Source organism: Sphingobacterium allocomposti, assembly GCF_008124885.1.
In the GTDB taxonomy this organism is placed as follows: domain Bacteria; phylum Bacteroidota; class Bacteroidia; order Sphingobacteriales; family Sphingobacteriaceae; genus Sphingobacterium; species Sphingobacterium allocomposti.
Genome location: NZ_VNHX01000016.1, coordinates 1 through 57,671, shown reverse-complemented (window position 1 = coordinate 57,671; position 57,671 = coordinate 1). Strand labels below are relative to the sequence as shown.

The following is a 57,671-nucleotide window of genomic DNA, read 5'->3' as shown; positions in this document are numbered from 1 at the left end:
GTCGTCAAATTGCGATTACATTATTTACGACATCCCCGCCGCCAGTAAAAGTAAAAACCAGATCATTCAATATGTCGACCAGACCCAATCCTTAGAAGACTATCCGCTACCGTCGGCCATCGATATACTCGAACGGTACGATCAATTGATCGAAAACGAAAAAGTGCAGACGCTATAATGCGAGCAATCGGTCCAGATCTTCGCAAAGGTCGGGCAACGCCAACGGAGAAGTGGCATCAAAGGTGTGGTGTATCCGCTGATTTTGAGGGCCCCATCGTTCTGGCTCACCATCCAGACTAAGGATCAGGCTCTTCGTCTCCAGCGCAGCTGCTATGTGCGAGATACCGGTGCAGTTGCTTACCAGCAGCTCCGCCTGTTGTACAACACAGCCCAACAGGCCCAAGCTCGTCCTTCCCGCCAGGTTGATCACGCTGCCTATCGGCAGCAGCTGTTGCATCTCCAGTGCGAGCGGTGCTTCCCCCGCCGTACCCGTCAACACAATCTGCAGGCCCCGTCGCAGAAGATGTTCTGCTAGGACCGCAAAATTGCGGAGCGGCCACTGCCGGTCGGTGCTACGGCTACCCACATGTACTATTGCGTACCGGTTAAGGCGGAACGTTCCCTTCAACGCCGAAAAATTGTCCCAGTCTGCGGGGAACAGCGGAAAGGCCATGCGGTGATCTTCCGGAGTCAGGGCGACGCCAAGATGCTTCACCAACTGCAGATGACGATCTACCTCGTGGAGCGTGTCAGGATACAGCAACCAGTCTTCGTCCACCTGATCGCTCTCCGGACAGAAGCCCACCAGCCGTTTCGAGCCCCACTGTGCCAAAAAGCTGTTGACGATCGTCCCATTGCCCTGCATCTGAACCAGCAGGTCGAACTCCATACTCCGAATGTGTTTGACGAACGCTTCTGTCTTCGCCTCATCATAAGGCTGCTCCGGCAAACCGCGATATCCGGGAAAGTCAATGTATACATCTATAAAAGCATAACGTTGTAACAAAGGACGCATCGTCGGTAGCCCCACATAAAACAAGGTCGCTCCCGGTAGTGCTCTTTTCAACGTACGGATGGCGGGTATGGCACACAGTATGTCCCCCAACTGCAGCGCACGAAAGACGGCTATTTTCATTTCTAGTTTTATATCTTTTAACGGCGGCTTATTTACTTCTGCTCAAGACGCTTACGGAGGGAGTGCAGCTCTGACCGCTGATTATACAGGTCCGGCAAAGCCACGAACGAGAAGTAACAGATATCCTCCCACTCCTGAGCTTCTAAAATCTCTTCGTATAGCGCTATGGATGTGTCGATGTTTTCCTCGCATAGTTTCAGGCTCGTCATACCAAAAGACGTGCCGTCGGTCCGTAAGCGGTTTTCTAGGCGCGACCACAGCTCATCAAAATCCCGTTCGGTCAGACCCATCGGGCGCCCCGCACAAACGTGCAGAAAGTCCGGATGCGTCTGAATGTAATAGTCCTTAATGCGTTGGCACATCAACAGAATCGCCGAATCCTTAGCGTTGGAAGCGATAAACTCCGCCAACGCCAGTCCCTCCGTGCGAAGCATGACAAGCTGTTCTACCACAGCTTGCTCCTTCTCTCTTTTTCCCACACCACAAGAAGAGAAAAACAACAAACAGATCCATACTAACGCTCTAAAAACCATACTTCCGTTTTGTATAATGAACAGCCATTCCTTTATTTCGTTTTCAGAATCCCTACACTCCAACGCCACGAACATGGCCGTAGGGTGCCTACGCGTAGGCTTTTACGGCAAACACCTACCGCGGCACGCCGTTCCGAATATTTTACACCGGATCCCCGTTATTTTTACGCTAAAAAGAAAAAACACCCTTTTTTGATTTCTAAGGATCGTGACTGTGAATATCCCCCGTTAAAAATCGTCGATTATACGCGTTCCATCCACATCTTTCCGAAATAAAAAAAACACGCTCACCCGTACTTTTAACATGTTTAAACACACACCCAGCAGCAGCGTCGAATTGCCGGCCACTTTGCATCGTTTTTGTTACCATAAGAGAACATCGACTACATAAAACATCAAAAAACTATGGAAAGCAAAGAATTAAACATCGAACTACTAAAAAATCAAAGCATTCTAAAGAATATAGCTTTCAAATTCACAAAAGACCCCGAAGAAATAGAAGAGTTGGTACAGGAGACGCTGGTCAGATCCATCAAATATCTCGACAAGTTCTTCAACAACCCTAAACTTGTGGCATGGTTGTACGTCATCATGAAAAATGTATACATCAACCACTATCGCCGCAACCAGAAACAAACGATCTATGAAAATTTTCAGAGCGCAGGATACCGGGAACTAGGCTGTTCTGAGCCATCTACACCGAATATGGTGGAGGGCAAGTTCGTCATGAACGACATCCAGGCCGCCCTGAAAAAGCTGCCGGCCGACTACTACGAACTTTTTGTCCGCTACATGGACGGTTACAAATACCGCGAATTGTCTGAACACTTCGGGATGCCCGAAGGTACCATCAAAACACGCATTCACTATACCCGTAAATTTTTACAGAAGCAGTTATCCGTTTACAAGAAATCTAATTGATCAGGATACTATATGGATCACTTACAAGTCTCCGACGTACGTAAGATCGCTGTTTTACGTACCAACCAAGGGGTAGGCGATCTGCTGGTATGCCTTCCTGCAATACGGTCGCTTAAGGCCGCTTATCCACACGCTGAAATTGTATGGCTGGGCCTGTCATGGCACGAACGGTTTCTCTGCGATAGGCCAACGGGAATAGACCGCCTTATTGAGGTTCCCCCATCGCTCCAGTTACGGAATCTCAATCAGAAAATGGACCGCGACGAGACAGCATTCTTCGAGGACCTGCGGCGGGAAGCGTTTGATATAGCAATCAATTTTCAAGCTGAGGAAGATCTCTCCTACTACATTCTGCAGCAGTTAAACGCACGCTGCATCATTGGACAGTCCATGAGCCTACGGCAATTATACGACCGGAGCATACCCTACACCTACTATCAGCACGAGATCATCCGCCACATCCACCTGGTGCGGCTCCTTGGGGCCAACGACATTACCCTCAGTCCGACGATCGAGCTACATAACTGGGAAAAAGAAGAAGCGGAGCGTCTGATCCTCGAACTAGCCATGGAAAAACCGTTTGTTCTCCTGCATCCGGGAGCCACCGATATGCGCCGTAGATGGCCCACTTCGAAATTTGCAACCGTAGCCGATGAGCTCATTGAAAAGGGCTTCGATATTCTTTTGGCAGGTGACGAACGCGACGCCCCGATTATCCAGGACGTTATACAGCAGATGAATGGAAAAGCATACGTGTTATACGATGGAATAGCGCTCGGTGTGCTCGCCGCGCTTCACACCCTGAGCCAGCTGGTCATTTCGAACGATACCGGTCCACTCCACCTGGCACGATCCGTAAGCTGCCCCACAATCGGCCTTTACTGGGCGCCTAACGTCATCAACTGGGGGCCGCTGAACCAAGACAGACACATTCAGCTTATATCCTGGGATCTCCCCTGCCCGTCCTGTGGTATAATACCCAACCGTCCGTATCCCTTCGAGCCGAAATCAGCACAATGCCAGCATCTTCACTCGTTCATCAGAACAATAGCCGTGGCCGACGTGCTGGATGCGGCCCACCGGCTCTTGTTTACAGCACGGCCCTATGTCAACCAGATCGGGTGTTAGCTAGGCGTACACCCGATATTCTAATGCCTTTTTTACGCGGTCAATATACCGTTCGACGCTACGCTGTACCACCGCATGAAAAGGCCGGACAAGCGCCACACCAAGCTTCCCCCCGGGTGGCGTGTAGCTGAATACAAAATCCAGCACCGTATGCTCCGGCAGCTCGCCCGGCGTCAGCTCCACCTTACCCGTGTTATAAAAGAGCGTGTCGTCCGCGGTACTCCATCCTAAAAACTCGCCGGCACGCTCTTTTACGATGAAAAGATCCCACGTGCATTCCACACCAAAGAACGAAACATATATGCGGCACCCGTCACTGCTTCCTCGCAGCGCTTCCACCTTTCTCACAAACGGTAGATGCTCTTTAATATGTTCGAAGTTCCGGAAAAAAGCGAAGACGGTCGCCGGAGGCTGCTGGATCAACGTTTCCACTTTACAGTTTAGCTGGCCGTGGTTCTCGTTCATACGCTTGAGCAGGTGTGCAAACGGAACCCTCCCCGTTGCCCCCACGAACAATAAAGCCGCCCCCGAAACAATGCGCAACGGTCCTACCGTACGGTTTTTTCTTGACGTCAGAAGCCACTGACCAGCGTATAGGGCCAGCATGCGGCCAAGTTCACGCTTCATGCTATCGTTTCTCTGTTCGATGATATTTTTTACTTTCATATATAATTAGTTGTCGTTGATATCTTCCGTTTGCCCGACGCGTTATTATCATGCACCTATCAAAATGAATATGCCGTATACGTCATTGCCGATGTCTATTAAGATAACATGACGTCCGTGTTTTGGATTGCTTTAACACCACATTTTACGTAAATACCGCATAAAAAGCGTGTTTTACCCCGCAGACACGACCACGCCGCAAAAAGCATCGACCGAAATACGGTAATTCCGGCTTCGTTGAACTTAGTCTGAAACCAGCTTGTTCATTAAGAAAAAAAAGGAGCGATTATGAAAAGACGAGCAAGTTTAATTCAAGGATATTACTATTTGTTGACAGGTATATGGCCGCTTCTACACATGCCTAGCTTTATGCAGGTTACGGGCGGCAAGCACGATATATGGCTGGTAAAGATGGTCGGACTGCTTTCGATAAGTATCGGGCTGGCCCTGATTATCAAACGCTACTCTTTCTTAGGATTCTGCGCGGCGCTCAGCTTTATCGGAATCGACCTGCATTACACGGCTAATGGAACCATTTCCAATGCCTACCTCGTCGATGCCGTCTTGCAACTGGCATTTGTCGGCGCGTTGATATGGGAAGCGTATCGCCGTTTCACATTTCTCGTTAACCGAAGGGCTAACAAACGCAGGCGGCCCGTCACAGACAACATCATCCCCGGTATAAGTAAGCCAATGGAACATGCCAACTGCTAAGGGGAAAGGTATAAAAGGTGGAGGTAAAGCCAACACTATTCTTGGTGCGAAGCAGATCGCACTAAGGACAGTGTGCCTTCTTGGACATCTTCTTTATAATCCAACGTAGGTTTCCAACCAGCCACGGCTTCGACGTCAGCTGGACGACACCTTCACCTGTCTTCCATCGAGCTCGCTCTTCAATGCTTCCAGGAACTGACTGCGGAAGCGCTCAATAAAGCGGACGTTCGTAATTCCCACCTGTATGGCGAGCACGTAGCCGTCGGCTGTAACATCCCGCGTGAATACTTTGATCGGAATAGAGCGGTCGACCTCGGAGAAACTCGTCAGCTTCCCCAAAACCAGCTGCTTCACCTCTTCGATAGGCATGCCCGAATCTACCGTAAGCTGCATATTCACGCGTATGTCAGCGTCAGAGAAAGTCCAGTTTACCAAACGCCCCGACAGCAGGTCTCCATTCGGAATGATGACCCGCGCGCCTTGGTCGGTCAACAGGGTGCTCGACCGTATACCGATCTGCATGACCTGCCCTTTTTTATCGGCGAGTTCAATATAGTCGCCCAATTTAAAGGGCTTCTCAAAAACCAGTATAATTCCCGAAACAAAGTTATTGATGATATTTTGCAGGCCAAGCCCTATCCCAACACTAAGTGCGCCGATGATCACCGTGAGCTTGTCGACGCCGAGTCCAAGGATACTTACGCCGATCAAAAAGCCCACAACGACAATAAGCAGCCGAAGTAACGGAAACAACGTCAGCCGCCGCCCTTGCTGTCCCTCGGCTGTGGGCCCGTCGACCAAGCGTTTTAAGTTCTGCTGCAGCCAATTTGCAGCCCAGACAACCAAGATCGCCAGCAGCAGGTTACCATACGTAAAGACAACTCCTCCAATCTTATGTTCCGACATCAACAATCTTTCCACCAGCCCCCCTGCCTCTCGCGTTAGATGTAGGTTGTTAAGAAAGACAATAACCACCAGCGACGCACAGACCAACCGGATCAGCCGGTCGAAGCTATCCAGCATGCGCGCCAGATCGAACCGTCTGATGGTGGCGTCAGTCGCCGATCTCCTATACTGGTGTTGCAGATCGTGCAACAACATGTCGCGAAAAGCGGCGAATGAAAGCGCCTGTAGCAAACCGATGCCCGCGGCCAGGCTCCACATCCGCGCAATATGGACATACCCCATCGCGCAGGTCGCTACGGCCAACAAATAACCGAAGAAAATGGCCCATCGCGCATAGCGATGTATGCGCCCTACAGGACCATCATGCAGCGTGTCCCGTCTCAGGTACCAAAGGAGCGCCGCACCCGAAGCATTAACCAACATAGCAAAACCGCGGCTCCACCACGTATCGGACAGCACCAAGTTTGCGGCAATCAGCACCAGATAAAAGAACAGTACCACAACCAGCTGCCGCCGCTTAACGACGGCCAGCTCCCGGTAGAGGATAATTAAAAAGAACACAAAAATCAGCAAATAACTTCCCTCTAGCACCAGCACGGGGACAGAAAAGGACGTCAGTGGCAATAAGACTAAAAACAACAGGAGACCTTTCAGGATAGGAATCCACAACGGCTCGTTCTCATGCATGCGAAGATCGCTGTCGCCGCCCTCCCGCTTACGCCCCAGCCGGTAAATCCAGTAGGTATACAAAAGGCTCAGCAGAATTAAGAACAGACGGTTGCTCCACGCCGGCAGGTCAAAGAAAGCTACCGACGACCCGTCCCTTCCCAGATTGGTCCGCACGGTCTTAACAACCCGCCGCGGTACCGGAATGCTGCCCGCCGCGACCGAATCTACACGTGCCGCTATCCGCTCTTCCCGTTGCCGCCTCGCTGTCTGCTCCAGATACACCAGCTCTCCCATCAGCCGCTGAAAGCCCCCCTCCAGCCGCGACAGGGTGTCGACGGCTCCGTTCACGAGCTGCCGTAGCGAATCGACAGCCAAAAAACCTGCAATGGTATCCGGAGGTGGAGATGTAGCCCGCCACATCGTCCTCGTAGCCTTAATCTCCTCTATATGCTGCGTAATCTGCTTCTTCGCGACGGCAAGCTGAGACAGCATACTGTCGAGCGCCGTCGTATCAGGAGTGCTCCGCTCCAGCACGCGTCTCCGCTTCGTGCTATCCAACACCGACGTAATATGGTTTAGAGACTGCTTCCATTCGGCCACTTTCGCCTCGCGCGTAGCCAACGACGCCATCAGTTCTGCCTGCAGGACCGAATCTCCCTCCTGCGCGGCCGCACACAACGGCCCAGATATAAGAAGACAGCTAAAGACTGATAGTATGGAAAACGTAACGAGGTATTTCATATTCACAAACATGGGTTGCTGTATTACAACGACATCATTGATCATTATTCGGTATCATATCATGGTCCCTCACATATGACGATGCAGATACCATAACTACAGAACGGCGCAGCACGCTGATGGTTTGCGCTGCCACAGCCCCAAGAGCGACATCCGGAAATACGACCTAAAAATGACAGACATCCAGAACAATTTGAGCCGATATGTGTCTTTTCAGAAGAAACAGTAAGCGTAACAAAAAATAAGATATGTTTCAGATAGCGATTTTATTATCCGATGGATTCGACGAATGGGCCGTGAAATACTCGAAACCTCTCTTCAAGAAAAAAGGATACACTTATCAGCTTATTTCCCCAAAAGAGGGGGAGTTCGTCCGGTCGTGGAACTACAAAGACTGGGGGCCGTCTTACGCCATCGACCAACACATTAACGAGACCGAGGTCGCCACATACGACGCCCTGATAATGCCCGGCGGCGCCCTCAGCGTGGATAACATACGCACAGACCGTTCCGTTCTTTCTTTTGTACAGAAGTTCATTGATCAGGACAGAGTTATCGGAACGCTGTGTCACGGCGTATGGCCCCTGCTGGAGCTTGGCTTCGTCAGGAGCAAACGCTTAACCACCGTTCCAACCATCCGTACAGATATCGTGAACGCAGGGGGCATCTGGGAAGATAAGCCCGCCGTCGTCGACGGTAACCTCGTCAGCAGCCGCACAAGCGAAGACCTTCCCGCGTTCCACGATGCATTGCAGCGCGTGCTCGAAAGCCGTCTTCAGGATGCAACCTAGGCTGCCGGCGACAGGCTATACCAGTACTTTTTCGTAGGCGCTCCGCGGCGCTCCGCGCATCATCACATCCCCGCAGTAGTGGTAACCTAATGCCTCGAAAACGTGCATCATCGCAGGATTGTCAAAATTCGTATCCGCCTTTATACTATTGATATTCCTGTCCCGCGCCAGGCCCTCGACTGCGCTAAGCATCTTTTTTGCGAGGCCTTGCCCGATATAACTATCCGAGATGGCGACACGGTGGACAACCAGAAAATCGCCTTCTGTGAGCCACGCACCTTCGATACGCGCATACGCGGGCTCGTCGTTCTGCAGCACGGCACAATAGCCGGCCACGTCCGTTCCAACGGCCAGCACATATCCTACTCCCTTCTTGATATCGTCGCAGACGACGTCCCGATTGGGATATCCATCCTGCCACTGCCTGCTGCCATCGGCCCTCCGCCTACGGATTGCCTGCTCCAGAATCTGCCAGATTGCATCTACCTCGCCCAGCGAAGCTTCTCTAAATGTATAATGCATGGCGTAAAAATAAGCATATTTTAACCGTCTTCGAAGGGGATCCGAAGACATTTTCGGCTGTCTTATGCGTAACATGCATTTTTTGTGCTGACGCTAGCATTTTTACTCAACGCGCTCGAAATCCGCAAGCTGAGTTCCGTCTACCCAGACGAAAGCCCTGTTTAACACCTGTTCAGGGAATACATGGTTTTCAATCTTCTCCGTATCCATACCCTCCGTCAGCAGTACGATATCGTCTTCAGCCACCTGCAACGCCGTGAATATAGCGTCCTCACCCTGATACCAGATATCCGAACGCAGGAGGTTCACCCCCTTCATGCGGAAGAAACGTTCTGCCTCATAGTTATTCAGCCGTAAAAGGTTTGCTAGCACAAGGTCGAACTGCTCCAGTTCCAACGGTGCTTCAACAGGAAACTTTTCCCGTAAGTAGGCTTCGTATAGGTCGCGGTCCGCCTGACGTAGCGCCTCATTGCGTATCAGCAACCGCTCCGGATTGAAGTCAAACCCGTACCGCTTCGCGTCGCTTTCGAAACCATACTTTTCATTGTACGTCTTTAGTCGTTCGGTCCATTCCATATACAAACAACAACGATACGAGGAAAACGTTTGCGAAGTTCTGCCGTCGGCGATCCGTATTCCTGCCGGCTCATCCGTATTGATACCTGTTAAACCGCGGATACCTTCAATTGAAAAACTTTCAACAGACAGGCCCGTTCTTCTTTCACACCGCATGCAACCACACGCTGGGTTCATGTACACAACGCTGTCGGCTTTGCGTGCCCCTTCGGTGGGATCAGCAAAGCAAGGCAGCACGGAAGAGTAACTATAAAATGCTTATAACGATGAATGAAATGACGAACAAAAAGGTACTCCTCACAGGAGGAACAGCAGGCATCGGCCGTGCTATTGCACTGCAACTGGTAAAAGAAGGATATGACGTGGTCATTATTGGCCGCAGCGCCGATAAAATGGAAGACGTATTGTCCGACAATCGACATGACAACCCCCGCGGGACGCTGGAAGGCATCCTCCTCGATCTTACCGACGAGGCGGCCGTCGAAGAAACGCTTAAAGCCTACTTCGAGAGCCATGGCTGTCCCGACGTATTGATCAACAACGCCGCCCTGGCCTACAACAGCGTTCTCGAAGAAAAAGAAGTAACCCTCGACTATCTCCTTAAGACCAACCTATGGGCATACATGTATCTGGCCGGCAAGGTCGGCGAGCGCATGATCGAAGAGGGAATCGAAGGTGACATCATCGACATAGGCTCTCTGAGCGCCGACACCCGCGAAAAGGACAGTTCGGCATACGTAGCTACCAAAGCCGGCATACAGGGTTTCACCGAGTCCTTCCGGAAAGAAGTCAATCCGCACAACATCCGCGTGTCGCTCATCGAGCCCGGTGCCGTAGGGAGCGACATGCAGCCCACATCTCCTGAAGAGGAAAGGGAGCTGCAAGCCAAACACGAAATGCTCAAAGCCGAGGACATCGCCGACGCCGTATTGTTTGTACTGCAGCAGCCACGGCGTAGCAACATTGTTGAGCTCCGTATAAAGCCCCTGCGTCAGTTTATCTAGCCGAGCGGTCTGGAGGTTAGCCCCTTAAAATAGAGCAGTCCCCGCCATCAGACAGGGCCCCGCTCCTTTTGGTAATCAATTCTCTTATCCATAGCACGCCGTGACATGCCTTTCGTTTTCAGAATTTTCACATTTCGGAAAACCAGATTCCGCGGCTGGCGTTACTCTGATGACAAACGGAGCATTCCGCAACTGTACTAGCAGTATAACAACGCAACATAAAACGAAAACTCATTATAACATACCATGATAGAAAAGCAAATATTGGAGAAACTAAAAGAAAACGGAGAAGTCATACACAACGACTACTTCGGAACGGTGCAGCTAAGCGAAGACCGCTACTTTGTCTACTGGGTACCCCAGGGATATATCGATGAGTTTAACGTCCAGGCCGACGACGATACCGTGAAGGTCGTAGTGAACGTTGCGACACGCCAGGATGGCGAAGTCAAGATACCCGAAAGCGTCTTAGACTATGTACCTACAGCGTATAAAAACGTTAAGGACAGAAAGCGGCTTCCCGAATTCGACGATCTAATTGCCAACCTAAAGGAAGAAAAGCAAGGATAAATCCCCGCCGCTACGGGTTATTTCCTAACCGGAGAGGATAATACCCGATCAGCTTCCGTAAACACCTGTTTTTGCCTACCTATACAACGGGACAGCCAAAAAATGCGTTCTTTTACCAAACAATGTAAATCGAACAGCTTGACTGGATTTATATGACGGATTTCTTAAAGTCTTTCAGCGCTGGGGCACATTGTTCCAGCATGGCGGGCAGTTTTGGGACAAACTACAGTAGCCCCCGCCGTAAAGACAACAGAAACGACAGCTAAATTCAAACAGGTGCTAAAATAAATTGTACAATGAAGATCAAAGAACGTATTCAAAAACTAGTGGACGTAAACAGTTATAGGATGGCTGTTTATCAGTGGGCGGTGGAAGCGTTGAACGAATACCAGGAAGTGCATTTGCGATATACTTTCCAGCAGTACGTCGCAGAGAGCCAGATGTTCATCAATCAGTTGCTGGCCCATGCGGCAGAAGACAACATGCGTCTAGAGCAGGGGCAACAGGCCAAGGTCGTTGCGATCAAGGCACCCGCGGGCCCCGCATATGTGAAAGGCGATACCTGCGCGATTCTCGAACGATGTATGGCGGGTGAGTCGACTTGCAAAGAAAAGTATCAGGAAGCGATTGATACGATCGAAGACGACCGGACGGCTGTGGCCCATGTTATCCGCCAGCAGGCGGAACTGCAATACATGGCTTACAATCACATGAAGACGCTCGTCGAATGCAACTCCTACCATACACAGGCGGGCTAACTCCACACAGAGGGGCGCAGAACGCACGGGCAAGGCATTAGCCATAATCAACTTACATAATACAGAATTACAACGCGACTCCCAAGGTGAATGCAACGCCTTGGGATTGTAGTTTTGTCTGTCCATACGGCCTTCCAGACGCCAAGCCCGGTGCGTTTGGTACCCTATGCGTCACGTTCTACGCGATTGAGAGCAAGCAGGTATTGATATAAAACACAGCAACTAACTGTCCGGCATAACCTTATAGGTAGGATCCTCAACAATATCAACCTGCACGACGCCCTCCGCATTTTTCAGCAGCAGCCGGCAATCCTCGCTCAGGTGCCGCAGCTGCATCTTCTTCCCGACGCTGGCGTATTTCTCCGTGATCTTGTTCAGCGCATCGATCGCCGACATATCCGCAACGCGGCTCTCCTTAAAGTCCACAATCACATGCGGCGGGTCGCCCGACACGTCAAACTTCTCCAAAAAAGCAGCTGTCGAACCGAAAAATAACGGTCCATAAATCTCGTAATACTTAGTTCCGTGCCCATCCACATACTTACGCGCACGTATGCGCTTAGCATTGTCCCACGCAAAGACCAAGGCCGCCACAATCACACCCACCAGTACTGCAAGGGCAAGGTTGTGTAATATAACCGTGATCGCTGCTACAAGGACCCCAACAAATATATCAGACTTCGGGAATTTATTAATGATCCGCAGGCTCACCCATTGGAAAGTCCCGATGGCCACCATCATCATCACGCCTACCAGTGCAGCCATGGGTATCTGTTCAATGAATGGCGCGCCCACCAGAATTACCGCCATAATGGCCACAGCTCCGATAAACGCCGACAGGCGCGTCCGCGCTCCTGCATTGAGGTTGACGAGCGTCTGCGCTACCATGGCGCAGCCTCCCATTCCCCCGAAAAAGCCGTTCACAACATTGGCCACCCCCTGCGCCATGGCCTCGCGGTTTGAGCGGCCCTTACTGTTCGTTATCTCATCCACCATATTCAGTGTCAGCAAAGACTCAATAAGTCCCACGCCTGCCATAACCAACGCATAAGGAAAGATAATCTCCAGCGTCTCCAGCGTCAGCGGCACCTGCGGTATATGAAAACGCGGCAGCGAACCGCTGACCGACGCAATGTCCAGCACCTTCTTCGTATCGATACCGAACGCCGTAACAACGCCGAAAACAACCAAGATAGCAACCAACGAGGCCGGAACCGCTTTGGTCAGCTTCGGGAAGCCGATAACAACGGCAACAGTGAGTAACGTGAGTGCAACCATGGTCAGCAAGGCGGTTCCCTCCATCCAGCCGCCTCCCGGCACTTTGAACTGTGCCACCTGCGCCATAAAGATGATAATAGCCAATCCATTCAAAAACCCATACATGACGGGCTGGGGAATAAGCCGCACAAACTTGCCGAGCTTGAAGATACCGACAAGCAGCTGCAACAGACCTGCCATCGCCACAGCGGCAAACAGGTACTCCACCCCATGAGCCGCGGCGAGTGCAATAAGCACCACCACCGTAGCACCCGCGCCCCCTGACACCATTCCCGGACGTCCCCCCAGCACCGCCGTCACGAGGCCCATCAAAAAAGCCGCATACAGACCGGTCAACGGCGACAGACCCGCCAGGATAGCGAAGGACAACGACTCGGGAATCATCGTCATGGCGACCGTTAAGCCCGCGAGGATCTCGTTTTTAAAATTTACTTTCGACGATCGTAGCACGTTTGCTGCTTTTTCCATACAAGAATAATTTATATACTGCTTTAATAAGACGTAAATGGACCATAAACGGCGGAGAACCCGAGGCAAGTGCAGGGCATCCCTCCGACACAGACGGAGCCGCCCGCTACGTAAACTGCCGTATGCTAGTGTGGTGCAGCCATGGAGATTATTTTTGCCAAAGGTAGACATTCAGCAAAAAAATACCAAACACCCTCAAAAAAAACCAGCCGCCTCCCTGTACACTCCGGCAGTACCATGCTTCTACCCCCGCGGCGCCCGCAGGAAGCGACCTACCCCGCGCAAAAACAGCGCGGTTCCCCCGAAACCGGGCCCATTCTGCCTATTCCGTTTTGCAGACAAACTTATTTTGCTATTTTTAGTTATTGAATGTAAATAATTGTCCATGCATGTATGCCGCAGTCATAACAGGCGCGGGCCCCATGAGCTGCCGGCACATGTCTTACGTTATAAATACGCTATCCGGAATGAAAAGAATCTTTTACCTCTTCTTGTGCCTTTCGCTATCTTCTACCCTGTCCTTTGGTCAGGAAACCGATCTGACGCCCGACGACCTTTTTCTACGGGCACGGCAGCAGGCTTTCGACGAAAAAGACTACCCACAAGCCATAAGACTCGCCAAACAGGCCCTGCAACAGGCGCCCGACTATATCGATGTCCGCATCTTCCTCGGACGGGTATATACATGGTCCGGACATATCGATTCCGCGCGGACCGTGTTCAAAGAACTCTCGCAGGCGAATGTAAAGGACGAGGATTTTTTCCTCGCCTATGCGTCCACGGAATATTGGAACAAGCAGCCCGACACGGCAGCAACGATCGTCGACAAAGGGCTTGCTCTCCTCCCTGCCTCCCAGGACCTCCTCTTGCTGAAAGCAAATATCAGCTATAGCAATAGTCAATATGAAGCAACTGAACAAGCTGTAAACAAGATCTTACAGATCAATCCAAAACATACCGAAGCCAGGGCACTATCCAAAAACATACAGGAATATCTAACCAGGAACGCTGTCGGACTAACCTACAACTTTGTGTACTTTGATAAGCAATTTGACGACAACTGGCACATTGTGGGGCTAAGCTACCGGCGGACCACACCGGTCGGGCCTGTTATCTTCCGCGCCAACTACGGCAATAAATTTGCGCAGAACGGCATGCAATTCGAGCTTGAAGCTTACCCGCGCCTCTCCAGGATGTTTTACCTCTATGTAGGCGGCAGCTACGCAGACAACCGGACCATCTTTCCAAAATACAGAACAGGCGTATCCCTATACGCGAACCTCCCCCAAAGCTTTGAGGCCGAGGTTGGCTACAGGCAGCTGCACTTCACCAACAGCATCTGGATGTACACCGCGTCGGTCGGCAAATACTACCAAAACTTTTGGTTTAATTTCAGAACGTATATTGCACCAAACCAAGAGGATATAGCACACTCTTATACCGCAACAGCCCGGTATTACACCAAAGGAATAAATGACTATGTCGGATTTGTCATCGGTACCGGACTAACGCCTGAAGAAAACAGAAACAACCTCCTGGACATCACGCCGTATAAACTCAAAACCTTCCGCGTGGGCGGCGAATACAATTTTTCCGTCAGGCGCACAAACATCATCTCCATCGCTACGACATACTATAATCAGGAATTCAGGCCCGGCGAAAAGGGAAACCAGCTCGACATTATACTGGGGTATGTCAAAGCATTTTAAGCCATTTCGGAGCCAACCGGCAAACCGCGCTATACAAAGCCGTGCAATTTGGAAAACCCTATCTCAACAAGATTGTTCCTTTATTGAACGATTAACAGACAAGTGTTATGGAAAACAAGGAGCAAAACAAAAATACTGAGCAGCCACCTATCCTCTCGAGCGAAGAGCTGGAACGGGAAGACATGCAAGGGGTAGACGATACCACAGCAGGCGATCTGCGGTATAACGAGGAAGAAGACAGTTTTGAGCTGGATCCCGTAACCGAAGCCGACGAATACGACCACCCGCTGCCATACGATACCGCTGCACCTCAGGGCGAAGACGACAACTCCACATACGACGAGGAGAACCCTTACACGCAAAATGAATACCAGGACACGCGTGCCGAAGTAGAAGCCGACCTCGACCTGCTGGGAACCGAGGCCGCAGACGAATCCGTACAGCTCGATGAGCTCGATGAACAGTTTGCCGAAGGAGCAGATGAGGATACCGAAGAGGGCGTAGACGAAGAAGGATATCCCTTGCGGGATGATGCCGATGGAGAGGACAACCCGATCACAGACGACCCTACACAGAGAACGTAAAGGATCAGCGACCTCACGACGGATTGCGCAAATCGGTCCCGACCCCGAAAAAAGTTAAGTTCCTCGCCCTTCAGCACGGCCTCGCCGCGCCGAAGGGCGAATGACTGCGTAATTTTCCAGTTCCCCGGGGCCTACCGAGCGGAGCAAGCAGGCCCGTACCCTCCGATTAAGCGCCCCCCGGCGTCGCAGCACAGTATAACCCTGCGCCTTAAAGTTGCCGGAAAATACCTATTTTTACAGTCAGTAGACAGACCTTTTTTTAGAACAAACCACGACATCATGAAAATTGCAACATATAATGTCAATGGCGTGAACGGCAGGCTGCCCGTCCTTCTGCGCTGGCTCAAAGAGGAACAGCCCGATGTCGTCTGCCTTCAGGAACTTAAAGCTCCGCAGGAGAAATTTCCAGAAGAGGCTATACGCGATGCCGGGTATTACGCTTTGTGGCACGGACAGAAAAGCTGGAATGGCGTCGCTATCTTAAGCCGCAAACAGGAAATAACCGAGGTGTCCCGCATACTGGCCGGCGACCAGGGTGATGTACAGAGCCGCTACCTGGAAGCCATCATCGACGGTATATCCGTCTGCTGCATTTATCTGCCGAACGGAAACCCTTACCCCGGACCTAAGTTTGATTACAAAATGGGCTGGATAGAGCGCTTCAAAAAACATACAGCGCAGCTGTTTAAGCAAGGCACACCCGCCATCGTTCTCGGCGATTTTAACATCATCCCCACCGAACGTGATGCCTATAAACCCGAAAAATGGGTCAACGACGCCCTGTTCCGCGTGGAAGTCCGGGCGGCTTTTGAAGAGATCATGGCCCAGGGGTGGACCGACGCACTGCGCACCTTATACCCTGACGAGACTATTTATACCTTTTGGGACTACTTCCGCAATGCCTATGGACGCGACGCAGGCCTACGTATAGACCACATCCTGCTAAGCCCCGAGCTGGCAGCGCGCCTGGCCGACGGCGGCGTACACCGACACGTACGGGGCTGGGAAAAGACCAGCGACCATGCGCCCGTCTGGATTACGCTGAAAGACGCCTGATACAAAAAAGCAGCAATCTGTACCGCTTGGAGTCAGATTGCTGCATCAACCGTTTTGAACGTACTAAAACGCAAACGCCTCGACCGTCTGTAAGGCTTTTGGCCATGCCACTTCACGGAGGTCCGGAAGCGACACACCTTCCACGCGGAAGGCCGTTATATCCGTCATCCCCATAAACCCTAACACGCTCCGAAGGTACCGTTCGGTAAAATCGAAATCCTGCAAGGCTCCTTCCGAATAAACACCACCTGAAGAAATAGCTAAGTAGATCTTCTTTCCCTTCACCAACCCTTCCGGCCCATTTTCGGTATAGCGGAACGTGACACCGGCCCGCGCGATATGGTCTATCCACGCTTTCAGGGTCGATGGGATCGAAAAGTTGTACATCGGCACGTCGATGACTATGCTATCTGCTTGAAACAACTCCCTGACCGCTTCCTCCGACAATTTCACGGTTTCCGCCATCTGCGCCGGACGCTGGTCCGCCGGCGTAAAAAATGCACGAAGAAGCTGTCCATCCAGGTGTGGAAGAGGACTGTCTGCCAGGTTTCTTACTAGTATGTCTGCATCCGCCTGTTCCTGCAGTCTGCGGACGATCGCCTCGCCAAGCTTGTGGCTCATTGACTGATTTCCATTAATGCTCGTTACTACGTGTAAAATCTGCATATCTCTAAATTTTTAAGTGACCAGTGCAAATTTCTGTACAATTACTATATATTTGTTATCTGTTACAAAAAGGATAGTACTTACAAAAAGAATAGTATATGCATACCGTAGAAAGCTGTCAGAAAGCAAAACTCGCCATACGCGATACGTTAGACGTTGTAGGCGGTAAATGGAAACTGGTATTGGTCTCCATTTTAAGAAGCGGGCCCAAGGGCTTCAATGAGCTGTCGCGCGAAGCCGGCGTCTCGCCCCGCATCTTATCCAAGGAATTGCAGGAACTGGAAATAAACGGATTGGTCAGCCGTACCGTATGCAACACCAAGCCGGTTACGGTACAATACGCCCTGACGCCGTATAGCGTCACGCTCGAAGAGGTATTGCTCGCCATGGAAAGATGGGGCGCGGAGCACCGCAGGAAGATTATCGCAGGCATGTAATGTCTGCTTCATCCCGCTTATGGGGATACCGGCTAGATAAATTGTCACAAAAATAATACAACCATAGTACCATTTTATTAACCTTAAAGATAAATATCAATAATTATTTCAATATTTTGTGTAATTTCTTTGTATAGTCGTATTTTTAAGTAGTAAACGACGCTCTTATGCGAAGAGAAGAATTAATACCATATGGCGAAGAGCTCTCTTCGAGACAATCGGCCGACGGATCGAGATCCGCTGTCTATACACTGGTAGCCTACGCCGATAATGTTGTTGGAGTGGGCCTCTTTTACCAGAACGAGGGCGAATGCGCCCTTGCGATCATCAGCGAAAGCGTCAACGATCGGACAATGCTGGGCAAAGTGTCGGACAGCTCGCCCATCGACAGCACAGACGTGCAGGAACTTCAGCGTCTCTTCAACCTCTACTTTCCGCCCAGCGGAACGAGGGTCAGGCAGTTCACTGGAAATCCTTAGCTGACCAGAAACAATGCCAGATGAAGACAAGTGCCGGAATTCTGCTTTATAAAACATTCCCCGATAAGGAAACACGCTATTTCCTCGTTCACCCCGGTGGTCCCTTCTGGAAAAATAAGGACGCGGGAGCGTGGTCCATACCCAAAGGCGAAGTACAGGCCGGCGAAGACGCGCTGATGCGCGCAACCACGGAGTTTAGAGAAGAGACCGGACAGCCGATTACAGGACCGTTCCTGCCCCTCACGCCCATACGCCAGAAAGGTGGCAAAACAGTATACGCCTGGGCCACTGAGGGAGAGGTTGACATGGACAGCCTGCATAGCAATACATTTACCCTGGAATGGCCTCCCCGATCCGGAAAGTTTATTTCGGTACCGGAAGTCGACCAATGGCGATGGTTTACGCTCGAGGAAGCCATAATCAGAATCAACCCGGCCCAGACGGCGCTATTGCATGAACTGCACGGGCTGCTGCAGAACCGCCTCTATTAATGTCGAACATTAATACCATGTTCATATTCAGGTAACATAGATTATCTATTTTGGGATATGCTAGTTACCGTACTCACCATCATTTCGGTCGCCGCCATCCTGGCAATTTTTAACATGGATTCTCCAAAAAAGGCCGTTCTTTTCCTGCTTTTAGTTTTCGCCATAAACGGCTTCGTCATGCTGTGCATTTATTATCCGGGCTATACGGCAGCCCTTGTGGCGGCCCTGATATTCGCAGGCATCAGTTTTGGCAGGTCCCGGTAGAAACCGGGAGCCCACACCGCCCTTACGAAGCCAGCTGCAGCTCGAACGAAAAGGTAGACCCCTCTCCCTCCCTGCTCTCTACTTCAATGGCACTTCCGTGGTAGCGGAGAATCTCCGCCACCAGGTACAACCCGATACCGAAACCGGCGATATTTCTCACTTTCTCATTCGTCACCCTATAAAAACGCTGAAACAGCTTCTTCTGGTCGACTTCGCTAATTCCAATACCTTCATCGCGTACAGCTATGCGCACCGCGCCGTCACGCAGCTCACACTCGATATGAATACTTCCTCCGCTAGGCGAGTATTTAATGGCATTGTTCACAAGGTTGATCAATACCTGTCCGATTTTGTCGCGGTCGCCAAACAGGCTGATCATGTTACATCCCGTAAGCGTAATCCGATGACGGGCACTCAGCAGCTGGGCGTCCTGCACAATTTCCTCCAGCAAAGGACAAAGGTCAAAACGTTCCTGCCGTAGTTCTATTTTTCCTTCTTCAATGCGTGCCAGGCTGAGGTAGTCCTGCACCATAAGGATCATCTTTTTGATATGTGCTTCCATCCGCGAGCCCATCTGCAGACCTGTCCTATCCTCATTTTTCCGCGCATTCTTCATCAGCAATTGCGTATACAGGAGAATAGACGTAAGCGGCGTCTTCATTTCGTGACTGACCATCGCGACGAAATCATTCTTCCGTTGCTCCTCCAGCTTCTTTTCGGTAATGTCACGGGCAATCTTGGAAGCGCCGATGATACGTCCCGCGGAATCCCTGATCGGCGATATGGTTAAAGAGACATCGATCAGCCGCCCGTCCTTCCGCTGCCGCTTCGTTTCAAAGTGCGCTATGTTTTCTCCAGCCCCTAGGCGCGATAGGATAAATGATTCCTCCTCCACCCGATCATCAGGGATGATTTTCACGATCGACTGGCCGACCATCTCCTCTTCCGTAAAACCAAATATATGCTGGGCGGCTGGGTTCCAGCTGGTCACGCAGCCCTGAAGGGTCTTGCCCACAATAGCATCGTTGGACGACTCGATGATGGCGACGAGGCGGGCATCTTTCTCATCGGCCATACGGGCGTCCGTCACGTCGAGCATGGTGCCAGCAAAGCGATCAGGACGGTTTTCGTCATCGACAAAAAGGGTGCCCTGTGTCCGCAGCCACCGAAGCTCACCATCGTCCAGGCGACGGAAGCGGTACGAAACGTCAAACTGGTTAGATGATGTGCCCTGCATCAGCCGGTTTACCTCGCTTTCCAGACGCGACCGGTCATCGGTGTGAACCTGTGCCAGAAACTCCTCGACAGAAATCGCTTCCAGCCCCGAAAGCCCCAAGATCCTTCGGCATTCGGTAGACAGGTACATCTCTCCCGTCTGCGTATCCCAATCCCATGTGCCCAGCTTAATCGCCTCGATAGCCTGCCGGAGTCTGGCCTCGCTTTCCTCCAATTTCCGCATCAGCTCGCTCCTTCTCTGCTCTTCCTCCACCATAGCCGTAATATCTTTGGTAAAACAGCGCGTATGCACAAACTCTCCATTCTCCCGCAGCACATTGGAGCTGATAAGCACATGACGGATCGTGCCGTCCTTATGCCGTAGCCTCGCCGGATAATTATTCAGCGTCTCGTTGTTCGTAAGGCGCGTAAGGATATCACCGATAACATCGGCGTCCGCATGATACGAGGCGATCGACGAACCGATATATTCGTCCGCCGTATAGCCCAACGCGTCAAGCTCAGCCTGATTCGCCCAAACAACAATACCGTTCTTGTCCACCCAGTGCAGGGGGATAGCTGCGTTCTCTATAAAATCCGTCAACTCCGTGACCCGCCGTCTCAGCTCGCTGTTTTCTTTCCTCAATTGGTTTAGTTCTTCCACTAGGTGTTCTCGCTCTTCCATCAATCGCTTACAATTTGCTAATACAGAATCCGTTGTGAATATAGTAATTATTGAGACAACACCTAACGATATTTGCGGGTTACCGTAAAAAAATAAATTTTGTTACAGTCCCCATACACAGGACATTCATTTTATCGCGGATATTCCTGCTTACGTTTATATCACGCGCGTACACTGAAACTTCCAGCTCTTTCCCCCTCACTTCAGAACGGCTCCCCGCGCAACAAAAGGCTAATTAAAAAATTTGCCTAACAAATAACATGCAGCTATTGCCGGCAACAGCTACGTATACGGCGCGCAACATAGATTATAGCGAGGTCGCCGATCTTATATATAAATTGTGTTTTGATTACCAAAAGGTTAACAGCCACCAACCGGAGGACCCGCAGATACACCATTTATGCGCTTAAAACGCGAAGCCATGGGCATCCGGGCAAAATCAATAGTTAATTTTATTGCTTCTATATTGACAGTTTCAAAAAGATTGCATACCTTTATTCACGATAAAAAGAAATGACAACCCAATTTAACTGAGCCGTGCTGTCCCGATCACTAATTTTTGCGGGATCTATATAATACTGTATTAATCTGTCATGTCTTTTAAAGAACGGAAACCCTAGGTTTCCACAGAAACAGTTACTATCAAGAATTATGGAAAAGAAAGTACGAAAGCAAGTAGATGGAAAATTCCGGAATAAGGAACGAACGAAGAAGGAATTAATTCAATCAATAGGCAAAGTGCTGGCAGAACGTAGCTACGCGGGCCTGAACATCACAAGCGTCAGCCAAGCCGTAGGCAAGAACCCTAAACTTATCTACGAGTACTTTGGGACTCTCGATGGCCTGGTACAGGAATACATCAGCCAAAAGCTTGCAGCCTCCTATCCATCGCTGGAACTTGCAGATCGCATGGTCGCAAACCCCGATTACGTCACAGACGAAGACCTTGTCGAACTCGTCGTTATGCGGCAGCAGGACATCAGCGCCGACCGTGAATTGCAGGCACTCATCCATTGGAACCTGGTACTCTCGGAAAGCCGTGTCAGGGGGACACAGGCAAAAATCGCCAGACTACTGGCAACCCTGGTATCTAGATTCCGGGATCTGCCGGTGCCGCCTAAGCATTTTAGCCGTGAGATGCTGGAGATTATCTCCAGCGGCGTTATCTTTCTGTCCGTTCATGCACACACCAACGGACAGTCGTTGTTTGGCGCAGCCACCGACGCCGCCAATGGACAGCAACGGATAACAAATGCCGTATACCGGCTTCTCGCGTCAGCTTTATAAGGCGGCATGCCCCGCTTATAGATAAACCGTATCGCTTAGCCCGGCATCTTCATCGACGACAACATCAGCTTCACACCACCCGCACGGGGGAATAGTATGCTACTTGCTGAAATCGAACAGATGAAGCCCGATGTCGTCGTCCTTGGTTTTGACGAGCTTCGTTTCCAGCGGGTAGACGAAAAACTCGCCGGCTCCCCGGATACGGGCGTCGAGCAGGTGCCCTGCCAGAGCCGTGTAATCGTTTCGTCCAAGCGTAACGTGCAGATGTAAGACAGTATTACCTTCTATCTCGGCAATGTTTCCCGAGAGGTTGCTTATCTCCATCTGTTCACGGAACGTCTCCGATACATATTCCTTTGTCTGTGGATCGAAAAAACGCAGTGTCACCTCGTCGGTAGCGCCGATTCCGAAGAGATGTCCCGCCCTAACATCCTGCTGATCAACGAAGTCCGCAAGCGCCTCAACAAGGCTCGCCCCATCTGCCACGCTGACGACATATGTCGTGCCGACCTTTTTGGCAGACCACGCTGCCCCTTTGCAAAATTCTTTCATCTTTCTAATCTTTCTATCCACTGTACGAACAATCGTAAGTACCCAACCGTTTTGCCGCGTGGGAAACGTGTCAACAATAAGCACCGTTTTCAGCAGCTGCCTCCATAAAAGTGTTCAAGGCGTCAGCGTATCGCATTGTTACAGGAGCACGTTGACACCAAGCGACAGATTACGGCCGGGAAGCGGAGCCAGATATTTCAGAAAAGAGTTCTGTGGCCGGGCTTCGGAATCGAGCAGGTTATTTCCCGAAACATAGCACTCAGCCACATATCCGATAATCCGGAATGGGTGGGCGATACGTGCGGCCAACATCGAATAGGGTGGCATAGGCGGTTCCGGATTGATATTCTTCCCGAGATAGCGCTGCTTCAGATATCGGTCGAAAGAGCCATTGATGCGCCATCCGTCGACCTGTACAGCCACCGACACGCCGTACCGGCTTGTCGGCAGATTCGGCATGAAGTCGCCCTCGGCCCATTTACGCATTCGGTCATCCGACGTGTTTTTGTTCTTAACCAGATCAAAGAACGAGGCTACTTCCAACGCACCGCGTTCACCCCAGGACCATCGATGAGCGGCCTCCGCTTCCCATCCCGTAATTTCCGTATCCGATGCGCGCCATTCCTTTACAAGAAATCCGCCAGAGCGGGATAAGCCCGTGTGGGCCAGATAAAGGTAATCTTCAAACATCGTATGGTAGTATGTGGCCGTCAGACGCCACGTGTCCCCCTGCAGTCCGCCGCCCACCTCGTAAGTCCGTGCAACCTCCTTCGGCAAACGGTCGTCTCCGTTTTCCTCCAGCATAATAGCAAAATGGTCATTTCCGGCATACAGCTCATTCACCTCCGGCGCCCGCTCGGCATGGCTATACGAACCCTTCACGAACGCCATTTTCCACACCTTCCACTGCAGGTCAGCCGACAAATGATGCAGTCCGAAGTTCCTTCCGGATAGTTTCCCGCCGGCTAATCCACGGCTGGTCTTATAGCCGGGATCCGGCATCGCCCGCCTGGCTACCCAGTCGTGGCGGTACCCCAGTCCCAGGGCAAGCCTGTCGAGCTCCACCTGTTGCCATGTAAAAACGCCCCATTCACGGCTAAGGTTGTCCGGCAGATACCGCTGCACCCCATCTCCACGCATCTTTAGGTAGGAAAAATCCGCTCCGCTCATCCCCCTCCAGCACCTCAGCGCACGCTGTTCCACTTCTGCCCGCAAAGCATGCCGGTTACTGTTAATCTTATTTACCCGATAAATCCCGACCAACTCGCGGTCGTCCGCATACTGCGTTACATAATGCAGACGCAACGATTCAACCGCGCGGGATGCCGGTACGAAGGCTGCATGGAGAAGCACACTATGAGAGAGCGCCCTTGTATTGATCGGCGCATACGCGGGAGCCGGCCTGGCCGCACCATGGGTATGCCCCTGTTTGGTAGCCATCGCGAAACCGGGAACACCATAATATCCCTCCAACGCGCGGTAGCCCACGCCCACGCGGAGATCCTCCCCGATATAGCTCGTTCCCAAATTCACCGAGCGGCTGTCTGCATGACTATTGGGCATGATGCCACGCGTCACAGGTACATAATCGTAAATGCCTTTCACCACCGTCGTATAAAAGGGCGTATTCGGATCCTGTCCGGGAACAAACAGTTCATTCTTCGGGTTCGGAACCTCCACCCCATCGATCACCGAATACGCCTGAAACGTATAAAGATCAGCCTCCGACAGCCCCCACCGCGGGTCATGCATATGGTCCAGCACAAATTGGCTAATGTAGGGATACAGCGTCAGGTTACGCGTGGTCTCTGCGTCTACATGTACCTGCGCCAACACCTGTGTCAGGTGATCAATAGCTGGGTCATATGCAAGGGGAGCTTTAGTGTTTCCCGGTATTTTCAGGTCGCCGTGCTGTTGGTTCATACCGCCGATATGCCACGCCCAGCGATCGCCAAGGTTCCCGTTCAGATCGACTGCCTGCCGGTGTCCGCTATTGGTCCCGCCCTCAACCCGTACCCGTCCCTGAAAGCGGCGCGCAAAACGTTCGCCGGGAATTGTATTATCTTTCATATTAACCGCCCCGCCGATAGCCTTGCCACCGTAGCGCACGCTTGCTCCGGTTTTATTCACCTCCACTTCGGCGAGATTGTCCATATCCACATTGATGTTCAGATTCGGACTGATACCTGATAGGTCGTGGTACGCCACCCCGTCTGCGAGTACCTTCACCCGATTACCGCTCATGCTCCGTACTACGGGAGCTCCCGAATTGGGCCCATAGTACGATTGCTGCACGCCGGGCACCCGGCTCAGCGTCTCTCCCAGCGTGCGGCCCTGCACGACATCCAACGTGCGCCGGTCGAGCGACACCACGCCGTCCAGCCGCGGCAGACCCGCCACAGCAACAGCCGGAAGCAGGTCGATATTCTTCAGCGAGTCAGACCTCATTTTCTCCTGCGCGCCGGCCGCGGCATGCAGGGCCACCAAGGCCGACAAACAGGTATACCGGATAACGTTAGGATAGTGCCTCAGGCCTATGTCCGTCCTACATATTGAAACCATGGTGCAAATTTAAAAAAAGAATTCACTAACGCAACAATATTGCATTTATTAAATATATGTGCTACCTTCGCCGAAAATTTTATGTTTATGAAAACTTATATTAAGCTATTGACCATTTCCTGTTGCCTCGTATGGCTCATGTCGGCCGTCACCTCCTGCACCAAAGACGACGCGCCGCAGGACCTCTCCGTTCAGCTCGATCTTCCCGAAGCCATACACCTCGATTACGGGGCCGAGACGACCATCACGATACCGGCGGTAGCCTCAGGGGAGCAGAACCTCACATTTCAGATCCGGTTTGATGAAACCGAAAATGTAGCAGTGGGCGCGGGCAGCCTGCACGACAAACTCATTCAGGCCGTACGCCTGGACACAAAAAAAGGCCAGATATATATAAACAGCCGTGCGATATATCCAAACGGCGTACAATCGGTAACCACCGGCGTCACCCTACCCGAAGATTATCGCGTGACAGTCGTTGCCCTCATGGACAACGGAACCACCGTGGGCAAAGAAACCATCTCCCTGACGGTAGCGCCCCGAAGTGTGCAGGTACAGGGCTTACAAAACAACGGTGAAATCCCGTACGCTTATGCCCTGTATAGCGACGTCGCTCCTACCTTTACGCTCGGATCGCCCGATATTGCGACGGAAGGTTTGGAGTGGCACCTTTCCGCGCAGAACGAAGGTCAGCCGGTTGCCGTCATAGAGGAAAACACAATCGTATTCAACAGTACAGCCGGCGACCCCAAAAAGGAGGCAGAAGTGAGCTACGACCTTACCCCCGCACTCCTGAAAGACGGATTTCCCGTAGCATCGACAACATTCCGCGTGATTTTTATTCCGCAGATCAAGTTCTTCTACGGCTCCTACTACCCTGAATACAACCTCACTATTTTGCTCAATCTCATACATATCGGGCTATCCAATAGCTACACCTCGGCAGCGCCCGTGTTATACCCCGAAACATACCGATCGGCATTTAGCATCGTGTCCATCGAAAAAGACGGAAGACCATACGACAATAAAGATGAGATATTCAGGATCAACGCCGGGACCGGATCCGTCACGGTCAGACAGAACAATACTTTAGAGGCCGGACGGTATAAGATCATTGTCAAAGCACATACCACCACGGGGCTGGAATTCGTAACCGACTTGACATTGGCCATGGAGAATGGGTAGAAAAAAAAGAATCGTCTTGTCTCATTTTGCAGAAGTAAATATCTGCATAGCGGCGGATCGCGCTAATCCGCCGCTATCCCTTTTTCTACAACCGGTTTGATATTTCTTAATAAAAAGATTAACACGCACCCCATAACTTAACAATTAATTTACTTTGCATATAGTAGATTTGTGGTGCTAGTTATCTACGCTATGGATGCAGGGTATAAATTTCACTTTAAAAACGCCCTTTGGACCGCTCTTGTGCTGGTTCTTTCCGCCTGTAAAAAAGACGGCCCCGAACCGGATTACCCGGCCGGATCCAACCAATATATCAACGATTGGATACTTGACAGCATGCAGGTGTACTACTACTGGAACAGCAGTCTGCCCCGCAATCCCGATCTCAATAAAGATCCGCTGCCGTTCTTTGCGACGCTAAAAAACCCGCAGGATAGGTTTTCCAGAATCTACCATAACGCTGTACCCGAAAGCTATCTGCCCTCTCCGGTGCAGCACTTTGGACTGGAGCTGATCCTTTACAGCGCTGGTGGCGGAGCTCCGCAGGCCACGGTCGCGCTGGTAGTCCCCGGTTCCCGGGCGGCGGCGGCAGGACTGCAGCGCGGGCAGCGCATCACACACATCGACGGCACCGCGCCTACAGCCGGCAACATACAGAACCTGATCGGCGCCGCCGTTGCACAGCGTTCAATAACACTCGATGTCGCAGAAGCCGGAAAGATCACCATACCAGCGGGCACCGTATCCGAAAACCCGGTCTACCTCTATAAGACGTTTAACGATTCGCCGACGCCGGTAGCATACCTGTTTTACAACTCGTTCGATGGCCGCTACCGGCACGACCTTGTGCAGGCGTTCGACGCCTTCCGGCAGGCCGGCGCAAAAGAGCTTATCATCGATCTCCGATACAACGCAGGGGGCGACGTCGGCGTATGTGCCGCCCTCGCCGCCGCCCTATGTCCCGTGGACGATACCGACATATTTATCGAGTACAGGGGCAATCAACGTGCAGGCATACGCCGGGAAACCTTCGCAAAAACCATAGCCAAAACCTATAGCGGAACGCCCTTCCCGTTCGCCGGGATACGCAGCATGCGCCTCCCCCTAAGCCGGGTTTTTATATTGACAGGTAGGCATACCGCCTCCGCCGCCGAATTTTTGATCCAGTCGCTACGGCCCTGGACAGCCGTCATACAGATCGGCGAAACCACCCTCGGCAAAGACATGGCGTCTTTCAGCATCAGGGACAACAACGCCAACAAAAACAATGCATGGCACTTAGAACCACTCGTATTCAAGCTGTACAACGCCCACAGCGAAGGCGACTACCCGTCGGGACTGGCGCCAGATATCCAACGGAATGAACTCGGCGGAACGCTTCTCCCGTTAGGACACCCCGACGACCCGCTCATCAGGGAGGCGCTGGAAAGGATCAACGGCATCACCGCAAAGGCACGCACAGCACTCCCCGATCGGGAGCCCCACATCTTCTACGATTCCAGAGAAGCCGCGGATAGAAATACCAGTTTTATCGTCAGCCCCTGAAACGATCGAAACCATACAGCATAAGACAGGAACGTTACGTAAAAAGCACCAAAACCTAAACATACCATGAAAAAAGTAGATGCAGCCACCATACACGAACTCCGGAAGGGTAACGAGCGCGCGTTCAACACCGTTATAGACGCCTACTATAAGAGTATATGGTTGTACTTCCACAAAAACACGAATCGGCACGAAATCGCCGATGAACTCAGCAACGACACCTTTAACCGCCTGTGGAAATACAGGAGGAACCTCGACGCCGAACAAGGCGTCGAGGCATACCTACGCAGAATCGCCCACAGCATACTACAAGACTGGTTAAAGGAGATGGAAAAGGAAAAAAAGCAGATGGCCGGCTATTCCCAGGATCGCCTAAAAGACGATTATGAGGTCGGCGGCGAGGACGCCCTTCACGCCCGCATGGATCTGACGATACTGGTAGACAAACTGGGCGTAGTCCTTCCTGAAAAAAGATGCCGCATATTCGTCATGTCCCGGATACTTGGCATGAACTACGAGGAAATAGCACAGGAGCTGTCCATCAGTAAGGCAACAGTCCGGAATCAGCTGATAAAAGCTAAAAAAACGATGGCTGCGCTGGGCGGTTTCGGAAGATTCCTGTGAGGAACCAACCGATACTGCCCCCCTATCTAACAGCCCCCTATGTCCCCCCCAAAAAAACACTTAACAAAACTTTAATCGTATTAATAAAAACTTAACACCTGCATTTTCCAGGTGTTTTTGTCAGGACTACACGCCTTTACACATTAACAAATAGCTAAAAATCAGATATATACAACAAAACAACATCATTCCATTCCCGCTGCCGTCGCGGCACACTCCCCTCGTCAGACTCATGGCCGTGTCTTCCGGATAGACCTTCCGCGCATGTTTTCCTGTATGTATAAGTAGACGACGATGACAAACAGCCGTCGGCAATGCGTAAACAATGAGCGATAATAGAAACAAAGAAAACCGAAAAGAAATAAAAGACGGCGACGGCAAACCGTTCGGCGCTCCGGATAATCACGGTCTGTTTGACGGAGGCGAGCCGGATTTCGATAAGTATGCCCAAATGGAGGCTCCTCCGGAAATGGAAGCTTCCATGATCCGCTACAAAATATCCCATGCGAGCCAGCTGCGCCGGGAAAGGCAGCACCGCACGATCTACCGCATAACCGCCGGCATCGCTGCCATGTTTCTGTTATATTTCGGTTTCACCAAATTTGACACACCGTTGTTCCATGAAGTTCCGACCCTCGTTACCGTAACGGTAAATGAAGATGCGATAAAACAAATTGCGTTTCCCGACGGCTCCATGGCGACGGTATCTCCCGGTTCGGTTCTGCGTTACCCAGAAACCTTTACAAAGACGGAACGCCGAATTTACCTGGACAAGGGGGAAGCCTTCTTTGAGGTGGCCAAAGATCCTAAACGGCCGTTCCGGGTAGCATCCGGCGAACTGCAGACCACCGCTCTAGGAACTTCCTTCACTGTACAGTACAACCCATCCGTGAGACGGGAAAAAGTAAACCTCTATACGGGCAAGGTGTCGGTGGAGAACATCTCGAAACAGCGCAACATATCGCCTATCGTCCTGACACCGGGCAAGTCTTACGAATTCCTCGACGGAGACGTCGTCCTGAGCGACTTCAACCCTGTCGGCAACAATCCGGTAGCCAAAGGGCTTGTCTTCGAAAATGTGCCTTTCGACGAAGCCATGTACCGGATCAGCTCCTGGTACGGCATCAACCTGCTGTTTGACAGGGAAAACACGAAGCGACGCTGGATTAACGGAAACTTCAACAACAAGAAAATCGAAGATATATTTTTCATACTATCCAACACGTATGACCTTCAATTTACCAAAACTGATAGCTTAACATATAAAATTATGATGACGAAAAAGTAGAAAAGAGACAATAAAAAAGTGCCGTTCGGGAAAAACGGCACCTTAAACAGCGGATCGCGTCCCGCATAGTAATTCTGATTTTTAACAACCAAATTTTGTAAAAACCTTACGAAAATATGCAATTCTATGTTCTTATCCTAACGGATATATTGAAAAATACTGTAAAACACCTACTCAAACTAAGCTTACTATATCTATTGTTCCTGACGGCTGCGCCCCTATTTGCCCAAGCCTACGGACGTATCCAGGTACCCGTCAATATCAGCTACGGCCAGAAGACAACGGCCGCGTCCCTGTTCAAGGAGCTAACAAAACAGACCGGCTACCAATTCTATTACGACAAAGCCATCGGCGATAGGGTGCTGGATAATACGCATAATGGGAAGAAAACCCTGGGCGCCGTACTCACGGCATTAAACCAGGACGGCTTCCATTTTACGGTCAAAGAGAAAAACATCGCTGTAAAGTACGAAACCTCCCCCATCCACAACGGGAGCACGGGACGTCCGGCAGCACAGCGGCAACAGCCGGGCCGCATCGCCGGTAAGATCGTAGACGACCGTGGCGAGGTGCTCATCGGAGCATCCATCAGAGTGCTGCAGACCAACCAGGCGATGCAGAGCAGCGTGGACGGCAGCTACGCGTTCAACGTGATGCCGGGAAGCTATACCATCGAGGTAAGCTACGTCGCCTACCAGACCAAACGTGTCACACAGGTAGACGTAAAATCCGGCGGACTGACGGCGCTCGACATCGTACTTCGCCCCGCCAGCAGCACGCTCGACCAGGTAATTGTGACCGGAAGCTTCAAAAAGGAAAGCACCGCCGGACTCTACGCACAGCAGAAGAACGCCGCCAACGTAACCGACGGCATCTCGGCCGAGCAGATCGCCCGCACCCCCGACATCAATATCGGCCAGGTGCTGCGCCGAGTGAGCGGCGTGACGACCGTAGACAATAAATACGTCGTGGTACGCGGGCTTAGCGAACGCTACAACCAGGCTATGATCGACGGTGTGACGCTCCCAAGTACCAGCATGAACCGCCGCAATTTCTCCTTCGACGTACTGCCACAGGAACTGGTCAGCTCCGTTGTGGTCAACAAGACGGCCACGCCAGATATGTCGGCCGAATTCTCGGGAGGACAGGTGTCGGTCAATACCATGGATATACCGACCGAAAACTTCACCATGATCGCTATTGGCTCTGGGTTCAATACGCAAAGCGCAGGTAAAGATTTTCTGATGCTGGGAGAGCGCCGGGGCGGCGATTATCTCGGACTGAACAGCAGCATGCGCAAACAGCCGGAAGGACTGCAGTCCTGGCACTGGCATACCAATGTCAATACCCCTCCACTTGGCCCCGATGGCGACTATCCGCCAAGCATGCCCGACGACCTGCCGATATTACCGGGCTCGGATATTCCCTACACCAGCCTGGACGCCATCGCCCAGAGCCGGAGAATCGACCCAAACGGCCTACGTGTAAACCGGTATAAGACCGTGCCCTTCCAGAACGGGAGGTTCGCAATCGGGCGCGTATACGACCTAAACAGCGGACTCCGCTTGGGCTTCTCGGGCGGCGCCACATACCGGAACCAGCAAGTACTGGTAAAATATAACAACGTGCGCGGTAACTACATCGATCCAACCGTCAATTACATGGATAGTACAGAAAACGGACGGGGAACATCCTACCGCTTTAACAGCACGGTGGGCGCCGCACTCAATTTCGGACTGCAGGGCAGCACCTTTAAAATAGCTTTAAAGAACATGTACTCCCGGATTTTTGATGATAATTTTAACGAGGCATACCGCGTATCCTATGGAGCTGACAACCATATTAAATACCGGGAGCAGTTTCAGGACCCCCAGGTTACTTGGGTAAGGCAGCACAAACTTGAGGGAGAAAACCTGTTGGGTAGCAGCGGTGTAAAAATGGTCTACGCCCTGGGGATCAGCCGCATTGGTCAGCAAGTCCAGGATCAGCGGCGCCTGACCTACCGGCGTACCGCTCTTATAGGACAAACGGAGTACTTTCAGACGCCAAACATTTATATGCCGAACCGCCTGGGTAGCGATTATGACTTTCGGCTATGGACAGACGTAGCCGAGACCGACTACAACTGGGGAGTATCCTTCAGCAAGGATTTCCTATTGGGCCCCAACATTAACACCCTCGCGAAAATAGGCTACAGCGGCTGGGACAAACGCCGCTCGCTGGGACAGATCAAGGTTATTCCCTATACCAGCTTTTCTGACATCGACAATCCTATAGAAGGCGGCTATTGGGACGTTCTTGCCCCAGATCGTGTAGGAGCAGCGCCAGGTCAAGCTTATTACTGGCCTGAAAGCCTAAATGGGCCAACGTTCGAAGGGACAATGCAGACCCACGCTCCCTACCTTATGCTCGATCAGCGCTTTTTTCAAAAATTCCGTCTCGTTTATGGTGTCCGGGCCGAGCACTACAATCTAGACAACAGACAGGAGGAATACGCGAAAAAGAGATATGGCTCAGATTACATATATTATATGACCGTAGGTGAACGAAATTGGCGTTTATTACCCTCGGCCAACCTTTCTTACAGCCTCACCCCTCAAATGAACATTCGGGCGGCATATAGCAAAACGGCAATCCGGCCCGACTTCCGGGAAACCGCGTACTTTGGTTTCTACGATTACGAACTCGATGCTAATATCTCCGGTAGGCAGCTCGTCTCAACAATCATAGATAATGTCGATCTGCGTTACGAGTGGTATCCTCAAGCCGGCGAAATCATCTCCGTATCCGGCTTTTACAAAAAGCTGGATGCACCGATCGAACTGGTTTTGACGCAGAATAGCCTATACAGCTTCCAGAACCAGCATGCGGCGGTCAACTATGGTGTAGAATTGGAGTTCCGTAAATCATTGGGCTTTATCGCCGACAGAAGCTGGCTGCATAATCTTACCGTCTTTGGCAACGGCACCTGGCTCCACTCTGAAGTAGAAGCACAGTCACTACCCCTACCGACAGAGAACTTTGAACAAAGGCGCATGCCTGCCCTGGATCGGCCGCTCTTCGGACAAGTACCGTGGATCGTTAATGCGGGTATCACCTATCAGGATGCCATATTTGGTGCGACAGCAAGCTATAACCGCTCGGGGCACCGGACAAACACAATCAATTTAAATCCCGCAATGGTAGAGTATGAAAACGGACGCAACATGCTCGATGTACAGCTGAGCGCCAAGGTGTGGAAACAGAAAGCCGAAATCAGACTCAATGCCATGAACCTACTCAATGAATACATGACCTTTTACAGAAACATCGGAGCCTACGACAATATTCAGGGGGAAAACGGCGAAACCCCGGGTTGGAAACTGAAAGAAGGACACAACACCGACTATCAGCCCGAAAAAGGCGACCGCGCAACATACCGGGCAAAAACCGGAACGAACATCACCTTATCGTTTACGTATAACTTTTAACAAGAAAGGAGGGTAACAAAGCAGAAAAGCTCGTAAAGAAACCGAATTCTAAAAAAGAAAAAAGGCGTGAACAATAGTTGTTCGACACCCTCGTTAAAACTCAATTATTTAAAAAAAATTTAAAACACGAAAGTATGAACTTTCTAGGAAACATCACAACATCTGCACAAGAAAAAGTTAACTGTGCAATAAAATCAGTAAAAAACAGTGGAAAAGGTGTCAACAGCGCCGTTGCAGCTGGCTTCGCTGTCGTAGCTTTGATGACGAGCATGGCAAGCTGCGAAAAATCGGCCGACACCGGTAACTTCGATCAAGCTGCTTCTGCGGGCGCGTTGGCAACATTAAGCTGCGCCGACACAGCATCTATTCCGGTAGATGCAAACGGCATCATCACCGTAACCCGCTTAACCAACGATAAACTATGGAAACTAAACGGCGTTTCGTACGTCAACGATGGTCAGACACTGACTATTGACCCGGGAACAACCATTATTACCGGTAGAACGAAAACGTATAACGATCCGGCTTATGGACTACAGACAATCGCAGGCGTATTGGTCGTAGCTAAAGGAGGTAAATTGATCGCGAACGGAACGGCTACTCAACCTATCGTCTTCACTTCGCCCAGCGCTGGCGGATGTGGTTCAGGATGTAGCACGGCCGGTACATTCGGCGGTATCGTTATCCTGGGTAAAGCGACAACCAACCGTACAGTAGCAACCCGTATCGAAGGTATTCCTCAACCAGCAGGAACAGACATCACTTACGGTGGCCCAGGAAACACATTGAATGGCGACAATTCCGGTAGCCTGAAGTATGTGCGTATCGAATTTCCGGGTTATCGTTTAGCTGCCGACAATGAAATAAACGGTTTAACGTTGGGTGGTGTAGGTTCAGGTACAACACTATCACACATCCAGGTTTCTTATTCGGCTGACGATGCTTTCGAATTCTTTGGCGGTACCGTAAATGCAGACCATTTGGTGGCTATCGGTACAGACGACGACGATTTCGATTTCGATCATGGTTATACAGGTACGATCAACTACGCTATCGGCCTGAAAAACCCAGGCACGACGAACAGCGTAAGCGGTGGTAATTCAGATTCAAACGGTATCGAATCAGACAACGACGGTTCGGGTACCAGCGCATCACCTCGCACAAAACCAGTGCTACGTCACTTTACATTGTTGGGTTATAACACGACATCAACAAAGTTGCGTAACGGCAACCGTTGGAGAAGAGCAACTGACCTGGATATGCAATACTCAATTATCGGTGGATTCCCTACGGGCGTTCTATTCGAAAGCTCTTCTACGATCGCTTCGGCTAGTGCATTTACCAACAATGTGGTACATGCTTTTGGCTCGTCGGCAATCTTCTCCGGTGCTACACCAGCTGGAAATACAACAGGTGCTAATGCTACTGCAAACAACTTCCTACAGTTAGGTGGTGGTGTAAGTCCATTCTTAACCTGTGGATCGGCGTATAACGTAACTGGACTAATTCCTGACCTCGGCTCACCGGCGGATGGTACATCTGCAACCTACAAAGGTGCGTTTGATCCTAACCTGGTTGATCCTTCTAATCCGGCATCGTTCTGGACTAATGGTTGGACAAATTTTGCTCCAGGATTCTGTTGCAATTAAAATTCCAAGACTAACAGCAGAGTAATGCGAGAACTTAAGGGAAGCCTATGCGCTTCTCTTAAGCTCACCTTTCAATCAATTAGAAGTTCTTACACATGACAAAACGAGTTTATAATTGCTTAATCAACTTTATAATTTGTGCGATACTATTTTCCTGTGCAAAGCTGGATTATGACGACGGTATCACACCGTTCGGAGAGGTTTATTTTGACATAAGCAAAACAGCAATATCTGACCATCTAAAGGTTAAATACAATGGAAGTCCCATTGAACTACAACAAACCGCTGGCGGTCGTGTCCGCGTTCCACAAGGAGAAGCTAAATTTGAATTTTACGATACCAGAAGCGGATCAGTATTACTAGAAAAAATAATAAGTATAGACCCAACCGTAACTGAGAGATTTGTATTATTCCAGCCGTCCGAAGACGATCCGATCGCCTTTCTAGATCCTCATGGACAAGATAACGAAGAAGCTGCTCCACAAGGATTTATGAAAATAAAAATAGCCAACTACTCGAAGAGTTTAGTTCCTTTCGAAAAGACCGATATTATTATCAACTTTCGTTACACTCAAGGCAGGCAGTTCGTTTACGTTCCTGTAGACACTATTCAGTCGATCGGACAAACATTAGATACCGCGACATATCGTTTAGTCAATATGGGCGAAAGAATGCCCAATTATCAGCCTGGATACTTCTGCTCGTTTAAAGAACATGGTACTGATAACGAAGTTAAAAATGCGGGAGGTACCATGTATTATACGCACATCGCTATCATCCCGGACGAAGAAAAAAATGTTTTCACACGCTATCTCACCCCTGTTGAATATATAGCGAACAACTTATATATTTTCTATGAAGACTTATACTACTTTATAGATATCGCCAACGTTTACGATTAAATACTGCCGGGTAACCATATTATTAAAGGTAAAAAGCGAAAGTTAAATCACTATTAGGCATATCCGGTGGAACTAAACAAGGCCCCATACCGCCGGGTTGCCTAATACTTTTTCGGTTGAACAGATACTTAAATAAAATCAGAAAACCGTCAATCCATACCCCAACACGGGATGGATGACGGCTCTGAACACCTAAAGCACATCTGTGGCCCGGTATAGTTGACTGTTGTAAGGAAACAGCAATATCAACAGGAAAAGCGATGTAATCCCAGCCTCGAGGATTTCGGCATTCTTCCCCGAAGGAATTAACAAGATCGACAAAAAAAGCGCGCAGCAGGCCACTGTCTGATAAAACTGCGGCACAGGAATGCCCCATGCGTCCACGGCTTGTCGCACCTCCCGGTGCTTTCTGTAAAAGAACGGCAGAACAAAGAGGTAACATCCTACAGCCCCTACCAACAGCTGTGAGAATACAATCTTGTTAATCTTTTTTCCACCCACCACCATATTGTGCAGGTTGGTCTCGCCCTGCGCATTGTGTTCACGGAAAAATGCCGAGCTTTCATGCCCCAGCAGCCGCTGTCCCCAGCTGATTTCCTCACCAGCAACAAACAGCGAGAACAACGCGATCATACCGACCATCAACTTAAAGCGCCAGCCGGCGTCCTTCCTTTTCGTCCGGTACACATAAATCGCATAAGCCGCAGCGATGAGCAGGGGAACAACCGTCCAGTTTTCCACGAAGCCGTCTTCCACAACATAAACCTCTTCGAACCACTGTATATCGATGTTCGCAATCACGATGCCACTCGCTACCATTGTGGCTGTAAAAATAAGGAGCAAAATCTCCAATAAGGATAGTCCGGTCGGTTTTAGCATGGCTCAAAGGTAATACAATCACGATTGCTGACTTTCTGACTTTTGTAATATTACAGTCAGATATTATAACACCCTTTGGCACAGTGCTATTTTTAACGCCGGGCCTTACATCCGGTCTATGCGTATGGCCCCATGCCGGCGCGGGTCGCGGTCTCGCCCGCACACTTCCTCTATATTGTTTTAGATCGATTCGCCGTGCCTCCTCCCGATGCCGGTATTTTATGCTTTTTTCCATTCATTGCGAGGAGGAGGCACGACGACGAAGCAATCTTTCCTTAGGTCGCGATTGCGGGTAGGCTTAGGCCTTAAAAAAGTGAGAGTGTTCGGTAGCGCTAAAGGTTAGGGCCCTACAAATGAACAAGGATACGATTTACGGATTACGAAGAATAGAAGATATACGATGATTGTTGGACCCGTTAATCGGGACTACGTATATCAGCTACGAGACAGTGGAGGCCTGCCCGGAGCCGAATGGTCCGCGGTTACAGCAGAAGGGAAAACGGAGGTGCAGAAGGCAGCTAACGGACTTCGTCCGCCTGACCGTTCTTGCTGTCGTCGCTGTGGCTATGATCTACATGCTGGTCATGATCAAACGCCTCCTGAATGGCGACATTCAGCCTACCTATTTCCGCCACCGTTGCCTCATGCCTTTTTTTGAGCTCTTCCGAACGCCCGCGCAGGTCGTTCAGGATCTCTCCTGTTGTTTCATTGTTTTCTTCGGTATTATCCATTGTTATTCGCTTATCGGTTGTTAGATATATTTGTTGGAATCGCGATCTGATGCCATCCGGAGGAGACGGCCAGAGAACTTGCTGTCCCCGGCCACCTGTCCGGTTATGGTGCTTTGCGCACGTTGACCGCGTTGACGCGTGTCGTACTGCTGCCGAGCTCAAAAACAACGTTGTCGTTCGTCTTGACTTCGTCGATCAGCCCCGTGGCGTGCACAAAGATGTCTTTGCCTCCGCCGGCCGGGGTGATAAATCCAAAGCCGCTCGGCTCGTTGAAAAATTTTACTATTCCTTTTTGCATTTTGTATCGTTTACATGTTCGTTCCCGGATCTCCAGGGCACCTGTACCGGGAAGATGTCCTCTATTTTTTCTTTTTACTGAAAACACTTAACGTAGAATCTTTAGACGTCGTGTTTTTTTCCTGCTGGTAAGACGATTTCGTCTTTTCCTTCGTGCTCTTTTCTTTTTTCTGGTCTTTGCTCATGATGTGAAAGTTAATGAGGTGGAATCGATTCCCCGCGCCGCAACTGTTTCCTGCAATTGGTAGCTGCCTGTCGCCGTCGATCCGCAAACCCGACTTCAACACTTGTCCCGATGACCGGAGAATTTTACTTGACTTTTAAAAACCGCAGCCACCTACCGGCGACACGTCTTATGGCTGAAAAAGTCTGTATCATTTCGAGGTCTATGCAATGGGATTAAGTGAGTAGTAGACCATCTTCTTAAAGATAAGAATAATAATTGGTTTTCAGCGCGTTAATGTTTTTTTATTTAATCGGCGCCGCCAGCCGTCGTCTCGACTGCCGACCGCGGGGTCCGCTTTAAGCCCACGCATGCACCGGCCAAAACGGTAGAGCCTCCCCTTCCACATGCGAAAAAGCCATCCCGACGTGGGATGGCTTCAACAATATATGCAAGAATTAACTTTATATCAATTTAACATTTACTGCGTTTGGACCTTTCTGGCCCTGTTCTACGTCGAACGATACGTGATCGTTCTCACGAATGGCCTGTTTAAGACCTGATGAGTGTACAAAAACCTCACGGCCGCCTTCGTTTGGAGTGATGAACCCGAAACCCTTGGTTTCGTTAAAAAATTTTACTATGCCTTCTTGCATTGTGTTTGAATAAATAAAAAAATAATTAATTGATATAAAAGTACGGTAAAATAATTTAAATAAAATATTAAACACACCTTATTACGCTGCCGTGACAAATCGCTACCCCTGCCCGTTCCGTTTGTAGTGGAGCTGCACCAGCCCTGTTTCGAATGTCGTGGCCGAGACAAACTGCTGGAGCTGCTCTGGGCGTCCCTCCTGAAACAACCGTACGCCTTCCCCCAACAGGATCGGCACAATGGAGATGATAAACTCATCAACCAGATCATGTTTTAACAGTTCGTTTATTACCTCCGCGCCGCCGTCGCAATATATCGTTCCGCCGTCCTGCTCCTTCAGCCCTTGTACCAGCTCCCTGAGATCTCCGTTAAAAAACTGTACCCTTCCCTGACGGGGACGCGCCGTTCTGGTGACGACGAAAACGTCCCGTTCTCCATTGTCGTAGTGCGCCGGACCCAACTCGCGGACCACATAATCGTATGTCTTCCGTCCGATAATCAGCGTGTCGACCGAATTAACAAACGCAGCGTAACCGTAGTCTTCCCCTTCCTTATGTACCAGGTTCAAAAAATTCAGATCGTCCCCGGGCTTTGCAATAAAGCCGTCCAGACTTGTAGCAATAAATAATGATAGCTTCCTCATACTAATGTTTTTAATAACGCAAAATTAATAGCGCAACCAAAGCATACCTTGGAAAAAAACGACAAACTACAACATCGAAGGCGCGAGCCCGGTAAACTCCCTTATTTCGTTCGTAAGGTGCGCATGATCATAATAACCGCACTCAAAGGCTATATCCGAAAGCGTTTTATGGCCGACATTGTTCTTTATCATCGTCATTGACCGTTGTAACCGTATAATTCTTGAATATTCTTTTGGCGTCAGACCTATGTGTTTTTTGAACAGTCGTTCCAATGTTCGCATTGTAACGTGATTCCGATCAACGATTTGTGCTAGCCGTAGGATGCCACATGTAGAATGAATATCCTCAATTACATCCAGTACCAAGCCGTTCCGGATATTTAGCCGGGCTGAAAAGAACCGATTAAAATAATGCCACCCCTCAACGAGGAACTTGCCTACGTCGAAAGAATCTTTGCGATCCAGTTGAACGGTTTCATTAAGCAACTGGTCCTGTGCTACGAAGTCGTAAAAATTAGCAAATGCTCCGGGTTTAAAACAGACGCCGATCAGATGAGTATCAGCTCGTATGAGACTCTCTTTGTATGTTGTCATCGGACCAACAACGCTCGTTGTGCCGGGCAATAAAGACGACCGTCCGCTATCTGTCAAACAAACATTGCCCATATTGAGCACCAATCCCGAGCAGCCGTCGGGAAAAATACGATCGCTGCAGTTGTCATGCTCTTCACCCCTGAGCTCCCAATAATTATGTATCGACGAAGATAGATTCTTAGTAGGATAAACAATTTTAAAAACCATACATAAAATAATACAACTACAGCAGGTTCAAGTTTGCCAGAAGCAGCTATAAAAGTAAAGACAAAACAGCTCATTTCCTAATTTGGGAATAAGACTCACAGTTCCTTCATGGCGCTGAACACCAGCTGGGCCACGGCCCTCCCTCCTGCTATCTGAAAATGGGTATTGTCTTTCTGCCCCCCGGGATAGGCCTCGAACTTTCCCGCCGGCAGATTCATAAAATAGTGTTCGGTAACATAAGACTGCCCTTTTGCCGAGAAATGCTGCATCGAAAGCTCATTCAGGTCAATGAGCTTTACACTCAACTCGGCAGCCACTTCTTTTACAGCCTGCGGGTAGCCGCCGTGCACATGCTGAAGCTTACCTTTCTGCCATGGGTAGTTACGGGCCACCGGTGTGAGCAGGATGGGAAGTGCCCCCTTCTGACGGGCCTGCTCAACGAACAGACGGAGAAACGCTTTATAACCCATCGTATCCACATAGCGTTCCGGCTTGTTTTCCGCGCCGTCATTATGGCCGAACTGTATCATGACAACATCACCTTTCCGAAGGTCTCGATATACGGCCGCCCACCGTCCTTCCTGAAAGAACGTACGCGTACTACGCCCCCCTTTGGCGCGGTTGTCGACAACCACTTCATTTGCCCGGCCCAGCAGATGCCTCACATGCCTGAGGCTGTCGCTGACAAAGAATGGCTGAAATAGCTGCCCCCAGCCGGCTATCGGATAGCGTCTGCTCTCGTAGTTGTCTTCCAGCGTATAGTCAGCCACGGTCGAGTCACCGATAAGGTAGACCGTCGTCACCTTGCGGTACGAAAAGGCCGTGAGCAGGGCCGCCGCTATCGCCAAAGCGCCAAACAGGCTATAGTATCTCATAGGTAGTATTTTAAAGTGGATTCCATCCGTTTAACACCCTCTCACGCGCAAAATCCTTAAGAGCGGTCTTCTTTAGCTGATGTGACCACGGCACCCTTTTTGACAGATCCTCCGCTCCGGGGCCGGAGCTCCCATATTCCGCATAAAAGGCCGTCTTCTCTTTGTCCGGAAAATTTTTGTCTCCCGCCCAGGCATTCCATCCTTCAGGAGCAATATGACTTCCCATTACCGTATTAATAAAAACGGTTTTCGCATACGGGCGCCACGGCCTGCCAAGATAAACATTGTTCACCGCTTGATCTTTCGCGGTTAACGAGCATGACTCGAACACAAAACCATAGCTATCCTCGGCCGTTGTCGATGCCGCTGTGATATATGAGTTGTGCAGACTTTCTATCGTACATCTAAAAAAGTAAGCTGTCGCCGCGCCGAAGATAAAGTCAGTGGTGCCGCTGATCACACAGTTATCCAGATAATTGCGGGTACCTCCTTTGGCGAGGTAAAGCGTGTCCTGGTTTCCAAATATATTGCAGTTGCGGATGACGATCCGGTCGCCCTCGGTGTGGACAGCAACAGCCTGTCCTACTCTGCCCGCCGTATTCGAAACTGTCAGCGCTTCCAGCGAGCAGTCGTTCGCGGCTATCAGCAAGGTGTAGGAGGTATACGTGCTGAACTTCGGATTGCCCGTCGCATCAATCCCGCGGAAGGGTTTACCCGAATAGTCGTCATAGGCTATCACCGTTTTCTCCTTTCCCTCACCCCTTAACGTAATATTCCGTTTGAACGATGGGATAACGACCTTCTCTTTGTAAGTGCCCGCCTTAATATGGATGACCACCCGCTTTTCGGCGTGATCCCGGACATGGTTGACAGCCTCCTGTATCGTCGTAAAATCACCCGATCCATCCTGCGACACCACCAGCTCCAGCCTGTTATCCACCGTCTGCGCCGCGCCGCCCATCATGCCGACGGCCACAGCCAATACAAGTAATAATATACGTAAATACATACTGTTCTGTCTATTTTAAAGGTTCCACTCTAAACCAGTCGAATTCAGCATAACCACTATCGTTTATCTGGTTGTCGCGCGCGGCATATAGGCCCAACGTGGCACCTATCCATTTTCCCGGCTTCGCGGAGAAAGCATCTCCAACCGGTATGTACTTCTTTCCATCGAGGCTGTATGACCACCGGCATACCGCACCTGTGCTGACGGCGACACGGAGGTACACATATTCTCCCACGGGGAGCGTTGCGACATCGGCGACCACTTCCTGCCCGGAGGTCAGCCCATTTTTGCAGCTTGCATAGTGTAAGGACTGGCGGCCGTCGTGTTGCTTCACATAGAGCTGGCTGTAGTCCTCGCCGACGACGGCAAAGCCAGCGCGCTCGTTCTCTATCTTTTCGTGCCCCACCAGACGCATCTTCACCGTCGCCGTAAATTCCTCCGCCGGGAACTTCTGCGTCAGTATGTTCGGGATATCAAGCAGATTTTTGTAGCCTTCAGGTACCTGCTGCGAATATAGCGTCAGGTGCCCGCGCTTAGCCGGCATCAGCCACGTTCCGTCAGGATTCGCCTGCCACTGCCATTGTTTACCGAGCAACGGGGCGTCAAACTCGTCCGACTCCGCCGGCGTCTCCACCGCATAGGTTTTACCCACGTTAGGCTTCCGATGGGTCAGGACAGGTTCGCCCGTACCTTTCACGCCATTTTCGATACCGATCACAGGCCAGTCGTTCACCCACTTCATCGGCTGCAGATGGACGACTCGCCCATAGGCATCCTTGTCCTGGAAATGTATAAACCAGTCTTCTCCCCCGGGCGTATCCACCCATGCGCCCTGATGCGGGCCGTTGATGGGCGAGCTCCCCTGATGCATTGCCACATGGCGTTCATAGGGGCCATATATATTTTTCGAACGCAACACCAACTGCCAGCCGGTCGACACGCCGCCTGCCGGAGCAAATAAGTAGTAATAGCCGTTGCGCTTGTGCATTTTTGTGCCCTCAATAGTGGGATCATCTTCATGGCCATCGTACACGATCACGCCACGGTCCAGGGCCTTGCTACCGGTTGCATCCAACCGTGCAATAGCAACGACGCTCTTCAGTCCGGCGCGGCTCCCCGCATAGGCAAAAGACATATAGTTGTTGCCGTCGTCGTCCCAGAACGGACAGGGGTCAATCAGCCCCTTCCCCTCCAGCACGAGCTCCGGCGTAGACCACTGCCCTCCCGGATCATCGGTCTTAATCATGTAGATACCGAAATCAGGATCGCCCCAGTAAATATAAAAGACGCCCCCGTGATAGCGGATCGACGGCGCCCAAACGCCGTTTCCATGTTGAACCTGGCGGAATACATCTTCCGGAAGCTGCCTCGGTAAGGCGTGGGAGACAATTTTCCAGTTGACCAGATCTTTGGAATGCAGTATCGGAAGGCCGGGGGCATGATTGAAACTGGAAGCGATCATGTAGAAATCGTCACCTGCACGGACCACATCAGGATCCGAATAATCCGCATGCAAAATAGGATTTTTATAGCGCCCGTTGCCAAGATCGGCAACCCAGACCGACGAAACATACGGTGTCTGCGCATAGACCATGGAGCCCGATGATATCGAAACAAGTAAAAATAAAGCCAGTTTGTTCATAGCTGTGTCTGATTTATATTGGCAGTCACAAGGATACTCATTTTTAAAGAGTGCCGCAAAAAAGATTGTGCAAACGTTACCGGCAACGTTTGCAGGCGGCGAAGCAGGTAAATTGTGAGGGCGTAAAGTTGTCGATTTGTGAAGGCGTAAAGAGGGGCTAATAGCAAATAGCAGATGGCAGATGGCTATAAGCCGTAAAGTCGTTGAGTTGCTGATTCGTAAAGCTAAGCTGAGCTAAGACCTAACACCTAATTTCTAACTCCTAATTTCTGACTTCTCATTTCTAACTTCTAACTTCTCACTTCTAAAATGTAAAGTCGTTTATTTGTAAAGGCGTGGGTGTAAAAGACGTAAAATCGTAGATTGTGTAATCGCTAAAAAAAGATCGGCTTGGAGCTACCAAGCCGATCCTATACGCTACCGCTAGTAGTTTGCTACGCAACGCAACGAATGTCCATTTGTGGCACTTTCGGCGCCGTTCGAGAAGTTTGCATTACCCGATCCCACCGTAACACGTAATGGATTATGCGCCCCCGCCGTCGTTATAAATGCGACCCAATGGTAAGAGTAAACTCCTTCTTGTTGAAATACCCGGGAGCCTTCGTTCCATCTGCCGGCAGGCAGTATGTTGAAGTCTATCTCACGGCTCAACTCCTTATATAATGGGTAGTCTCCGCCGGGGAAGTTGGCGTTGCCGCCATAATAAAACGTCGTGCCTCCCTGCCACAGCCCGCCGCTGCTCACGGGGCTGCTACCTTTCAGGTATGGGGCAACGATTCCCCAATTCGTCAACGTGATCGAGTTGACCACGCCTATTTCCCGGCCCCAGCCGACGGTATAGCCGTCTTTTGTTGACCCGATATCCGCTAGTGTATTACCCGGTATCGCATACTCGGTCTTAATAGCAACCAACAGGTCGTACCAGTCGTTTACGTTTGGCACATGCCATCCCGTCGGACAGGCTCCCTGAACCTGTATGTTGAACGAATTTGCACTTGTACCATCGAGGATATAAGCATTGCCGGCATCGTCAACGCCACTCGCTCCCCAGGTATAAGGATTATCGGCCTCCGTGGCTTTGGATATACCGGTCATTGCTTCATGCCAGGTGTACAACCTGCCGTAGGTCGAAGCCTTGCTATTATCGTTATTGTACTCCCAACCGAGGTTGCCGTCCGCCCCCTTCTCGTTGAGGTTTTCAATCATCCAGGTTTTGCTACCGAAGCGCTTCGTCCGGTAGTTCTCCAACGACGGTGGCGGTGCCAGGATTGTAATCTCTTTGTAGAACCAGCGTGTAAAGCTCTTTTCGCCATTGCGCTCGCCCTGTACACCAATAGATTTTGCAGGAATAAGGCCACCCTGACGGCTTCCGCGTACAACGATCCGGTTTGTCTGCTGGCCATCGACGATTTCCAGCGCCTGCGGCACTGTCCAGACATATGCCGCGCCAGGTTCCGCGTCGGCGATATACAGCTCAAACTCCACACCTCCTTCTATAGACAAAGTTGCGGGAAGGTTAGTCCTGATAAAGTCTGGTTGCCAGGGCTGCGGATCGTCAGCACGTTGGCATGCGCCCATGAACAGTGTCAACAGCATCAGATATAAAAAGATGTTTTTTACCATGTTATAAGTTACTTTAAGCATCAGTACATAAATATATTGTCGCCCCGTCGTCTTAATTAGACTGAACATAAGGGTGTTCAGTAGGATAGCTGAACGGGTTATCTATGAACCACCGCGCCTTGTACATTTTGTACCCCGGTTTGAAAAAGACGCTGACGCCGCGGATGTTCGTCAGCCTGTCCGTCCAGTAAGACATGTTAGGCTCGATGACCAGCGTGCCAAAACCGTGCGGCCCATCGGAAATCGACTTGATATTAGCCTTAGCATACGGGTGCGGGGAAAATGTTTCTGTTCCGATGTCAAAAATATAAATTCCTGTTGCCGTAGTAAGGTAGAGCTGATCTTTTCCGTATACGGGGAACAGGTCGTGGGGGCTCCTATCCGGCAGACCATAAAAGACCTCCTCCTTTATAAGCTCCGGATTAGAGCTGTTGCCGTTGTAGCGGTAGGTATAGAGGTTCTGGTCGTCGGTTGCCCAAAGAACATTCCGCTTCAGATCCCAGACCGCATTATGCCCAAAAGTGAGGTTATAGCGTTTTGTTTCTTTCGCTACATAGGCGGATAAGGAATCCACCTTGTATAGCTTAAGTGCATCCCCTTCACCGTCCGACGTCGTGCTGCAGGAAACGACGATGTTTCCGTCGGGCAGGACCTCCGCCGAGTGTGGACTCCCCTTGGCATTCGTGTAGAACATGATCTTCTTATCGGCAATCCGAACCAGTGCGACACCTCCGCTCGACGCCGTCAGCAGTACGTACTTCCTATTATATACGGCTTTTGCTTCGTCGATTTCCCGGAACCATGCCGCCTCTGCCGTACTTAACGCTTCGGCAGCCTTCCATGACCATAGCTCCCCCTTGCTTAGTGAATCGATGATCAGCACCTGGCTCTGGGACTGTTCACTGATCAGAATAGGACGCTCACTCTCCCATAGTCCGGGTACAGGTACATTTTCGTCAGAACTATCACCAAAAGGATCCGAGAAATCGAGGATGGGGGCGTGGTCTTCTTTGCACGATAATAGCACCACCATGCAGCTCAAAATAAAATATCGTATTGCTTTCATTCTTGTATTTTTATTGTCCCCAGCCGGGGTTGTTAGGTTTAAGATTAGGGTTCAATTCCATCTGTGTCGTAGAAACCGGCCACCAGTAGTCGCGGGCCGCGTCGAACGTCCGCGTTATGATCGGCGTACCATCGTGTTTACGGATCGTGGCATTAAGCACATTTTCAGCTGTACGCCAACGGCGCACGTCGTTGTAATAGTATCCTTCTCCCGCAAACTCTACGCGCCGCTCGTACCGTATAATCTCCCGTAATTTCGACAGGTCGCCGCCGGGATAGTTCAGCGCGCTCTGCAGCGAGAAGCCCGCCCGCTGACGTATAGCACGCACTGTCATGTTCCACACATCCTCTGAAAGCTCTCCCAGCTCATTTTTCGCCTCCGCATACATCAGCAATATATCCGCGTAACGCAACACCATATAGTTGATCTCCGACATATTGTCTCCAATCTGTATCTGGGCAGTCGTTGCCGCTCCCGCGTCGTATATACTGTATTTCTTAAATGCAAAGCCCGTTTGCACGACCTTAAAATTGGTATTGTTGCCGTCGTTTCGGACAACCTCTCCCAAAAACGTGGCGCCGGGATAAATGATGGTCTGCTTGAAACGTGGGTCCCGGTTTTCATAGGTATCTGACTCGCTGTAAGCCGACTCTTCTTTCGGCTTTCCGTCCACCATAACGTAGCTTTGTACGAGATCAAGCAGCGGTGCGGCATTGCCATACTGCCTGATCGTCACATCGAAACTACTACCGCGATTAGGCTCATTGACAAACTGGATATCGAAGATAGACTCCGAACTGTTTTCTGCAGCAACGGAGAACAGGGTTCGGTAGTTAGGATATAGACTGTACACACCGAGATCGATAACAGCCTTCGCAGCATCAGCCGCCTGCCGCCATTTTTCCCGATCAGAGTTCCCATTAAAAAGCGGGCTCGCCTCGAACAGCATGACTTTTGCTTTCAGCGCGAGCGCTGCCCCCCGCGTTGGCCGTCCAAAGTCTGCTTTATCTAGGTAACGTAATGGCAAAGACGGAGCTATCTCGTCCAGCTCACGGACGATAAACCGGGCTACCTCGTCCCGTTTCGTACGGGGCAGGGATCCCTGCGCTATGTCGGCCTCGGCTGTAATCAGAGGTACGTCTCCATAATAGCTGATCAGCAGATGGTAAAATAGCGCCCGCAGGAAGCGTGCCTCAGCCTTCATCTGCCCAATCTGCAAGGCTGTAAGCTCCATATTACCATCAATATTATCAAGCAGTGCATTACACCGACCGATCCCGGTATACGCCGCAGACCACCTGCCATTTACCAACGCGATATCCGCCGTATGCGTACCCAATGCTACATTGTTCCATCCGAGCCTGTTATCATAGTTGTACGCATTTGGCGATGCCGATTCTTCCCATAGCACCGAGGCATTGCCATAGAGATATTGATTGGAAAGGGCAGAGTAACAGCCCACCAGTCCGGCCTGGGCCGTCTTAGCGCCCAGCCAGAAACTTTCCTGGTCGTACCTGTCGGTAGGGGTCACGGTCAGGTCGCAGGAGCTTAAGAAAGACGCCGCCACAGCCATGAGCAAAAGCTTTCCTATTTTGTTCTTTTTCATGATCTTCGTTAAAAATTTAGATTGATTCCCGCACTGTAAGTCTTTAAATTAGGATACTCGTACAGATCCCCTTTGGTCGTCGTCAGCTCCGGATCCCACATCTTGAACTTGCTGAATGTCAACAGATTCTGACCACTAAGATAAATAGACAGTTTCCGAGCGCCTAAACGCGACATCCAGCTGTCCGGAAGCTGATAAGCCAGCGTAATGTTTTTCATCCGCAGATACGATGCATCCTGTAGCCAAAACGTAGAATTGATGAAATTCTCGCCCGCGTCGGTATAGGTCGTCAGGAGCGGCAACTTTGAATTCGGATTGCTGGGCGTCCAGGAATCCCTGGCCCAGTCGTAGGTGACGTTGGCCCCATTGTTGAACGGAAAGGCGACATTACCCGTCGGATAGACATCCACATCCGCGACGCCCTGGAACTGGCTTTCCAGGCTCAGATTTTTATATCCTACACGTAATCCGAAACCGTATGTCCATGTCGGAATGGAGCTTCCCGTAATGATCTTATCGGCATCATCGATGTAATTATCACCATTATGATTCGCATACTTTATATAACCCGGTTTTAACTTCGAGCGTGTTCCGTACACGGCGGTCGCCTCGTCAATCTCCTGTTGCGACTGGTAGTAACCGGTGGCTTCGTATAGGTAGTATGAGTTAATGGCATAGCCTTCTTTAATAATATACCGTCCAGAGATGACCTGCTGCCCACCTATATCGACAACCTTGTTTTTGACATAGGATACCGATCCGTTAAGCGAATACGAAAGGTCGCCTTTCCTATCTGTGAATGACGAACCTATCTCCCATCCTTTGTTGTCCACTTTCCCCAGGTTTACGGTCGGCCCTGTCAACCCGCCTACCTGGCTCGCGATGTTAATGGCGCGCAGAATATCGAAAGTTCGTTTGTAAAAATAATCGGCGGTAATACTCCATTTGTTCCAAAGACTCATATCGACGCCGGCATTATACGATAATGTCGACTCCCAGCGGATGTTCCGGTCTGTAAGGGCTGCCGTTGCCGCGCCGCCGACCGTGGTTCCGCCAAAACTATAGTTATAGGTCGGGTTGATGTTGAAGGTGCTATTGTAAACACCGATACCTACAGCCTGGTTGCCCAGCTTGCCCACCGATGCTCTAAGCTTTAAAAAGTTTACAGTTTCCGATTTAAAAAAGGACTCTTTGTTAACTGTCCAGCCAACCGACGCCGATGGAAAGAACGACCACTGGTTGCCCGGCGCAAATCTAGAGGAGCCGTCATATCGTAAGCTTCCTTCTAGTGTGTACTTACCCTGATAGTCGTAGGCAAACCGTCCATAAACCGATGCTAGCTTACTCACAGCAGATCCTCCTGTCGCCTGCGCATTGGTCTGGTCCGACAGCGCATTAAGCTCCCACAGGGTATTGTCGTAAAAACCCCAGTTGTAGGCCTGGAAATTACGTCCGTCGTTGATCTGATAGTCCTGACCGGCCATCACGTGCACGTTATGCCCATCCCATTGGTTCTCGAAAACCAGCCGGTGCGACAAGGTAAACTGTTTGTCCAGCGAATCCCAGTCTTTTACACGTGGCGCAGAGCCGTTGAAGTTACGCATATCCCCTGTCTTCGGATCCACCGTATACATCTGTGGAATAAAGTCTTTACTAAAATGATCAATCCGCCTGTAGCCTAATGTATTATGATAGGTAATACCCAATGGAAGCTTATATTCGAGCGAGAGGTTGGTCAACGTTTCCTGGTAATCCCGAAGGGTGAACCCTTGCTCCACTTCCATACGTGGGTTTTCAATATTGTTTCGTCCCGGGGTATAGAGCCAGGTGGAACCATACACATTGCCCCTCCGGTAGTCCGACATGATGGGCAGGCCGCGCATGATCACGCTCATTACCGTGCTGGTACCATACCCTACCTCGTTAAATTCCCTGAGGTTTCCAATAAAACCTGCATTCAGCTTTAGGCGGGGCGTCGCCTGTGCCGATACCTTGATATCAAAGGAATACCGCTTGGCGTCGTCGTTTGCGATGAAGATCCCCTTCTGATCCATATATCCTGCTCCAGCGGTGAAATTAATCTGCTTAGTTCCTCCCGTCACACGTGCATTATACTGTTGCAGAATGCCGCGGTCCAAGGCGATGTCAAACCAGTTGGACGCCGGATAAACGGACGGATCTGTTCCGAGTCCTGCGCGGTATTCATCGATCTGCGCCTGGGAGTATGAAAGCGCCGTCTTTCCGGAGTTGGCTTCCGCGCGGTTACGCATCTGCATATACAAAATAGGATCGTCTACGACGTCTGGAAGGAAACTCGCCTCCTGGATGCCTGTGTGGGCCCGAAAGTCGATCTTCGTTTTGCCGGCAGCCCCCTTTTTGGAGGTGACAAGGATTACCCCGTTGGAAGAACGCGAGCCATAGATCGCCGCCGCGGCGTCCTTCAGCACGGTGATGCTTTCGATATCAGCGGGATCAATCTCGCCGAGCGAATATTCAATCCCATCGAGGAGCACCAGCGGGTTAGCGTTATTCAACGTGTTTACCCCCCGTATGCGGATGGTAGTCCCGTCATTTCCCGGTTTAGAACCCGCCTGGTTGATCCAGACACCGCTTGTTCCGTACAAGGCCTGCGACGAGTGCGTAATCGTCTGCTTCTCCTTATCTTCCATCTTCACCACGGATACGGCGCCGTTCACCTGATCGCGTCGCACAGATCGGTAACCGACGACAACAACCTCCTCAAGCTCGCTGTTTGACGGCGTCAGCGTGATCGCTTGACCGGTTTCGCCTGTAAGCGTCTGGGTAAGGGTATTATACCCCACCATATGGAATGACACTTCCATCGGGGCACTGCCACTAAGGCTAAAGGCTCCTGTTTGGTCTGTTGACGTCGAGGCTCCTCCGTCCACTGCGCGGACGGTTACGCCTTTCAGAGGTTGCCCTTGACCGTCCAGCACCCGCCCCCGGAGCATCTGCTGATTTACGTTTTGCGCGGCCGGACCTCTCCGTTGCGAAATTACGATGGCGTCCTCCCTTCTTTCATAGTGAAGGCCGAGCGGAGGCAGCACACTATCAAGGATTTCTATCACGGTGCCCCGCGGAATCCGTATGGACACATTTTTGTCCTCGACATGCTTCCTGTTGTAAAAGAAGCTATAGCCGCTCTGCTCCTCCATCCGCTCAAGCAGGTCGCTAAGCGCATAGTTTTTTTTCTGCAGATTGATCTCTTGCGCCATCGTTTGCCCCCCCAGCTGTAACATTACAGCGAGCAGGCATGACGCTGCCAGCCTGTAGCCATTCCTCGCTCGGATGTACGACAGGCGGCGAAATGAAAATCGTCGTCTCATTTTGCGTTAATAAAAGTTTATGAAGTATGATACAGGTTTATATACCCTTGAATATGGAAATTTTACGCTGATGAATACGGAACTCGACCGTACCGGTCAGTTCGAGGAGCTCCAACACCTCCTGCAGACTCTGCTGCCTTGAGGCCACACCGGTGAATACTTCCTGCTGAAGCTTGTCCTGAAACACAAACTCTACGTTATACCATCGCTCAAGCTCCTCCACGATATCAGAGAGCGGGCGGTCGTTAAAAACAAAGACGCCCTGTGTCCAATCGGTCTCCCGCGTATCGGCAAGTGCCGTAAGCATGGGAGCCTTCTCCTTTTCGGCCACCAGACGCTGCCGCGGCAGAAGCCTCGTTTTCTGTTCAGGCCGTTTGGTGTCCGCTACCTCAAGGCTGCCGGTGTATAATGTTGTCGTATATTTATTCTTCGCACTATACGCCTGTATATTAAAGGTGGTACCTAACACGCGGGCTACATGGTCCCCGGAATGCACTTCAAACGGCCAGCTTGCTGCTGTTCCTTTTTGCACGTCGAAATATGCTTCCCCATCAAGTTCCACCCTTCGCTGTTCGGGAGAAAAGACGAGCGGGAAGCTCATTTTAGATCCGGCGTTCAGGTTCACATGTGTCCCATCAGCAAACCGAACACTGTAAGTGGCACCTAGGGGCGTCGCCAGAACCACGGTTTCTCCGGCCGGCAGGTCCGGGAGGCCGACGGTTTCGCCATTTGCATAATATATCCCACCATCTTTCAACACAATCTCCTGCTGCCCCGGAGCAAGAGACAACGCCGTTCCATCCGCCAACACAAGGCTGGCCGAGGGTTGCGCCGGAAGGATGGCTGCCGCCGAGGTGCTGCTATCTACTTTCTTTTCCTTCCACTGTTGGATACCAATACCTACCCCGAAACATATAATGATGGCTGCGGCCCAGCGAAGAATATGCTTTGGCCACAGGGTGGCCGTGCGCGTGCGTGACCGCTGCGGAAGGTTGGACGCCATCCGTCGGTCGTTGACAATAAGCTGAAAAACGTGCTCCTTATCCAAGCCACCGCTACGGGACGCCTCCCCCGCCATCAGATCGTCAAGCACGGCCGATAGTTCAGTGTCTGGTAGCTGCGTAAGATAGGCTGACAGTTCCCGAAGCTCCGCAGTATTTAACTGCTGCTGGCCGTACCTGGTGATCAGGTCTGCTATTCGTTCTTTTTGATCCATACTTGTTTTGTTACCCTTAATACGAGCGGAAGAAAAAAAAGGACTAGTCAGAAAAGAAAAAAAATGAAAAAAATAGTCGTCCGGTACTTAAGGACCTTCATAGCCTTTACAAGGTGGTTTTTCACCGTATTCTTGGAGATCTTCATCTTGTCTGCTATCTCCTGATAGCTTAGTTCATGGAGCTTGGCCAACACCAGTACCTGCCGCTGTTGCTCTGGCAGTACATCCAGCAAGCGGGACAGCTTTTCACGCTCCTCCCGCTGTATCATTACCTGTTCGGCGCTGGGCTCATATGATTCCCCGGCCTTAAGTTCGTCCATAGCGAGTGTTAGTTTTACCTGACGGCGGAGAATGTCAATGGACTTTCGTTTTGCTATGGTGCTGGTCCAGGCCAGAAAGTCTTTGGTCGGATCTATGGTTTCTCTTTTTAGCCACACCTGCACAAATGTTTCCTGGACGACCTCCTGAACCAATATATCGTCGTGCAAAAATGTCCGCAGCCGTTGTGTTAAAACTTCGAAGTAACGGTCGTATATAACACGAAAAGCATCCAGGTCGCCTTGTTTTAGCAAGCTGATTGTATGATGGAGTGTGTCCAGGTCGTTTGCATTCATGTTTGAGAAACTGCCGCAATAATAGGTTATTGGTATAAAGTTAAGATTATCTTAATATAAAACAACCATTAATTTAAAAGTGGATGGAGCGACGGCGCCACGTTGTAGCAGCGTGAGGGTGTTAATTAAAAAATGTGAAGGCTTAAAGTTGTTGATTTGTAAAGGCGTGAGGTCGTGAAGCGGTACACGCGTAACTACGAGTGACCCCATAGGATCGAATATTTCGCACGGGCGTAGTGAGATGAAGGACGCCTAAAACAGCGTAAAATCCCCGTCATCGCGAGAAGAACGACGAAGCAACGGCCCACTACAGTCAAACCCACGCCGGTCCTTTCCGCCGCACAGGGTCACCTTGACATAATGCAGCAGACACAATAAACTGTCAGGCTGAGCACTTCGTCAGGCTCAGTACAGGCTCTGTCGAAGCCGAGGATGACAACCAAAAGGCTCTCCGAGCCCCCCGAATATCCGCCCATGCGCAACCATCGGCTGATCATCCGTCCCGCCGGCCGTCGGTATCCAGCTCCAACCAGTAGTCAACAAATTCGCTAGCTTGTTCTTTTTCCCTGAAGCCTAAATACTGATACAGACGCCGCGCCGTCCGATTGGTCTGCTGTGTGGATATCAGCACGGCCGTTGCTCCTCTCTTCGCTGCTTCATGGAAAGCACGTTCCAGCAACAAAGTGCCTACCCCTTGCGACCGGCTGTCTTCGAGCACGTATAGGTCGTTGATAATCCAGTTCTTAACGAGGCGGGCAGAGGAAAAGCTTGGATACAGCTGCGTGAACCCGATCGGTACACCATCCTCCAGCGCAACGAAAATGATCGAGTCGGCCTGCCGCACACGCTCGTCTATATACTTCCGGGCAAGAGCCAAATCCGGCTCCTTCCCATAGAACACGCGGTAGAGATTAAACAATCCGTAAACCAGACCGGCATTCTCCTTGTTAACCGTAACTATTTTTTTCATCGATAAACGTTTTAATGGTTGTAGACATGCGAACGCCAAGGTGCATCGTCTATTCCTTATTCTCCTCCGCCGACCATAAAGTAGCGGGCCAGATCCTGCGCGTAGGGATCGGTCCCGCCGGCAAAATCGCGTTTCATCCTTTCTATCTCTTCCGGCTTCTTGTTTTGGCTTAGTTTCTTCTGCCCTTCGATCCGGCTGACGCGGATACTGAACGCCACAATGTGTTCCATCATCTTTTCTTTATAGGCCATCGGTAATGATGTCCATTGCGTCATGTACTCCTCCTCAAAATAGCGGATCGTCCGTTCCATGATGGCCATCTTTTTGTCCGCTTCTATCCTGAACGTTCCATATGCATGTAAAGCCACATAGTCCCACGTCGGAACCGAGTCCGCCCTGTCGTAATAACGGGGCGAGATATAGGCGTGCGGACCGGAAAACACAACGAGGCAGTCAGCTCCGTGCTGCAGTCGGCCCTGTTCATTGCTTTTGGCAAGATGTCCCAGAAGGACAATCCCATCTTCCTCCCTGGTAGGCACCAGCGGCAGGTGACTGCCCGCAATACGTTCGCCGTCATAACTTAAAAGGGTTGCAAAACTATATTTCTGCATAAAATTCAGCTGTTCTTCAGCATCGGTAAACCGAAGTAGCGCCGGTACATACATAGTCATTTCAAATTGTTGATCAACGAAATTAATTGTAAATTGGATCGACAAGATAATCCACTTTAAAAACAATGAGCAGTCCACTTATCGGTAATTTAAAAGATGAATTCCGCCGGCAACCCGGTAAACCCATGTACTTGTCGCTGGCGGCCCTGCTGTTGAGCTACATACAGGCGGGCGTATTAAAGCAGGAACAGAAATTGCCTAGCACGCGTCTGCTTGCCAACGCGCTTGAGATCAACCGGTCCACCGTGACGAAAGCCTATTGGGAGCTGGAGCAGCAGGGCTGGATTGAGCCACTGCAGGGAAGCGGACACTTTGTTGCCCGTCAGACAGATGCAGGCCTCAAAGTATACATGCCGGACCCCGAACTGGCGGTACCGCCCCCATCGCTTACCTTTCCCGACCTGGACCAGCTCGTTCCGCCTCCTGTGATGCCCAATGTCCCGCTGCACCTCGACGATGGCTTTCCCGACCCTGCCTGCAGCCCGTTACGGGAATTTTATCAGACGTACAGAAACCAGCTAAACCGCGGAGGCTACTATACCAAGTTCGGTTGCTACGGCGATCCGAAAGGCTATTATTAGGAGTTAGAGTAGTTAGATGGGTTAGAATGGTTAGATGACGCTCGTTGCTATCAAAAACCACTTCACGATTTATAGCCGTCCGCCACTAGCCACTTGCCATTCGCTATCTGCTATTTGCTATCTGCTATCTGCTATCTGCTATTTGCTATTTGCTATCTGCTATCTGCCACTAGCCATCTGCTATCTGCCATTCGCCATCTGCCATTCGCCATTAGCTATCTGCCATTAGCCATTCGCCTCTCCCTTTACGACTTTACAAATCAACGACTTTACGGCTATTATTAGGAGTTAGAGTAGTTAGATGGGTTAGAATGGTTAGATGACGCTCGTTGCTATCAAAAACTACTTCACGATTTATAGCCATCCGCTATTTGCCATCTGCTATCTGCCATTCGCCGTCTGCCATTAGCCATTAACCTCTCCCTTTACGACTTCACCGCTACATTATTTCAAGGCAGCCCTGTGCGTGGGGAAAGAACCGGCATCGGTTCGACTGCGTCAGCGGGCCGCCATAATAGCCGTTAAGAACCGTTCCTTGTCTGAACGAAGTGAGTTTGGAACGGTTTAGGCTAGGATAAGGCACGGTAGCATCAAGAACCTCGGCCGGAGGACCTTGTTTACTTGGGTCCTTCCAAGTAAAACCCCGCCCCGGGTTGAGGGGCTATAAAGATGTGAGAAATTAGATATTAGAAGTGAGATTTGAGTAGTCAGAAGTCAGAAATCTCACTCATCTAACTTCACCTCACGACTTTACAAATCCACGACTTTACGGCTTATAGCCATCTGCCATTTGCTATCTGCCATCTGCCATCCGCCTCTCACTTTACGACTTCACCGCTACATTATTTCAAGGCAACCCTGTGCGTGGGGAAAGGACCGGCATTGGTTCGACTGCGTCAGCGGGCCGCCATACTAGCCGTTAAGAACCGTTCCTTGTCTGAACGAAGTGAGTTTGGAACGGTTTAGGCTAGGATAAGGCCCGGTAGCATCAAGAACCTCGGCCGGAGGACCTTGTTTACTTGGGTCCTTCCAAGTAAATCCCCCGCCCCGGGTTGAGGGGCTATAGAGATGTGAGAAGTCAGATATTAGAAGTGAGATTTGAGAAGTGAGAAGTCAGAAGTCAGAAATCTCACTCATCTAACTTCACCTCACGACTTTACAAATCAACGACTTTACGGCTTATAGCCATTTGCCATCTGCCAATAGCCATGAGATTGCTTCGTCGTCGTACGAGGGCTTCGACAGAGCCTGTACTGAGCCTGCCGAAGTGCTCAGCCTGACATTGTCGAAGAATAGACAATGGAAGGAGGAATTAGTATGGAGAAGTGAGAAGTCAGAAAAGTGACGGGTGTTGGAAGTTAAAAGTTAGAAGTCAGAAATCTCACTCATCTAACTTCACCTCACGACTTTACAAATCAACGACTTTACGACTTATAGCCATCTGCCATTTGCCAATAGCCATGAGATTGCTTCGTCGTCGTACGAGGGCTTCGACAGAGCCTGTACTGAGCCTGCCGAAGTGCTCAGCCTGACATTGTCGAAGGATAGACAGTGGAAGGAGGAGTTAGATCGCCTCGTCGCACCTACGCAAGCAACCGCAGCCGTAACGGAAGAGGTATACAAACAAAAAATGGGGTTGTCTAAAAAGCCTTTTTTTAAAAAGGAATCCCCGATACGTGAAAGTGTCGGGGATTTTTATTGTTTGTCCTAAAAAATGGTTATTTTTAGGTGTACCCAAACAATATGGCAAACATACTATTCAAAGCATTACCATCCAATAGTCCGAGTCTTTTTCCGGAAGATATTTTTGCAAAAATCCCTGCTGGTCATCCGGTACGTCTGGTTAACGAAGTGGTTGAAAAACTGAACATAGATCCCATCATAGGGCAGTACAAAGGTGGCGGCACGACAGGGTTCCACCCGCGTATGATGATCAAGGTACTGTTCTACGCCTACCTGAGCAATATCTATTCGTGCCGTAAGATTGAAAGGGCCCTACAGGAGAACATCTATTTCATGTGGCTATCCGGGCACAGCACACCGGATTACCGGACAATTAACTACTTCCGTGGCAAACGCCTTAAGGGCCATATCCAGTCACTTTTTGCCGAAGTTGTCCGTCTGCTTGCTGAACTTGGTTATGTCAGCCTGAAGGTACAGTACATAGACGGAACGAAGATCGAATCGGCAGCCGGTCGTTACACTTTTGTATGGAAGGGCTCGGTGGAAAAGAACAAGGTGAAACTGGAAGC

The 57,671-nt window shown here is 50.6% G+C and carries 54 protein-coding genes (1 of these 54 running past the window's edge); 25 read left to right on the top strand and 29 right to left on the bottom strand.

What is annotated here, in order from left to right; genetic code table 11:
* Window positions 1–178, top strand: partial view of a glycosyltransferase family 9 protein gene (locus BC792_RS12130; RefSeq protein ID WP_148909282.1) — the end only. The gene continues 908 nt to the left of window position 1, outside the view; only the last 178 of its 1,086 coding nucleotides appear in the window; the start codon falls outside the window, past its left edge; its stop codon occupies window positions 176–178.
* On the opposite strand, the gene BC792_RS12125 is transcribed toward BC792_RS12130, so the two are convergent.
* Both BC792_RS12125 and BC792_RS12120 read right to left on the bottom strand, forming a co-directional pair.
* A complete protein-coding gene (locus BC792_RS12125; RefSeq protein WP_148909281.1) occupies window positions 173–1,135 on the bottom strand; it encodes a glycosyltransferase family 9 protein in 963 nt (320 codons plus the stop codon). The genes BC792_RS12130 and BC792_RS12125 overlap by 6 nt on opposite strands.
* A 32-nt stretch (window positions 1,136–1,167) precedes the next feature.
* Complete coding sequence (locus BC792_RS12120) at window positions 1,168–1,668, bottom strand: hypothetical protein (protein ID WP_148909280.1); 501 nt, start codon at window positions 1,666–1,668, stop codon at window positions 1,168–1,170.
* Between the two features lie 405 nt (window positions 1,669–2,073).
* On the opposite strand from BC792_RS12120, the gene BC792_RS12115 reads away from it, so the two are divergent.
* Window positions 2,074–2,589, top strand: a complete 516-nt coding sequence (locus BC792_RS12115; RefSeq protein WP_148909279.1) for an RNA polymerase sigma factor — start codon at window positions 2,074–2,076, stop codon at window positions 2,587–2,589.
* Between the two features lie 12 nt (window positions 2,590–2,601).
* The gene (locus tag BC792_RS12110) at window positions 2,602–3,717 is read left to right on the top strand and encodes a glycosyltransferase family 9 protein (RefSeq protein WP_148909278.1); all 1,116 of its coding nucleotides are present in this window, start codon (window positions 2,602–2,604) and stop codon (window positions 3,715–3,717) included.
* Here BC792_RS12110 and BC792_RS12105 read toward each other — a convergent pair whose 3' ends face one another.
* The gene (locus tag BC792_RS12105; protein WP_148909277.1) at window positions 3,718–4,383 is read right to left on the bottom strand and encodes an SRPBCC family protein; all 666 of its coding nucleotides are present in this window, start codon (window positions 4,381–4,383) and stop codon (window positions 3,718–3,720) included.
* Between the two features lie 288 nt (window positions 4,384–4,671).
* Between BC792_RS12105 and BC792_RS12100 the strand changes: the two genes are divergently transcribed.
* The gene (locus tag BC792_RS12100) at window positions 4,672–5,097 is read left to right on the top strand and encodes a hypothetical protein (RefSeq protein WP_148909276.1); all 426 of its coding nucleotides are present in this window, start codon (window positions 4,672–4,674) and stop codon (window positions 5,095–5,097) included.
* A gap of 135 nt (window positions 5,098–5,232) precedes the next feature.
* On the opposite strand, the gene BC792_RS12095 is transcribed toward BC792_RS12100, so the two are convergent.
* Window positions 5,233–7,413, bottom strand: coding sequence for a mechanosensitive ion channel family protein (locus BC792_RS12095; protein WP_170250022.1), 2,181 nt, complete (start codon window positions 7,411–7,413; stop codon window positions 5,233–5,235).
* A gap of 248 nt (window positions 7,414–7,661) precedes the next feature.
* Between BC792_RS12095 and BC792_RS12090 the strand changes: the two genes are divergently transcribed.
* Window positions 7,662–8,204 (top strand): DJ-1/PfpI family protein, encoded by a 543-nt coding sequence (locus BC792_RS12090; RefSeq protein WP_148909274.1) that lies wholly within the window; start codon window positions 7,662–7,664, stop codon window positions 8,202–8,204.
* A 15-nt stretch (window positions 8,205–8,219) separates the two neighbouring features.
* Here BC792_RS12090 and BC792_RS12085 read toward each other — a convergent pair whose 3' ends face one another.
* Window positions 8,220–8,801, bottom strand: a complete 582-nt coding sequence (locus BC792_RS12085) for a GNAT family N-acetyltransferase (protein WP_246155023.1) — start codon at window positions 8,799–8,801, stop codon at window positions 8,220–8,222.
* Between the two features lie 27 nt (window positions 8,802–8,828).
* Complete coding sequence (locus BC792_RS12080) at window positions 8,829–9,458, bottom strand: hypothetical protein (RefSeq protein ID WP_148909273.1); 630 nt, start codon at window positions 9,456–9,458, stop codon at window positions 8,829–8,831.
* Between the two features lie 119 nt (window positions 9,459–9,577).
* Here BC792_RS12080 and BC792_RS12075 point away from each other — a divergent pair, with 119 nt between their 5' ends.
* The 3 genes from BC792_RS12075 to BC792_RS12065 all read left to right on the top strand — a co-directional run bounded on the left by BC792_RS12075 (window position 9,578) and on the right by BC792_RS12065 (window position 11,634).
* Entirely contained in the window at window positions 9,578–10,306 is a 729-nt protein-coding gene (locus BC792_RS12075; RefSeq protein WP_170250021.1) for an SDR family oxidoreductase, read from the top strand.
* Window positions 10,307–10,552: 246 nt separating this feature from the next.
* A complete protein-coding gene (locus BC792_RS12070; protein WP_148909271.1) occupies window positions 10,553–10,876 on the top strand; it encodes a hypothetical protein in 324 nt (107 codons plus the stop codon).
* Window positions 10,877–11,172: 296 nt separating this feature from the next.
* Complete coding sequence (locus BC792_RS12065) at window positions 11,173–11,634, top strand: hypothetical protein (RefSeq protein WP_148909270.1); 462 nt, start codon at window positions 11,173–11,175, stop codon at window positions 11,632–11,634.
* Window positions 11,635–11,856: 222 nt separating this feature from the next.
* Here the strand turns inward: BC792_RS12065 and BC792_RS12060 are convergent, their stop codons facing one another.
* Entirely contained in the window at window positions 11,857–13,380 is a 1,524-nt protein-coding gene (locus BC792_RS12060) for a SulP family inorganic anion transporter (protein ID WP_148909269.1), read from the bottom strand.
* A gap of 467 nt (window positions 13,381–13,847) precedes the next feature.
* On the opposite strand from BC792_RS12060, the gene BC792_RS12055 reads away from it, so the two are divergent.
* The 3 genes from BC792_RS12055 to xth all read left to right on the top strand — a co-directional run bounded on the left by BC792_RS12055 (window position 13,848) and on the right by xth (window position 16,729).
* Window positions 13,848–15,089, top strand: a complete 1,242-nt coding sequence (locus tag BC792_RS12055; RefSeq protein WP_148909268.1) for a YaiO family outer membrane beta-barrel protein — start codon at window positions 13,848–13,850, stop codon at window positions 15,087–15,089.
* A gap of 107 nt (window positions 15,090–15,196) precedes the next feature.
* Window positions 15,197–15,673 (top strand): hypothetical protein, encoded by a 477-nt coding sequence (locus BC792_RS12050; RefSeq protein ID WP_148909267.1) that lies wholly within the window; start codon window positions 15,197–15,199, stop codon window positions 15,671–15,673.
* Between the two features lie 279 nt (window positions 15,674–15,952).
* Window positions 15,953–16,729: an exodeoxyribonuclease III gene (xth, locus tag BC792_RS12045; protein ID WP_148909266.1), complete on the top strand. Its 777-nt coding sequence runs from the start codon at window positions 15,953–15,955 to the stop codon at window positions 16,727–16,729.
* A 63-nt stretch (window positions 16,730–16,792) separates the two neighbouring features.
* On the opposite strand, the gene BC792_RS12040 is transcribed toward xth, so the two are convergent.
* Window positions 16,793–17,395: an FMN-dependent NADH-azoreductase gene (locus tag BC792_RS12040; protein ID WP_148909265.1), complete on the bottom strand. Its 603-nt coding sequence runs from the start codon at window positions 17,393–17,395 to the stop codon at window positions 16,793–16,795.
* Window positions 17,396–17,493: 98 nt separating this feature from the next.
* On the opposite strand from BC792_RS12040, the gene BC792_RS12035 reads away from it, so the two are divergent.
* The 4 genes from BC792_RS12035 to BC792_RS12020 all read left to right on the top strand — a co-directional run bounded on the left by BC792_RS12035 (window position 17,494) and on the right by BC792_RS12020 (window position 19,066).
* The gene (locus tag BC792_RS12035; protein ID WP_148909264.1) at window positions 17,494–17,832 is read left to right on the top strand and encodes a winged helix-turn-helix transcriptional regulator; all 339 of its coding nucleotides are present in this window, start codon (window positions 17,494–17,496) and stop codon (window positions 17,830–17,832) included.
* A gap of 167 nt (window positions 17,833–17,999) precedes the next feature.
* Window positions 18,000–18,311: a hypothetical protein gene (locus BC792_RS12030; RefSeq protein ID WP_148909263.1), complete on the top strand. Its 312-nt coding sequence runs from the start codon at window positions 18,000–18,002 to the stop codon at window positions 18,309–18,311.
* A 20-nt stretch (window positions 18,312–18,331) separates the two neighbouring features.
* Entirely contained in the window at window positions 18,332–18,802 is a 471-nt protein-coding gene (locus tag BC792_RS12025; RefSeq protein ID WP_148909262.1) for an NUDIX hydrolase, read from the top strand.
* Window positions 18,803–18,859: 57 nt separating this feature from the next.
* Window positions 18,860–19,066, top strand: a complete 207-nt coding sequence (locus BC792_RS12020) for a hypothetical protein (protein WP_148909261.1) — start codon at window positions 18,860–18,862, stop codon at window positions 19,064–19,066.
* A gap of 22 nt (window positions 19,067–19,088) precedes the next feature.
* Here the strand turns inward: BC792_RS12020 and BC792_RS12015 are convergent, their stop codons facing one another.
* Entirely contained in the window at window positions 19,089–20,966 is a 1,878-nt protein-coding gene (locus BC792_RS12015) for a PAS domain S-box protein (RefSeq protein WP_148909260.1), read from the bottom strand.
* 651 nt (window positions 20,967–21,617) lie between these two features.
* Between BC792_RS12015 and BC792_RS12010 the strand changes: the two genes are divergently transcribed.
* Complete coding sequence (locus BC792_RS12010) at window positions 21,618–22,253, top strand: TetR/AcrR family transcriptional regulator (RefSeq protein ID WP_148909259.1); 636 nt, start codon at window positions 21,618–21,620, stop codon at window positions 22,251–22,253.
* A 99-nt stretch (window positions 22,254–22,352) separates the two neighbouring features.
* Here BC792_RS12010 and BC792_RS12005 read toward each other — a convergent pair whose 3' ends face one another.
* Both BC792_RS12005 and BC792_RS12000 read right to left on the bottom strand, forming a co-directional pair.
* The gene (locus tag BC792_RS12005; RefSeq protein ID WP_148909258.1) at window positions 22,353–22,805 is read right to left on the bottom strand and encodes a PPC domain-containing DNA-binding protein; all 453 of its coding nucleotides are present in this window, start codon (window positions 22,803–22,805) and stop codon (window positions 22,353–22,355) included.
* Between the two features lie 138 nt (window positions 22,806–22,943).
* Window positions 22,944–25,367 carry a TonB-dependent receptor gene (locus tag BC792_RS12000; RefSeq protein WP_148909257.1) on the bottom strand — a complete coding sequence of 808 codons (2,424 nt, stop codon included), beginning with the start codon at window positions 25,365–25,367 and terminating at the stop codon, window positions 22,944–22,946.
* 87 nt (window positions 25,368–25,454) lie between these two features.
* On the opposite strand from BC792_RS12000, the gene BC792_RS11995 reads away from it, so the two are divergent.
* From BC792_RS11995 to BC792_RS11965, 7 genes are all read left to right on the top strand, one after another.
* A complete protein-coding gene (locus BC792_RS11995) occupies window positions 25,455–26,552 on the top strand; it encodes a hypothetical protein (RefSeq protein WP_148909256.1) in 1,098 nt (365 codons plus the stop codon).
* A gap of 171 nt (window positions 26,553–26,723) precedes the next feature.
* On the top strand, window positions 26,724–28,097 hold the full coding sequence (locus tag BC792_RS11990; protein ID WP_148909255.1) for a S41 family peptidase: 1,374 nt from the start codon (window positions 26,724–26,726) through the stop codon (window positions 28,095–28,097).
* 66 nt (window positions 28,098–28,163) lie between these two features.
* The gene (locus BC792_RS11985; RefSeq protein WP_148909254.1) at window positions 28,164–28,721 is read left to right on the top strand and encodes an RNA polymerase sigma factor; all 558 of its coding nucleotides are present in this window, start codon (window positions 28,164–28,166) and stop codon (window positions 28,719–28,721) included.
* A 325-nt stretch (window positions 28,722–29,046) separates the two neighbouring features.
* On the top strand, window positions 29,047–30,009 hold the full coding sequence (locus BC792_RS11980; protein WP_148909253.1) for a FecR family protein: 963 nt from the start codon (window positions 29,047–29,049) through the stop codon (window positions 30,007–30,009).
* A 116-nt stretch (window positions 30,010–30,125) separates the two neighbouring features.
* On the top strand, window positions 30,126–33,479 hold the full coding sequence (locus BC792_RS11975; RefSeq protein WP_148909252.1) for a TonB-dependent receptor: 3,354 nt from the start codon (window positions 30,126–30,128) through the stop codon (window positions 33,477–33,479).
* A 134-nt stretch (window positions 33,480–33,613) separates the two neighbouring features.
* On the top strand, window positions 33,614–35,128 hold the full coding sequence (locus tag BC792_RS11970) for a hypothetical protein (protein WP_148909251.1): 1,515 nt from the start codon (window positions 33,614–33,616) through the stop codon (window positions 35,126–35,128).
* Between the two features lie 95 nt (window positions 35,129–35,223).
* A complete protein-coding gene (locus BC792_RS11965; protein WP_148909250.1) occupies window positions 35,224–36,030 on the top strand; it encodes a hypothetical protein in 807 nt (268 codons plus the stop codon).
* A gap of 192 nt (window positions 36,031–36,222) precedes the next feature.
* Here the strand turns inward: BC792_RS11965 and BC792_RS11960 are convergent, their stop codons facing one another.
* From BC792_RS11960 to BC792_RS11880, 18 genes are all read right to left on the bottom strand, one after another.
* On the bottom strand, window positions 36,223–36,909 hold the full coding sequence (locus tag BC792_RS11960; protein ID WP_148909249.1) for a hypothetical protein: 687 nt from the start codon (window positions 36,907–36,909) through the stop codon (window positions 36,223–36,225).
* A gap of 518 nt (window positions 36,910–37,427) precedes the next feature.
* Entirely contained in the window at window positions 37,428–37,640 is a 213-nt protein-coding gene (locus BC792_RS11955; protein ID WP_148909248.1) for a hypothetical protein, read from the bottom strand.
* A 103-nt stretch (window positions 37,641–37,743) separates the two neighbouring features.
* Entirely contained in the window at window positions 37,744–37,938 is a 195-nt protein-coding gene (locus BC792_RS11950) for a cold-shock protein (protein WP_148909247.1), read from the bottom strand.
* Window positions 37,939–37,999: 61 nt separating this feature from the next.
* Complete coding sequence (locus BC792_RS18720) at window positions 38,000–38,122, bottom strand: hypothetical protein (RefSeq protein ID WP_262713451.1); 123 nt, start codon at window positions 38,120–38,122, stop codon at window positions 38,000–38,002.
* A 442-nt stretch (window positions 38,123–38,564) separates the two neighbouring features.
* Entirely contained in the window at window positions 38,565–38,756 is a 192-nt protein-coding gene (locus tag BC792_RS11945; protein WP_148909246.1) for a cold-shock protein, read from the bottom strand.
* 102 nt (window positions 38,757–38,858) lie between these two features.
* On the bottom strand, window positions 38,859–39,398 hold the full coding sequence (locus BC792_RS11940) for a dihydrofolate reductase family protein (RefSeq protein ID WP_148909245.1): 540 nt from the start codon (window positions 39,396–39,398) through the stop codon (window positions 38,859–38,861).
* 66 nt (window positions 39,399–39,464) lie between these two features.
* Complete coding sequence (locus BC792_RS11935; protein ID WP_148909244.1) at window positions 39,465–40,199, bottom strand: helix-turn-helix transcriptional regulator; 735 nt, start codon at window positions 40,197–40,199, stop codon at window positions 39,465–39,467.
* Window positions 40,200–40,294: 95 nt separating this feature from the next.
* Window positions 40,295–41,074, bottom strand: coding sequence for a rhamnogalacturonan acetylesterase (locus BC792_RS11930; RefSeq protein ID WP_148909243.1), 780 nt, complete (start codon window positions 41,072–41,074; stop codon window positions 40,295–40,297).
* Between the two features lie 10 nt (window positions 41,075–41,084).
* Window positions 41,085–42,083, bottom strand: a complete 999-nt coding sequence (locus tag BC792_RS11925) for a pectinesterase family protein (RefSeq protein WP_148909242.1) — start codon at window positions 42,081–42,083, stop codon at window positions 41,085–41,087.
* Between the two features lie 10 nt (window positions 42,084–42,093).
* Window positions 42,094–43,725: a glycoside hydrolase family 43 protein gene (locus BC792_RS11920; RefSeq protein ID WP_148909241.1), complete on the bottom strand. Its 1,632-nt coding sequence runs from the start codon at window positions 43,723–43,725 to the stop codon at window positions 42,094–42,096.
* A gap of 423 nt (window positions 43,726–44,148) precedes the next feature.
* On the bottom strand, window positions 44,149–45,348 hold the full coding sequence (locus BC792_RS11915; RefSeq protein WP_170250019.1) for an FISUMP domain-containing protein: 1,200 nt from the start codon (window positions 45,346–45,348) through the stop codon (window positions 44,149–44,151).
* 52 nt (window positions 45,349–45,400) lie between these two features.
* A complete protein-coding gene (locus tag BC792_RS11910; protein WP_148909239.1) occupies window positions 45,401–46,414 on the bottom strand; it encodes a DUF6528 family protein in 1,014 nt (337 codons plus the stop codon).
* Between the two features lie 10 nt (window positions 46,415–46,424).
* Window positions 46,425–48,020, bottom strand: a complete 1,596-nt coding sequence (locus tag BC792_RS11905; RefSeq protein ID WP_148909238.1) for a RagB/SusD family nutrient uptake outer membrane protein — start codon at window positions 48,018–48,020, stop codon at window positions 46,425–46,427.
* Between the two features lie 8 nt (window positions 48,021–48,028).
* On the bottom strand, window positions 48,029–51,367 hold the full coding sequence (locus BC792_RS11900; RefSeq protein ID WP_148909237.1) for a TonB-dependent receptor: 3,339 nt from the start codon (window positions 51,365–51,367) through the stop codon (window positions 48,029–48,031).
* 37 nt (window positions 51,368–51,404) lie between these two features.
* Entirely contained in the window at window positions 51,405–52,583 is a 1,179-nt protein-coding gene (locus tag BC792_RS11895) for a FecR family protein (RefSeq protein WP_148909236.1), read from the bottom strand.
* Window positions 52,584–52,630: 47 nt separating this feature from the next.
* On the bottom strand, window positions 52,631–53,197 hold the full coding sequence (locus BC792_RS11890) for an RNA polymerase sigma factor (RefSeq protein ID WP_148909235.1): 567 nt from the start codon (window positions 53,195–53,197) through the stop codon (window positions 52,631–52,633).
* Between the two features lie 493 nt (window positions 53,198–53,690).
* A complete protein-coding gene (locus tag BC792_RS11885; RefSeq protein WP_148909234.1) occupies window positions 53,691–54,167 on the bottom strand; it encodes a GNAT family N-acetyltransferase in 477 nt (158 codons plus the stop codon).
* Between the two features lie 56 nt (window positions 54,168–54,223).
* Window positions 54,224–54,838 (bottom strand): FMN-binding negative transcriptional regulator, encoded by a 615-nt coding sequence (locus tag BC792_RS11880; RefSeq protein ID WP_148909233.1) that lies wholly within the window; start codon window positions 54,836–54,838, stop codon window positions 54,224–54,226.
* A gap of 65 nt (window positions 54,839–54,903) precedes the next feature.
* Between BC792_RS11880 and BC792_RS11875 the strand changes: the two genes are divergently transcribed.
* Window positions 54,904–55,419, top strand: a complete 516-nt coding sequence (locus BC792_RS11875) for a GntR family transcriptional regulator (RefSeq protein WP_148909232.1) — start codon at window positions 54,904–54,906, stop codon at window positions 55,417–55,419.
* Between the two features lie 1,743 nt (window positions 55,420–57,162).
* The coding region (locus BC792_RS11870; RefSeq protein ID WP_148909231.1) for a transposase at window positions 57,163–57,671 on the top strand (509 nt) is incomplete at its 3' end.

Excerpts from the sequence above, each read along its gene's own strand:
- BC792_RS11895 (WP_148909236.1), bottom strand. The coding sequence starts at position 52,583 with ATGGATCAAAAAGAACGAATAGCAGACCTGATCACCAGGTACGGCCAG.
- BC792_RS18720 (WP_262713451.1), bottom strand. The coding sequence starts at position 38,122 with ATGAGCAAAGACCAGAAAAAAGAAAAGAGCACGAAGGAAAAGACGAAA.
- BC792_RS11970 (WP_148909251.1), top strand. The coding sequence starts at position 33,614 with ATGAACTTTCTAGGAAACATCACAACATCTGCACAAGAAAAAGTTAAC.
- BC792_RS11920 (WP_148909241.1), bottom strand. The coding sequence starts at position 43,725 with ATGAACAAACTGGCTTTATTTTTACTTGTTTCGATATCATCGGGCTCC.
- BC792_RS11930 (WP_148909243.1), bottom strand. The coding sequence starts at position 41,074 with ATGAGATACTATAGCCTGTTTGGCGCTTTGGCGATAGCGGCGGCCCTG.
- BC792_RS12030 (WP_148909263.1), top strand. The coding sequence starts at position 18,000 with ATGCGAAGAGAAGAATTAATACCATATGGCGAAGAGCTCTCTTCGAGA.
- BC792_RS12050 (WP_148909267.1), top strand. The coding sequence starts at position 15,197 with ATGGAAAACAAGGAGCAAAACAAAAATACTGAGCAGCCACCTATCCTC.
- BC792_RS12100 (WP_148909276.1), top strand. The coding sequence starts at position 4,672 with ATGAAAAGACGAGCAAGTTTAATTCAAGGATATTACTATTTGTTGACA.
- BC792_RS12090 (WP_148909274.1), top strand. The coding sequence starts at position 7,662 with ATGTTTCAGATAGCGATTTTATTATCCGATGGATTCGACGAATGGGCC.
- BC792_RS12035 (WP_148909264.1), top strand. The coding sequence starts at position 17,494 with ATGCATACCGTAGAAAGCTGTCAGAAAGCAAAACTCGCCATACGCGAT.
- BC792_RS11960 (WP_148909249.1), bottom strand. The coding sequence starts at position 36,909 with ATGCTAAAACCGACCGGACTATCCTTATTGGAGATTTTGCTCCTTATT.
- BC792_RS11915 (WP_170250019.1), bottom strand. The coding sequence starts at position 45,348 with ATGGTAAAAAACATCTTTTTATATCTGATGCTGTTGACACTGTTCATG.
- BC792_RS12110 (WP_148909278.1), top strand. The coding sequence starts at position 2,602 with ATGGATCACTTACAAGTCTCCGACGTACGTAAGATCGCTGTTTTACGT.
- BC792_RS12105 (WP_148909277.1), bottom strand. The coding sequence starts at position 4,383 with ATGAAAGTAAAAAATATCATCGAACAGAGAAACGATAGCATGAAGCGT.
- BC792_RS12080 (WP_148909273.1), bottom strand. The coding sequence starts at position 9,458 with ATGCGGTGTGAAAGAAGAACGGGCCTGTCTGTTGAAAGTTTTTCAATT.
- BC792_RS11925 (WP_148909242.1), bottom strand. The coding sequence starts at position 42,083 with ATGTATTTACGTATATTATTACTTGTATTGGCTGTGGCCGTCGGCATG.
- BC792_RS12085 (WP_246155023.1), bottom strand. The coding sequence starts at position 8,801 with ATGTTACGCATAAGACAGCCGAAAATGTCTTCGGATCCCCTTCGAAGA.
- BC792_RS11900 (WP_148909237.1), bottom strand. The coding sequence starts at position 51,367 with ATGAGACGACGATTTTCATTTCGCCGCCTGTCGTACATCCGAGCGAGG.
- BC792_RS11940 (WP_148909245.1), bottom strand. The coding sequence starts at position 39,398 with ATGAGGAAGCTATCATTATTTATTGCTACAAGTCTGGACGGCTTTATT.
- BC792_RS11880 (WP_148909233.1), bottom strand. The coding sequence starts at position 54,838 with ATGACTATGTATGTACCGGCGCTACTTCGGTTTACCGATGCTGAAGAA.
- BC792_RS12005 (WP_148909258.1), bottom strand. The coding sequence starts at position 22,805 with ATGAAAGAATTTTGCAAAGGGGCAGCGTGGTCTGCCAAAAAGGTCGGC.
- BC792_RS12075 (WP_170250021.1), top strand. The coding sequence starts at position 9,578 with ATGACGAACAAAAAGGTACTCCTCACAGGAGGAACAGCAGGCATCGGC.
- BC792_RS11985 (WP_148909254.1), top strand. The coding sequence starts at position 28,164 with ATGAAAAAAGTAGATGCAGCCACCATACACGAACTCCGGAAGGGTAAC.
- BC792_RS11950 (WP_148909247.1), bottom strand. The coding sequence starts at position 37,938 with ATGCAAAAAGGAATAGTAAAATTTTTCAACGAGCCGAGCGGCTTTGGA.
- BC792_RS11965 (WP_148909250.1), top strand. The coding sequence starts at position 35,224 with ATGACAAAACGAGTTTATAATTGCTTAATCAACTTTATAATTTGTGCG.
- BC792_RS12065 (WP_148909270.1), top strand. The coding sequence starts at position 11,173 with ATGAAGATCAAAGAACGTATTCAAAAACTAGTGGACGTAAACAGTTAT.
- BC792_RS12020 (WP_148909261.1), top strand. The coding sequence starts at position 18,860 with ATGCTAGTTACCGTACTCACCATCATTTCGGTCGCCGCCATCCTGGCA.
- BC792_RS12055 (WP_148909268.1), top strand. The coding sequence starts at position 13,848 with ATGAAAAGAATCTTTTACCTCTTCTTGTGCCTTTCGCTATCTTCTACC.
- BC792_RS12120 (WP_148909280.1), bottom strand. The coding sequence starts at position 1,668 with ATGGTTTTTAGAGCGTTAGTATGGATCTGTTTGTTGTTTTTCTCTTCT.
- xth (WP_148909266.1), top strand. The coding sequence starts at position 15,953 with ATGAAAATTGCAACATATAATGTCAATGGCGTGAACGGCAGGCTGCCC.
- BC792_RS12125 (WP_148909281.1), bottom strand. The coding sequence starts at position 1,135 with ATGAAAATAGCCGTCTTTCGTGCGCTGCAGTTGGGGGACATACTGTGT.
- BC792_RS11910 (WP_148909239.1), bottom strand. The coding sequence starts at position 46,414 with ATGAAAGCAATACGATATTTTATTTTGAGCTGCATGGTGGTGCTATTA.
- BC792_RS12010 (WP_148909259.1), top strand. The coding sequence starts at position 21,618 with ATGGAAAAGAAAGTACGAAAGCAAGTAGATGGAAAATTCCGGAATAAG.
- BC792_RS11995 (WP_148909256.1), top strand. The coding sequence starts at position 25,455 with ATGAAAACTTATATTAAGCTATTGACCATTTCCTGTTGCCTCGTATGG.
- BC792_RS12070 (WP_148909271.1), top strand. The coding sequence starts at position 10,553 with ATGATAGAAAAGCAAATATTGGAGAAACTAAAAGAAAACGGAGAAGTC.
- BC792_RS11905 (WP_148909238.1), bottom strand. The coding sequence starts at position 48,020 with ATGAAAAAGAACAAAATAGGAAAGCTTTTGCTCATGGCTGTGGCGGCG.
- BC792_RS11875 (WP_148909232.1), top strand. The coding sequence starts at position 54,904 with ATGAGCAGTCCACTTATCGGTAATTTAAAAGATGAATTCCGCCGGCAA.
- BC792_RS12095 (WP_170250022.1), bottom strand. The coding sequence starts at position 7,413 with ATGAAATACCTCGTTACGTTTTCCATACTATCAGTCTTTAGCTGTCTT.
- BC792_RS11935 (WP_148909244.1), bottom strand. The coding sequence starts at position 40,199 with ATGGTTTTTAAAATTGTTTATCCTACTAAGAATCTATCTTCGTCGATA.
- BC792_RS11975 (WP_148909252.1), top strand. The coding sequence starts at position 30,126 with ATGCAATTCTATGTTCTTATCCTAACGGATATATTGAAAAATACTGTA.
- BC792_RS12115 (WP_148909279.1), top strand. The coding sequence starts at position 2,074 with ATGGAAAGCAAAGAATTAAACATCGAACTACTAAAAAATCAAAGCATT.
- BC792_RS11955 (WP_148909248.1), bottom strand. The coding sequence starts at position 37,640 with ATGGATAATACCGAAGAAAACAATGAAACAACAGGAGAGATCCTGAAC.
- BC792_RS11980 (WP_148909253.1), top strand. The coding sequence starts at position 29,047 with ATGAGCGATAATAGAAACAAAGAAAACCGAAAAGAAATAAAAGACGGC.
- BC792_RS12015 (WP_148909260.1), bottom strand. The coding sequence starts at position 20,966 with ATGGAAGAGCGAGAACACCTAGTGGAAGAACTAAACCAATTGAGGAAA.
- BC792_RS11885 (WP_148909234.1), bottom strand. The coding sequence starts at position 54,167 with ATGAAAAAAATAGTTACGGTTAACAAGGAGAATGCCGGTCTGGTTTAC.
- BC792_RS12000 (WP_148909257.1), bottom strand. The coding sequence starts at position 25,367 with ATGGTTTCAATATGTAGGACGGACATAGGCCTGAGGCACTATCCTAAC.
- BC792_RS11945 (WP_148909246.1), bottom strand. The coding sequence starts at position 38,756 with ATGCAAGAAGGCATAGTAAAATTTTTTAACGAAACCAAGGGTTTCGGG.
- BC792_RS12040 (WP_148909265.1), bottom strand. The coding sequence starts at position 17,395 with ATGCAGATTTTACACGTAGTAACGAGCATTAATGGAAATCAGTCAATG.
- BC792_RS12060 (WP_148909269.1), bottom strand. The coding sequence starts at position 13,380 with ATGGAAAAAGCAGCAAACGTGCTACGATCGTCGAAAGTAAATTTTAAA.
- BC792_RS11890 (WP_148909235.1), bottom strand. The coding sequence starts at position 53,197 with ATGAATGCAAACGACCTGGACACACTCCATCATACAATCAGCTTGCTA.
- BC792_RS12025 (WP_148909262.1), top strand. The coding sequence starts at position 18,332 with ATGAAGACAAGTGCCGGAATTCTGCTTTATAAAACATTCCCCGATAAG.